Source organism: Halomonas halophila (assembly GCF_030406665.1).
GTDB lineage: Bacteria > Pseudomonadota > Gammaproteobacteria > Pseudomonadales > Halomonadaceae > Halomonas > Halomonas halophila.
In genome coordinates, this window is sequence record NZ_CP129121.1 from 3,471,356 (window position 1) to 3,528,201 (window position 56,846).

50 protein-coding genes (2 of these 50 running past the window's edge) are annotated in these 56,846 nt (G+C 67.9%); 20 read left to right on the forward strand and 30 right to left on the reverse strand.

The window, feature by feature from the left end; genetic code table 11:
• From QWG60_RS16380 to thpR, 9 genes are all read left to right on the forward strand, one after another.
• On the forward strand, positions 1–917 hold the 3' portion of the coding sequence (locus QWG60_RS16380) for a sigma-54-dependent transcriptional regulator (protein WP_146909544.1). The gene continues 514 nt to the left of window position 1, outside the view; 917 of the gene's 1,431 nt are visible here — the last part of the coding sequence; its start codon lies off the left edge, out of view; its stop codon occupies positions 915–917.
• 333 nt (positions 918–1,250) lie between these two features.
• Positions 1,251–2,717: an alanine/glycine:cation symporter family protein gene (locus QWG60_RS16385; protein WP_146909542.1), complete on the forward strand. Its 1,467-nt coding sequence runs from the start codon at positions 1,251–1,253 to the stop codon at positions 2,715–2,717.
• Positions 2,718–2,814: 97 nt separating this feature from the next.
• Positions 2,815–3,780: a glutaminase B gene (glsB, locus tag QWG60_RS16390; protein ID WP_307725210.1), complete on the forward strand. Its 966-nt coding sequence runs from the start codon at positions 2,815–2,817 to the stop codon at positions 3,778–3,780.
• A gap of 126 nt (positions 3,781–3,906) precedes the next feature.
• Positions 3,907–5,103 carry an MFS transporter gene (locus QWG60_RS16395; RefSeq protein ID WP_146909539.1) on the forward strand — a complete coding sequence of 399 codons (1,197 nt, stop codon included), beginning with the start codon at positions 3,907–3,909 and terminating at the stop codon, positions 5,101–5,103.
• A gap of 73 nt (positions 5,104–5,176) precedes the next feature.
• Positions 5,177–5,791 (forward strand): guanylate kinase, encoded by a 615-nt coding sequence (gene gmk / locus QWG60_RS16400; protein WP_035594417.1) that lies wholly within the window; start codon positions 5,177–5,179, stop codon positions 5,789–5,791.
• A gap of 126 nt (positions 5,792–5,917) precedes the next feature.
• Entirely contained in the window at positions 5,918–6,181 is a 264-nt protein-coding gene (rpoZ, locus tag QWG60_RS16405) for a DNA-directed RNA polymerase subunit omega (RefSeq protein ID WP_107181755.1), read from the forward strand.
• 54 nt (positions 6,182–6,235) lie between these two features.
• Positions 6,236–8,368 (forward strand): RelA/SpoT family protein, encoded by a 2,133-nt coding sequence (locus QWG60_RS16410; protein ID WP_035594423.1) that lies wholly within the window; start codon positions 6,236–6,238, stop codon positions 8,366–8,368.
• A 92-nt stretch (positions 8,369–8,460) separates the two neighbouring features.
• Positions 8,461–8,850 (forward strand): RidA family protein, encoded by a 390-nt coding sequence (locus QWG60_RS16415; RefSeq protein ID WP_016855923.1) that lies wholly within the window; start codon positions 8,461–8,463, stop codon positions 8,848–8,850.
• A gap of 169 nt (positions 8,851–9,019) precedes the next feature.
• A complete protein-coding gene (gene thpR / locus QWG60_RS16420) occupies positions 9,020–9,577 on the forward strand; it encodes an RNA 2',3'-cyclic phosphodiesterase (protein ID WP_146909537.1) in 558 nt (185 codons plus the stop codon).
• Here thpR and QWG60_RS16425 read toward each other — a convergent pair.
• Positions 9,574–10,449 carry an SDR family oxidoreductase gene (locus QWG60_RS16425; protein ID WP_146909535.1) on the reverse strand — a complete coding sequence of 292 codons (876 nt, stop codon included), beginning with the start codon at positions 10,447–10,449 and terminating at the stop codon, positions 9,574–9,576. The genes thpR and QWG60_RS16425 overlap by 4 nt on opposite strands.
• Before the next feature lie 99 nt (positions 10,450–10,548).
• Between QWG60_RS16425 and QWG60_RS16430 the strand changes: the two genes are divergently transcribed.
• Together QWG60_RS16430 and recG are read left to right on the forward strand one after the other, a co-directional pair.
• Complete coding sequence (locus tag QWG60_RS16430) at positions 10,549–11,469, forward strand: hydrogen peroxide-inducible genes activator (RefSeq protein ID WP_035594432.1); 921 nt, start codon at positions 10,549–10,551, stop codon at positions 11,467–11,469.
• Positions 11,466–13,547, forward strand: coding sequence for an ATP-dependent DNA helicase RecG (gene recG, locus QWG60_RS16435; RefSeq protein WP_146909532.1), 2,082 nt, complete (start codon positions 11,466–11,468; stop codon positions 13,545–13,547). Before QWG60_RS16430 ends, recG begins: the two co-directional genes overlap by 4 nt.
• 142 nt (positions 13,548–13,689) lie before the next feature.
• Here the strand turns inward: recG and QWG60_RS16440 are convergent, their stop codons facing one another.
• The 3 genes from QWG60_RS16440 to QWG60_RS16450 all read right to left on the reverse strand — a co-directional run bounded on the left by QWG60_RS16440 (position 13,690) and on the right by QWG60_RS16450 (position 15,721).
• Entirely contained in the window at positions 13,690–14,046 is a 357-nt protein-coding gene (locus QWG60_RS16440; protein ID WP_146909530.1) for a hypothetical protein, read from the reverse strand.
• Between the two features lie 72 nt (positions 14,047–14,118).
• Positions 14,119–14,394, reverse strand: a complete 276-nt coding sequence (locus QWG60_RS16445) for an HU family DNA-binding protein (protein ID WP_016855929.1) — start codon at positions 14,392–14,394, stop codon at positions 14,119–14,121.
• A gap of 166 nt (positions 14,395–14,560) precedes the next feature.
• On the reverse strand, positions 14,561–15,721 hold the full coding sequence (locus tag QWG60_RS16450; protein WP_146909528.1) for an FAD-dependent oxidoreductase: 1,161 nt from the start codon (positions 15,719–15,721) through the stop codon (positions 14,561–14,563).
• Between the two features lie 137 nt (positions 15,722–15,858).
• Here QWG60_RS16450 and QWG60_RS16455 point away from each other — a divergent pair, with 137 nt between their 5' ends.
• The 4 genes from QWG60_RS16455 to phoR all read left to right on the forward strand — a co-directional run bounded on the left by QWG60_RS16455 (position 15,859) and on the right by phoR (position 19,411).
• Entirely contained in the window at positions 15,859–16,335 is a 477-nt protein-coding gene (locus QWG60_RS16455) for a chorismate--pyruvate lyase family protein (RefSeq protein WP_081945801.1), read from the forward strand.
• Positions 16,336–16,388: 53 nt separating this feature from the next.
• Positions 16,389–17,282: a 4-hydroxybenzoate octaprenyltransferase gene (gene ubiA / locus QWG60_RS16460; protein WP_046078853.1), complete on the forward strand. Its 894-nt coding sequence runs from the start codon at positions 16,389–16,391 to the stop codon at positions 17,280–17,282.
• A 124-nt stretch (positions 17,283–17,406) separates the two neighbouring features.
• On the forward strand, positions 17,407–18,096 hold the full coding sequence (gene phoB, locus QWG60_RS16465; protein ID WP_035594446.1) for a phosphate regulon transcriptional regulator PhoB: 690 nt from the start codon (positions 17,407–17,409) through the stop codon (positions 18,094–18,096).
• 1 nt (position 18,097) lies between these two features.
• Complete coding sequence (phoR, locus tag QWG60_RS16470) at positions 18,098–19,411, forward strand: phosphate regulon sensor histidine kinase PhoR (RefSeq protein WP_146909526.1); 1,314 nt, start codon at positions 18,098–18,100, stop codon at positions 19,409–19,411.
• An 84-nt stretch (positions 19,412–19,495) separates the two neighbouring features.
• Here phoR and cysZ read toward each other — a convergent pair whose 3' ends face one another.
• The 6 genes from cysZ to QWG60_RS16500 form a co-directional block, all read right to left on the reverse strand.
• A complete protein-coding gene (cysZ, locus tag QWG60_RS16475) occupies positions 19,496–20,236 on the reverse strand; it encodes a sulfate transporter CysZ (protein ID WP_035594451.1) in 741 nt (246 codons plus the stop codon).
• An 83-nt stretch (positions 20,237–20,319) separates the two neighbouring features.
• Positions 20,320–21,048, reverse strand: a complete 729-nt coding sequence (phoU, locus tag QWG60_RS16480; protein WP_146909524.1) for a phosphate signaling complex protein PhoU — start codon at positions 21,046–21,048, stop codon at positions 20,320–20,322.
• A 24-nt stretch (positions 21,049–21,072) separates the two neighbouring features.
• Positions 21,073–21,885 carry a phosphate ABC transporter ATP-binding protein PstB gene (pstB, locus tag QWG60_RS16485; RefSeq protein ID WP_107181747.1) on the reverse strand — a complete coding sequence of 271 codons (813 nt, stop codon included), beginning with the start codon at positions 21,883–21,885 and terminating at the stop codon, positions 21,073–21,075.
• A 28-nt stretch (positions 21,886–21,913) separates the two neighbouring features.
• Entirely contained in the window at positions 21,914–23,473 is a 1,560-nt protein-coding gene (gene pstA, locus QWG60_RS16490) for a phosphate ABC transporter permease PstA (protein ID WP_146909522.1), read from the reverse strand.
• The gene (locus QWG60_RS16495) at positions 23,470–24,696 is read right to left on the reverse strand and encodes an ABC transporter permease subunit (protein ID WP_046078857.1); all 1,227 of its coding nucleotides are present in this window, start codon (positions 24,694–24,696) and stop codon (positions 23,470–23,472) included. The genes pstA and QWG60_RS16495 overlap by 4 nt, the downstream gene beginning before the upstream one ends.
• 65 nt (positions 24,697–24,761) lie before the next feature.
• Positions 24,762–25,709 carry a PstS family phosphate ABC transporter substrate-binding protein gene (locus QWG60_RS16500; protein ID WP_046078858.1) on the reverse strand — a complete coding sequence of 316 codons (948 nt, stop codon included), beginning with the start codon at positions 25,707–25,709 and terminating at the stop codon, positions 24,762–24,764.
• A 167-nt stretch (positions 25,710–25,876) separates the two neighbouring features.
• On the opposite strand from QWG60_RS16500, the gene QWG60_RS16505 reads away from it, so the two are divergent.
• Positions 25,877–26,284, forward strand: a complete 408-nt coding sequence (locus tag QWG60_RS16505) for an acyl-CoA thioesterase (RefSeq protein ID WP_035594462.1) — start codon at positions 25,877–25,879, stop codon at positions 26,282–26,284.
• Between the two features lie 16 nt (positions 26,285–26,300).
• Here QWG60_RS16505 and QWG60_RS16510 read toward each other — a convergent pair whose 3' ends face one another.
• From QWG60_RS16510 to hexR, 10 genes are all read right to left on the reverse strand, one after another.
• A complete protein-coding gene (locus QWG60_RS16510; RefSeq protein WP_146909520.1) occupies positions 26,301–27,401 on the reverse strand; it encodes a TRAP transporter substrate-binding protein in 1,101 nt (366 codons plus the stop codon).
• Positions 27,402–27,592: 191 nt separating this feature from the next.
• Complete coding sequence (locus QWG60_RS16515) at positions 27,593–28,072, reverse strand: hypothetical protein (protein WP_146909519.1); 480 nt, start codon at positions 28,070–28,072, stop codon at positions 27,593–27,595.
• Between the two features lie 47 nt (positions 28,073–28,119).
• Positions 28,120–28,572, reverse strand: coding sequence for a hypothetical protein (locus tag QWG60_RS16520; RefSeq protein WP_290130908.1), 453 nt, complete (start codon positions 28,570–28,572; stop codon positions 28,120–28,122).
• Positions 28,573–29,158: 586 nt separating this feature from the next.
• Positions 29,159–30,181, reverse strand: a complete 1,023-nt coding sequence (locus QWG60_RS16525; protein ID WP_146909514.1) for a hypothetical protein — start codon at positions 30,179–30,181, stop codon at positions 29,159–29,161.
• Positions 30,174–33,809 carry a toxin VasX gene (locus tag QWG60_RS16530; protein ID WP_146909512.1) on the reverse strand — a complete coding sequence of 1,212 codons (3,636 nt, stop codon included), beginning with the start codon at positions 33,807–33,809 and terminating at the stop codon, positions 30,174–30,176. The genes QWG60_RS16525 and QWG60_RS16530 overlap by 8 nt, the downstream gene beginning before the upstream one ends.
• Entirely contained in the window at positions 33,806–34,684 is an 879-nt protein-coding gene (locus QWG60_RS16535) for a DUF4123 domain-containing protein (RefSeq protein ID WP_146909509.1), read from the reverse strand. The genes QWG60_RS16530 and QWG60_RS16535 overlap by 4 nt, the downstream gene beginning before the upstream one ends.
• Positions 34,681–36,822: a type VI secretion system Vgr family protein gene (locus QWG60_RS16540; protein ID WP_290130909.1), complete on the reverse strand. Its 2,142-nt coding sequence runs from the start codon at positions 36,820–36,822 to the stop codon at positions 34,681–34,683. Before QWG60_RS16540 ends, QWG60_RS16535 begins: the two co-directional genes overlap by 4 nt.
• A gap of 238 nt (positions 36,823–37,060) precedes the next feature.
• Positions 37,061–37,579, reverse strand: coding sequence for an Hcp family type VI secretion system effector (locus tag QWG60_RS16545; protein WP_046079176.1), 519 nt, complete (start codon positions 37,577–37,579; stop codon positions 37,061–37,063).
• Positions 37,580–37,791: 212 nt separating this feature from the next.
• A complete protein-coding gene (uvrD, locus tag QWG60_RS16550; protein WP_035594466.1) occupies positions 37,792–39,990 on the reverse strand; it encodes a DNA helicase II in 2,199 nt (732 codons plus the stop codon).
• 67 nt (positions 39,991–40,057) lie between these two features.
• Positions 40,058–40,918, reverse strand: coding sequence for a transcriptional regulator HexR (hexR, locus tag QWG60_RS16555; RefSeq protein WP_035594469.1), 861 nt, complete (start codon positions 40,916–40,918; stop codon positions 40,058–40,060).
• Between the two features lie 203 nt (positions 40,919–41,121).
• Between hexR and QWG60_RS16560 the strand changes: the two genes are divergently transcribed.
• Positions 41,122–41,331, forward strand: a complete 210-nt coding sequence (locus tag QWG60_RS16560) for a PA3496 family putative envelope integrity protein (protein WP_016854228.1) — start codon at positions 41,122–41,124, stop codon at positions 41,329–41,331.
• 95 nt (positions 41,332–41,426) lie between these two features.
• Here QWG60_RS16560 and QWG60_RS16565 read toward each other — a convergent pair whose 3' ends face one another.
• The 7 genes from QWG60_RS16565 to mgtE form a co-directional block, all read right to left on the reverse strand.
• A complete protein-coding gene (locus QWG60_RS16565) occupies positions 41,427–42,773 on the reverse strand; it encodes a sodium-dependent transporter (protein WP_035594471.1) in 1,347 nt (448 codons plus the stop codon).
• 342 nt (positions 42,774–43,115) lie between these two features.
• On the reverse strand, positions 43,116–44,009 hold the full coding sequence (locus QWG60_RS16570) for a DUF72 domain-containing protein (RefSeq protein WP_107181744.1): 894 nt from the start codon (positions 44,007–44,009) through the stop codon (positions 43,116–43,118).
• Positions 44,006–45,838, reverse strand: a complete 1,833-nt coding sequence (gene glmS / locus QWG60_RS16575; RefSeq protein WP_046078862.1) for a glutamine--fructose-6-phosphate transaminase (isomerizing) — start codon at positions 45,836–45,838, stop codon at positions 44,006–44,008. The genes QWG60_RS16570 and glmS overlap by 4 nt, the downstream gene beginning before the upstream one ends.
• Before the next feature lie 10 nt (positions 45,839–45,848).
• The gene (gene glmU, locus QWG60_RS16580) at positions 45,849–47,216 is read right to left on the reverse strand and encodes a bifunctional UDP-N-acetylglucosamine diphosphorylase/glucosamine-1-phosphate N-acetyltransferase GlmU (protein ID WP_146909128.1); all 1,368 of its coding nucleotides are present in this window, start codon (positions 47,214–47,216) and stop codon (positions 45,849–45,851) included.
• Between the two features lie 45 nt (positions 47,217–47,261).
• Positions 47,262–48,368, reverse strand: coding sequence for an FAD:protein FMN transferase (locus QWG60_RS16585; protein ID WP_107181743.1), 1,107 nt, complete (start codon positions 48,366–48,368; stop codon positions 47,262–47,264).
• A 30-nt stretch (positions 48,369–48,398) separates the two neighbouring features.
• A complete protein-coding gene (locus QWG60_RS16590) occupies positions 48,399–49,196 on the reverse strand; it encodes an undecaprenyl-diphosphate phosphatase (protein WP_046078865.1) in 798 nt (265 codons plus the stop codon).
• Between the two features lie 96 nt (positions 49,197–49,292).
• A complete protein-coding gene (gene mgtE, locus QWG60_RS16595) occupies positions 49,293–50,663 on the reverse strand; it encodes a magnesium transporter (RefSeq protein WP_035594486.1) in 1,371 nt (456 codons plus the stop codon).
• Positions 50,664–50,853: 190 nt separating this feature from the next.
• Here mgtE and QWG60_RS16600 point away from each other — a divergent pair, with 190 nt between their 5' ends.
• The 3 genes from QWG60_RS16600 to QWG60_RS16610 all read left to right on the forward strand — a co-directional run bounded on the left by QWG60_RS16600 (position 50,854) and on the right by QWG60_RS16610 (position 54,034).
• Positions 50,854–51,285: a MarR family winged helix-turn-helix transcriptional regulator gene (locus QWG60_RS16600; protein WP_052719324.1), complete on the forward strand. Its 432-nt coding sequence runs from the start codon at positions 50,854–50,856 to the stop codon at positions 51,283–51,285.
• A gap of 137 nt (positions 51,286–51,422) precedes the next feature.
• Positions 51,423–52,970 carry an MFS transporter gene (locus QWG60_RS16605; RefSeq protein ID WP_146909130.1) on the forward strand — a complete coding sequence of 516 codons (1,548 nt, stop codon included), beginning with the start codon at positions 51,423–51,425 and terminating at the stop codon, positions 52,968–52,970.
• Positions 52,967–54,034: an HlyD family secretion protein gene (locus QWG60_RS16610; protein WP_107181741.1), complete on the forward strand. Its 1,068-nt coding sequence runs from the start codon at positions 52,967–52,969 to the stop codon at positions 54,032–54,034. Before QWG60_RS16605 ends, QWG60_RS16610 begins: the two co-directional genes overlap by 4 nt.
• Positions 54,035–54,138: 104 nt before the next feature.
• On the opposite strand, the gene QWG60_RS16615 is transcribed toward QWG60_RS16610, so the two are convergent.
• From QWG60_RS16615 to atpG, 3 genes are all read right to left on the reverse strand, one after another.
• Positions 54,139–54,570, reverse strand: coding sequence for a F0F1 ATP synthase subunit epsilon (locus tag QWG60_RS16615; RefSeq protein WP_035594491.1), 432 nt, complete (start codon positions 54,568–54,570; stop codon positions 54,139–54,141).
• 24 nt (positions 54,571–54,594) lie between these two features.
• Positions 54,595–55,971 carry a F0F1 ATP synthase subunit beta gene (gene atpD, locus QWG60_RS16620; protein ID WP_016854219.1) on the reverse strand — a complete coding sequence of 459 codons (1,377 nt, stop codon included), beginning with the start codon at positions 55,969–55,971 and terminating at the stop codon, positions 54,595–54,597.
• Positions 55,972–56,037: 66 nt separating this feature from the next.
• Positions 56,038–56,846, reverse strand: partial view of a F0F1 ATP synthase subunit gamma gene (gene atpG, locus QWG60_RS16625; RefSeq protein WP_046078867.1) — the 3' portion only. Its footprint extends 73 nt past the window's final position; the window shows 809 of its 882 coding nt (coding positions 74–882); its start codon lies off the right edge, out of view; the stop codon is at positions 56,038–56,040.

Sequence of the window (56,846 nt, forward strand, 5' to 3'; positions counted from 1 at the left end):
CGGTGGCCCCGAGCGGTCAGCCGCTGCTGATCAGTGGCGAGAGCGGCGTCGGCAAGGAACTGATCGCCCGGGCGGCCCATGACCTGAGCGGTCGGCCCGGGCCTCTGGTCTGCGTCAACGCGGCGGGGCTGGACGACGGCGTCTTCGCCGACACCCTGTTCGGTCACGAGAGGGGCGCCTTCACCGGAGCCGATCGTCCCCGCGCCGGGATGGTCGAGCAGGCCGCGGACGGCACCCTGTTCCTCGACGAGATCGGCGACCTAAGTCCGGCCTCCCAGGTCAAGCTGCTGCGCCTGCTGCAGGAGGGAGAATACTACCCGCTGGGCAGCGACCGGCCCAAGCGAGCGCGGGCGCGCATCGTGGTGGCGACGCATCACGACCTCGAGGCACGCCAGCGGGAAGGTGATTTCCGCAAGGACCTCTACTACCGCCTGCGTACCCACCAGGTGTGGATTCCGCCGCTGCGACGGCGCCACGGCGACATCCCTCTGCTGCTGGACCACTTCCTCGCCGAGGCCGCCGACGAGCTCGGCAAGCCGCGGCCGACCTATCCTCCTGAGCTGCCGATACTGCTGGCCAACCACCCCTTCCCCGGCAACGTACGCGAACTGCGAGCCATGGCCTATGACGCCATGAGCGTCCATCGCTCGCGGACGCTTTCCATGGAGGTGTTCCGGCGCGCCATCGATCCGGGGCGCACGGCCCCCGAGCCGTCGGAGGCCTGTGTCGAACGTCACGTCTTCACCCCGAACGAACCCCTGCCAACGCTGCACGAGGTCGCCGACCTGCTGGTCCGCGAGGCAATGCGCCGAGCCGAGGGCAACCAGTCGATCGCCTCGCGACTGCTGGGCATCTCCCAGCCGGCGCTCAGCAAGCGGCTGAAGAAATTGCGCGAAGCCGGCTCTGAACCCCTATAACCCGTACGCTCGGATAACCTTGGTTATATCGCTGAAAATTTCTTTATTTTCAATTATTTGTATCAAGAATGGCGCCACGGCGTGTCGCGAGGTTATATCCCTTCACCATCGTACCCTGCCCAAAGGACCACTCTTTAAACCATACAAAACAATGAGCTAACGGAAACTCCACCATCTGGCACGCACCTTGCTCCATCGGAAGTGGCCCCTCACGGGAGCCACCACATTCCAAGAGCAAGAGGTTCGACGACCAATGCCAACAACAACGAAGGCGGCCACACCGGCCGCGACCGCCTCCCCCACCATGATGATCGCCAACGTGGGAGGTGCCGCATGCTCGCGCTGATCAACGACCTGCTGTGGGGCAAGGTGCTGATCGCCCTGCTGATCGCCGTAGGCATCGGCTTCACCCTCGCCTCGCGCTGCGTGCAGTTCCGCTTCTTCGGCCGCATGTTCCGCATTCTCAGCGCCAGCCAGGCCTTCAAGCGCGACAGGCACGGCCACCTGAGCTCCTTCCAGGCGCTGCTGCTGTCGGTGGCCGGCCGGGTCGGCGGCGGCAACATCGCCGGCGTCGCCGTGGCCATCACGCTGGGCGGCCCGGGCGCCGTGTTCTGGATGTGGGTGGTCGGCCTGATGGGCATGGCCACCAGCTTCCTCGAGTGCACCCTGGCGCAGACCTACAAGACCGCCGAGCCAGACGGCACCTACCGCGGCGGCCCGGCCCGCTACATCGCCCGCGGCCTCGGCCGCCGCTGGAACTGGCTGGCGGGCCTCTACTCGGTGCTGCTGCTGGCCACCTTCGGCTTCGCCTTCACCGCCCTGCAGTCCTATGCTGTAGCCACCTCCTTCGACGATGCCTTCGGCATCCCGGCCCGCTACACCGGGCTCGGACTGGCCCTGCTGGTCGGCCTGATCGTCTTCGGCGGGGTCAAGCGCATTGCCCGGGTCACCGAGGTCCTGGTCCCGGTGATGGCAGGCGGCTACCTGCTGATCGCCCTGGCGGTCCTGGCGCTGAACGTGACGCAGTTGCCCGACGTCATCGGGCTGATCGTCAAGAGCGCCTTCGGCCTCGAGCCGGCCATCGGCGGCGGCATCGGCGCAGCGATCATGATGGGCGTCAAGCGCGGCCTGTTCTCCAACGAGGCCGGGCTGGGCAGCGCGCCCAACGTGGCGGCAGTGGCCTACGTGCCGCACCCGGTCAATCAGGGCATCGTCCAGGCCTTCTCGGTGTTCATCGACACCATGATCATCTGCTCGGCCACCGCCTTCATCATCCTGCTCGGCGGGGCCTATGATCCGGCAGCCGGCGCCGGCATCGACGGCATCGCCCTGACCCAGGCCTCGCTGGCCGACCACGTCGGCGAATGGGGCCGCAGCTTCGTCAGCATCGCGCTGCTGCTGTTCGGCTTCAGCACCATCCTCTACAACTACTACCTCGGCGAAAACAGCCTCGACTTCTTCAGCCGCGGCAATCGCACCCTGTTCAACGCTTTCCGACTCGCCATCATCGGCCTGTGCACCTGGGGGGCGATGACCGACCTGGGCACCGTCTTCGCCTTCGCCGACACCACCATGGGCTTCCTGGCACTTGCCAACCTCATCGCCTTGACCATGCTGTTCAAGCCGGGACTGCGCATCCTGCGCGACTTCGATGGCCAGATCCGGTCGGGCGTGACACAGCCGATCTTCGACGCCGAGCGCTTTAGCGACCTGAACGTCGATCCGACGGCCTGGGAGATCGAGCCCGAGGATCGCGAGCGCGTCCGCCGCTCCACGGCGGCAGCGACCACCGAGGCGTAGCGAGCCTCCCCCAGCACGACGGCCCGGCCGCGGAGAACTCCGCCGCCGGGCCGTCGCGTCCTGTTTCCTCTCGACACGAGCCCATCGGAGAGACTTCATGGAAGCCATGCAGCAATGGGTGGAAAGCCTGGAACGCCGCGCCAGATTCCGCCTGGGCAGCGGCCGCGTCGCCGACTACATTCCGGCGCTGGCCGAGCAGGACGCCGATCGGTTCGGCATCGCGATCTGTACTAATCAGGGCGAGATCTACCACGCCGGCGAGGCCCAGGTGCCCTTCTCGATTCAGAGCATCGCCAAGGTGCTGCTGCTGACCCTGGCCCTGCGCGTCCAGGGTGATGCCCTGTGGACGCGCGTGGGCCGCAACCCCTCGGGTATGCCCTTCAATTCCCTGACCCAGTTGGAAGCGGAGGGCGGCAAGCCCCGCAACCCCTTCATCAACGCCGGTGCCATCGCGGTGACCGACCGGCTGGTCGGCGCCTTCGCCACGCCCTCGAAGCACCTGCGCGACGTCGCCCGCCGCTTGTCCGGCAACTCGGCGATTCACATCGACGATGCCGTGCAGGCTTCCGAGTGGAAACATCGGTCCCGCAACGCCGCCATGGCCTACCTCATGAAGGCCTTCGGCCACCTCGACAACGAGGTCGACGAAGTCCTGACGGCCTACTTCGCCTGCTGCGCGCTTTCCATGAGCTGCGTCGATCTCGCCCGCGCCTTCAACTTCCTGGCCGCCGAGGGTCATGCCCTGTCCGCAGGCGAACGCTTCATCGCCCCCGACCTGGCACGGCGGATCAACTCGCTGCTGTTCACCTGCGGTATGTACGATGCGGCGGGCGACTTCGCCTACCGGGCCGGTTTGCCGGCCAAGAGCGGCGTCGGCGGCGGCATCGTCGCCATCGTACCCGGCCGCTTCTCGGTCTGCGCCTGGTCGCCGGCGCTGGATGAACGCGGTAACTCGGTAGCCGCCCAATATGCCCTCGAATTGCTCGCCGACGACCTGGGCCGCTGGTCCGGTATCATCCCCGCCGGCTTGACTTCGGGTGGCAAGATGACGCCCATTATGTAGTTTTATTACTTTTATAAAGGCAAAAATTCGCGCAATTGGCGCCGAAATTTAGACTTTGGTCGCAAATGAAGAGTAAGATTCCTGGCTTCACTCGTACTAGATCGGGCGCTGCCCAGGAGGTTCGCCATGTCGACCACCCCGTCCGGCGCCACCGCGCGCCACCCCCGCCTGGCTGAACTGGCGCTGGCTCTCGGCGGCTTCGGGATCGGCACCAGCGAGTTCGTGATCATGGGCCTGCTGGAACGCGTGGCCGGCGATCTGCAGGTCGCCGCCGCCGACGTCGGCTACGCCATCTCCAGCTATGCGCTGGGCGTGGTGGTCGGCGCACCGCTGATCTCGGCGCTGGCCGCCCGGGTGCCGCGCCGCACCCTGCTGATCGTGCTGATGCTGGTGTTTGCCGTCGGCAACGTCGCCAGCGCCCTGGCTACCTCGTTCTGGCCGTTCGTCGGGCTGCGCTTCCTGGCCGGCCTGCCCCACGGCGCCTACTTCGGCGTCGCCGCCCTGGTGGCGGCCAATGCGGTGCCCATCGAGCAGCGCGCCCGGGCGGTGAGCCGGGTGATGCTGGGTCTGACCACCGCCATCCTGGTCGGCGCGCCATTGGCCACCTGGGCCGGCCAGTGGCTGGGCTGGCAGAGCGCCTTCCTCGGCGTCGGCGCCATCGCCCTGACCACCGCGGTGCTGATCCGCCTGTGGGTGCCGACCCAGGCGGCCGATCCCCATGCCAGCCCCAAGCGCGAGCTTTCGGCGCTGGTCAAGCAGCGGGTGCTGTTCACCCTGGGCGTGGCCAGCATCGGCTTCGGCGGCATGTTCGCGGTGTTCAGCTACGTGGTGCCGACCCTCTCGGCCCAGGCCGGCATGCGCGAAGCCATCGGCCCCTGGGTGCTGACGATCTTCGGCATCGGCACCATCGTCGGCAACCTGGTCGGCGCGCGGCTGGCCGACAAGAACCTGCTCAAGGCGATCCCCCGCATCCTGATCTGGTGCCTGGTGGTGCAGGCCGGTTTCTTCTTCGCCGCCAACCACCTGATCGCCGGGCTGCTGTTCGTCGGCCTGGTGGGCACCAGCATGGCCCTGGGCCCGGCGCTGCAGACCCGGCTGATGGACGTCGCCGGCGACGCCCAGACCATGGCCGCCTCGATGAACCACGCCGCCTTCAACTGCGCCAACGCTCTGGGCGCCTGGCTGGCGGCGGTGGTGATCAAGGGCGGAGCCCCCTGGTCGGCCAGCGGCCTGGTCGGCGCCGTGCTGGCGCTCGGCGGGCTGGCGATGTTCTTCACCGGGCGCTACCTGGAGCGCCGCGAGGCGAATGCCGCCGTGGCCTGAGGCTGGGGCGAGGGCGACAAGTATGCGATACTTCGCGCCCTCCTCCGCAGCCGTCGATATCGCAGGACCCGCCATGCCCCAAGGTACGCTCTTCATCGTTTCCGCCCCCTCCGGCGCCGGCAAGACCAGCCTGGTGCGCGAACTGATCGAACGCCTCGACGGCATCCAGGTCTCGGTGTCCCACACCACCCGGCCCCGCCGCGAGGGCGAGGTGGACGGCGTGAACTATCACTTCGTCGAGCGGGCCGAGTTCGAGCGCATGATCGACGAAGGCGACTTCTTCGAGCATGCCCGGGTATTCGACAACTACTACGGCACCTCGCGGCGCGCCGTGGAGGAACTGCTGGCCGCCGGCCAGGACGTGATCCTGGAGATCGACTGGCAGGGCGCCCGCCAGGTCCGCGAGCAGCTGCCCGACGCGGTCTCGATCTTCATCCTGCCGCCGTCCCGGGAGGAGCTGGAACGCCGCCTGTCCGGCCGCGGCACCGACGAGCACGCCGTGATCGCCTCCCGCATGCGCGAGGCGGTCAGCGAGATGTCGCACTACGACGAGTACGACTACGTGGTGATCAACGACGACTTCACCACCGCCGAGCAGGAGCTGCAGTCGCTGGTCATCGCCCGGCGCCTGACCACCGAACGTACCCGCGAGCGCCACGCCCCGCTGCTGGCCTCGTTGCTCGCCTGAGCCCGGCCGCGGCGCTTGTCAGGCGCGCCGGGCGTCGAGTAATCTAACCCCTCTATTCATCGGTGAATCCCCGGGGCGCAGCGGCGCCGGCCGGGGCTTCGCCCGTCAGCATTCAGGAAGGCATCCATGGCGCGTGTTACCGTCGAAGACTGTCTGGAAAACGTCGAAAATCGCTTCAAGCTGGTGATGATCTCCACCCAGCGCGCTCGCCAGCTGGCCCGCGGCTCCCGCGATGCCCTGCTGCCCTGGGAAAACGACAAGCCCACGGTGATGGCGCTGCGCGAGATCGCCGATGGCCTGGTCGATTCCAGCGTGCTGGACGAACCGGTCGAGGCCGCCCCCGTGCGTCCGCGCCCCGAAGGCGAGTCGGGCATCCCCGCCGAGGAGTGATGCCGGCGTCGCCGCCATCCGCACGGCCATCACGCAACCTTCAGGGCACGCCGCATGTTCACCATCGATGACCTGGCCGACCGCCTCGGCGGCTACCTTCCTCAGGACGAGATCCAGCAGGTCAAGCGTGCCTTCTACTACGCCGAGCAGGCTCACGACGGCCAGCGCCGTCGCTCCGGCGAGCCCTATGTGACCCACCCCCTGGCGGTGGCCAACATCCTGGCCAACATGCACATGGACCATCAGAGCCTGATGGCCGCCATGCTGCATGACGTCATCGAGGACACCGGCGTCTCCAAGCAGGCCCTGGGCGAGCAGTTCGGCGAGGCCGTGGCGGAGCTGGTCGACGGCGTCTCGAAGCTCACCCAGATCACCTTCGAGGACAAGGCGGTCGCCCAGGCCGAGAACTTCCAGAAGATGGTGATGGCGATGTCCCGGGACATCCGGGTGATCATCGTCAAGCTGGCCGACCGACTGCACAACATGCGCACCCTGGGCGCGCTGCGCCCGGAGAAGAAGCGCCGCATCGCCCGCGAGACGCTGGAGATCTATGCCCGGGTCGCCAACCGGCTGGGCATCAACACCATCCGCGTCGAGCTCGAGGACCTCTCCTTCCAGGCGATCCATCCGATGCGCGCCGAGCGCATCAAGCGCGCCGTGGCCAGCGCCCGCGGCCATCGCCGCTCGGCGATCCGCCAGGTGCAGGACACCCTGCAGAACAGCCTCGACGAAGAGGGCATGACCGGCTCGGTCATGGGCCGCCAGAAGCACCTGCTGTCGATCTACCGCAAGATGCGCGACCAGAAGAAGTCGTTCGCCGAGATCATGGACGTGTTCGGCTTTCGCATCATCACCGACGACGTCGACAGCTGCTATCGCATCCTCGGCATGGTCCACAACCTCTACAAGCCGGTGCCCGGGCGCTTCAAGGACTACATCGCCATCCCCAAGGCCAACGGCTACCAGAGCCTGCATACCACCCTGTTCGGCAGCGGCGGCATGCCCATCGAGGTGCAGATCCGCACCCGCGAGATGGAGGCCATGGCCAACAACGGCATCGCCGCCCACTGGCTGTACAAGGCCGGCCAGACCGACCATCCGATCGCCGAGGGCAGCCATGCACGGGCCCGTTCCTGGATCAAGGGTCTGCTCGAGATGCAGCGCCACGCCGGCGACTCGCTGGAGTTCATCGAGCACGTCAAGAACGACCTGTTCCCGGACGACATCTACGTGTTCACGCCCAAGGGCGACATCATGGAGCTGCCCCAGGGCGCCACGGTGATCGACTTCGCCTACAGCGTGCACACCGACATCGGCAACAGCTGCATCGCCTGCCGTATCGACCGCCATCTGGCGCCGCTCTCCACCCGGCTCGAGAGCGGCCAGACGCTGGAGATCATCACCGCGCCCGGCGCCAGGCCCAGCCTGGCCTGGCTCAACGTGGTGGTCACCGCCAAGGCGCGCTCGGCGATTCGCCACGCGCTCAAGCACCAGCAGCACACCGAGGCCGTCCAGCTCGGCCGCCGGCTGCTCAACAAGGCGCTGGCGGAGTTCGAGACCAGCCTCGAGGAGCTGCCCGGCGGGCCGATGGCCACGCTGCTGGCCGAGCTGGAGCTGAAGAGCCAGGATGCCCTGCTGGAGTCGATCGGCCTGGGAGCGCGCGTCGCCCACGTGGCCGCCCGGCGCCTGGTCGACCTGCATCACGGCGAGCAGCTGCCGACCGCGGAGACCCCGCACCGGCAGGGGCCGATCGTCATCAGCGGCGCCGAAGGCATGGTGATCAAGTTCGCCCGCTGCTGCCACCCGCTGCCCGGCGATCCCGTCATCGGTCATCTCTCGGTGGGCAAGGGCATCGTCGTCCACCGCACCGAGTGCCGTAACCTGGCCGAACTCAAGAGCGACCCGGACAAGCTGTTCGCCCTCGAGTGGTCCGACCAGGCCGACGAGGACTTCCCGGTGCCGCTGCGCCTGGAGATCGAGAGCCGCCGCGGGCTGGTGGCGGAACTGGCCGGCCTGGTCACCGACGCCGATGCCAACATCGAGCGCATCGGCATCGAGGAGCGCGACGCCCGGCTGTCGATCGTCAACCTCACCGTCTCGGTACGCAACCGCGTGCACCTGGCGCGCATCATCAAGCGCCTGCGCAACCTGTCCCACGTCGGCAAGATCACCCGGCTGGGCAACTGACCCCCGGCGCCCCCGCCCGTCGCGGTCGCGGCGGGCGGGGGCGCCGTCATTGGACACTTCACCATCATCGCCAACAACACATGGAGCACACCATGAGCAACAAGGCCGTCATCAACACCGACCAGGCACCCGCCGCCATCGGCCCCTACTCCCAGGCCATCAAGGCCGGCAACACCGTCTACATGTCCGGCCAAATCCCGCTGGACCCGGCCACCATGGAGATCGTCTCCGACGACTTCGAGGCCCAGGCCCGTCAGGTCTTCGCCAACCTGAAGGCCGTCGCCGAGGAGGCCGCCGGCGGCCTCAAGGACGTGGTCAAGCTGAACCTCTACCTGGTGGACCTGGACAACTTCGCCATCGTCAACGGCATCATGGAAGAGTTCTTCGACGCGCCCTACCCGGCCCGCGCCGCCGTCGGCGTCAAGGCCCTGCCCAAGGGCAGCCAGGTCGAGGCAGAGGCCGTGCTGGTCATCGGCGACTAAGGAAAGGCTGATTCATTGCTGCGCTCGAGATCCTGGCCGCCGGCGGTGCTCGCTATCCTCATGTAGCAGGCTACACTCCGGTAGCTGCGCTCCGGCGGCGACCAGCCTCTCATCGCTCGCGACATGAATCCGCGCTTTCCGTTACCTCTCTGAAGAGAGCCTTCCTGCCATGCGCCTGTTTCTGGCCCTGGTACCGCCGCCGGCCCTGCGCCGGCGGTTCGGCGTTCTGGCCGATGCCGCCCGCTCCCGCTGCGGCGGCCGGCGCATGCCGGACGACGGCTTTCACCTCACGCTCGCCTTCCTCGGCGAGCAGCCGGAGGCCCGGGCCACGGCCATCGCCGATTGGCTGGCGCGCTTCACCCTGCTGCCCGGCCGCTGGCGGCTCGACCGCTGGGGCCAGTTCCGCCGCCCGGGCATCGTCTGGGTCGGCGGCGACGCCCCCGATCCGGCGCTCGGCGCCCTCCAGCATCAGCTCTGGAACGGGCTCGAGCGGCTCGGCGTCGAAGGGCGCCCCGAGCGCTTCGTGCCGCATGTCACCCTGCTGCGCCGGGCCGAGCGACCACCCGCCCCCGACCTGCCGGCCGTGGCGCTGGACTGGACGTATTCCCGCGTCGAGTTGATCCGCTCGACCGTCACGCCCCGGGGCAGCCGCTATGCCTGCCTGGCGCGCACGCCCGGGCCACTCCCGGACGTGTCGGCAGACGGTCGGAAGGACGAGGAACGCTAGGTGGTGGCCTCGGGCAGGTAGCCGCCCTCGCGCAGCACCTGCAGATAGCCCTCGCGGAAGGTGGGGAAGCGGAAACGATAGCCGCTCTCGAGCAGGCGAGCGTTGTCGCAGCGCTTGCTGGCCCGGCGGCGCAGCGGCGACTGGATGGTCTCGGTGGCCTCGACCTTGAGCTGCCTGGCCAGCCAGGCCATCACCTCGTGGAGCGGTGCCGGCTCGCAGTCGCTGGCGAGATAGAGCTCATGCAGCGACTCGCCGGCCAGCGCCCGCCCGATCAGGTGGGCCAGCACGCCGGCGCAGTCGTCGCGATGGATGCGGTTGGAGTACATGGCCGGTGTCGCGGCGGCGATACGGCCCTCGCCGACCTGGCGGATCAGGCGGTCGCGCCCCGGGCCGTAGATGCCGGAGAAGCGCACTACCGACCCGAGCAACGCGTGATCGATCAGCGCCTGTTCGGCCTCGCGCATCAGCGCGCCGGAGAAGCCGGTGGGCTCGGTGGGGCTGGCCTCATCCACCGTCTCGCCGCCCTGCTGGGCGTAGACGCTGGTGGAAGAGACGAAGAACACGTGCTTCGGCGGGCGCTTGCGGCCACCGAACTCGGCGAGCACCGCCTTGAGGCCATCCGGGTAGGCCGCCCGATAGGCCTCTTCCTCGAAGCGGTCGGCGCTGACCACATAGACCAGAATATCCGCATCCGGCAGCTCGGCCAGCGCCGTCGCGTCGCCGAGATCCGCCGAGATGCCCTTGAGGCCGGTATCGGCCAGCCTTGTGGCATCGCGGCGCACCCCGATGACCTTGTGGCCGTCGGCCTTGAGCGCCTGGCCCAGCGTCGTACCGATGTCGCCGCAGCCCAGAATCAGCGTCGTTGTCTTCACCTTTCCCTCGCCCCCTGATAAAAAGTCCCTATGACCCTTGGGGTGCCCTATGGATGGGGCCCGCGACACACTGACAATCGAGGAAGCCCCGGCACCAAAATGACTCTAACAGAACTCCGTTACATCGTAACCCTGGCCCAGGAACGCCACTTCGGCCGCGCCGCCGAGCACTGCTTCGTGTCCCAGCCGACCCTCTCGGTGGCAGTCAAGAAGCTGGAGGAAGAGCTGGGCGTGGCACTGTTCGAGCGTTCCAAGTCCACCGTACAGGTCACGCCGCTGGGCGAGAAGATCGTCGAGCAGGCCCAGCGCGTGCTGGAACAGAGCAGCGTGATCAAGGAACTGGCCAGCGCCGGGCGCGACCAGCTGGCCAGTCCGCTGCGCATCGGTGCCATCTATACCGTCGGCCCCTACCTGTTCCCGCACCTGATTCCGGAGCTCACCCGCCGCGCGCCGCAGATGCCGCTCTACATCGAGGAAGGCTTCACCGGCGAGCTGCGGCGCAAGCTGCGCAGCGGCGAGCTGGACGCCATCATCGTCGCACTGCCGTTCACCGAGACCGACGTGGTGACCAAGCCGCTCTACGAGGAAGCCTTCGACGTGCTGCTGCCGGCCGACCACGCCTGGGCCGAGCGCGAGAGCATCGACAAGGAGGATCTGCTCCAGGAGCGCCTGCTGCTGCTCGGCGAGGGCCATTGCTTCCGCGACCAGATCCTCGAGGCCTGCCCGGCGATCAGCCACAAGCTCAACAGCCCCAACAACACCCTGACCGCCGAGGGCGGCTCGCTGGAGACGATCCGGCACATGGTCGCCTCGCGGCTCGGCATCACCGTGCTGCCGCGCTCGGCGATCGGCACCGGCCACTACGAGAGCGGCCTGCTCACCAGCCGCCCCTTCACGGCCCCCGGCCCGGGCCGCACCGTGGCCATCGCCTGGCGGGCCAGCTTCCCGCGGCCCCAGGCCATCGACGCGGTCACCGAGGCCATCGCCCACTGCCGCGCGGCCACGAACGAGCCGGCATGAGCGGCCTCGACGCCCCCGTCACGGACCTCAAGGGCGTCGGCGAGGCGCTGGCCCAGAAGCTGGGCCGCCTGCGCATCGATGCCGTCGCCGACCTGCTGTTCCACCTGCCGCTGCGCTACCAGGATCGCACCCGCATCACCCCCGTCGCCGGCCTCCGCTCCGGCGACGAGGCCGTGGTCGAGGGCGAGGTGATGGCCGCCGACGTGGTGCGCGGCCGGCGCCGCAGCCTGCTGGTGCGGCTCAGGGACGGCTCCGGCATCCTCAGCCTGCGCTTCTTCCACTTCTCGCCGGCCCAGCAGCAGCAGTTCTGCCCCGGCGCCCGGGTGCGCGCCTTCGGCGAGGCCCGGGCCGGTGCCACCGGGCTCGAGATCTACCACCCGGAATATCGCCTGATCGGCGAGGGCGCACCGGCGGTGGAGGATCACCTCACGCCTCTCTACCCGACCACCGAGGGGCTGCACCAGACGCGCCTGCGGGCGCTGATCGACCAGGCCCTGGCACGCCTCGACGCCACGCCCGAGGCGCTGCCGGAATGGCTGCCCGAGGCGCTGCGCCACCAGTACGCCCTGCCGGAGCTGCACGACAGCCTGCGCGAGCTGCACCATCCGCCGCCGGATGCCGACCCGGACGCGCTGGCCGAGGGCCGCCACCCGGCCGCGCGCCGGCTGGCCCTGGAGGAACTGCTGGCCCACCGGCTGAGCCTGCGCGAGGTACGCCTGCGCATCCAGGAGGACGGCGCGCCGGCGCTGTCCGACGGCCGTGGCCTGCAGGCCCGCTTCCTGACCCAGCTGCCCTTCTCGCTGACCGGCGCCCAGCGCCGGGTACTCGACGAGATCCGCGCCGACCTGGCCGAGGAGCGGCCCATGCTGCGCCTGGTGCAGGGCGACGTGGGCTCGGGCAAGACCGTGGTCGCCGCCATGGCGGCGCTGTCCGCCATCGCCGGCGGCTGCCAGGCGGCCATGATGGCGCCCACCGAGATCCTCGCCGAGCAGCACTACCGGGCCTTCAAGGCCTGGTTCGAGCCGCTCGGCATCGAGGTGGCCTGGCTGGCGGGCAAGCTCAAGGGCAAGGCCCGGCTCGACGCCAAGGCGGCGATCCTCGACGGCCGGGCGCAGATGGTGGTCGGCACCCACGCGCTGTTCCAGGGCGACGTTCACTTCCATCGCCTGGGCCTGGCGATCATCGACGAGCAGCACCGCTTCGGCGTCCACCAGCGCCTGGCGCTGCGCGAGAAGGGCGAGGCCGGCGGCCTGACGCCCCACCAGATGGTGATGACCGCCACGCCGATCCCCCGCACCCTGGCGATGAGCGCCTACGCCGACCTGGACGTCTCGGTGATCGACGAGCTGCCGCCCGGGCGCACCCCGGTGAAGACGGTGGTGGTGCCCGACGGGCGCCGCCCCGAGGTGGTCGAGCGCATCCGCCACGCCTGCGCCGAGGGCCGCCAGGCCTACTGGGTCTGCACCCTGATCGAGGAGTCCGAGGCGCTGCAGTGCCAGGCCGCCGAGGCCAGCCGCGACGAGCTGGTGGCGGCGCTGCCTGAGCTCTCGATCGGCCTGGTCCACGGCCGCATGAAGGCCGCCGAGAAGGCCGAGGTGATGGCGGCCTTCAAGGCCGGCGAGCTGGACCTGCTGGTGGCCACCACGGTGATCGAGGTCGGCGTCGACGTGCCCAACGCCAGCCTGATGATCATCGAGAACCCGGAGCGACTGGGCCTCTCCCAGCTGCACCAGCTGCGCGGCCGGGTCGGCCGCGGCGCCACCGCGAGCTTCTGCGTGCTGCTCTATCATCCGCCGCTGTCGGACCACTCGCGCAAGCGACTGACGGTGATGCGCGAGACCACCGACGGCTTCCGCATCGCCGAGCAGGACCTGGAGATCCGCGGCCCCGGCGAGGTGCTGGGCACTCGCCAGACCGGCCTGGCGCAGATGAAGATCGCCGATCTGGAGCGCGACGCCGACCTGCTGCCGCGCATCTCGCCGCTGGCCGAGGCGCTGCTGGCCGAGCACCCCGAGGCCAGCCGGCCGCTGATCCGCCGCTGGCTGGGCGAGGAAGCCGGCCGCTACGGGCAGGTCTGACAGCTGCAAGCCAGCAGCGTGAAATCGTTCGCCGCAAAAGAAAACCCCGAAGGTGGAAGCCTTCGGGGTTTTCTTGTAGCTCGGCGCTTGTAGCTCGGCGCTTGTAGCTCGGCGCTTGTAGCTCGGCGCTTGTAGCTCGGCGCTACAGGTGCTTCAGCAGTCCCTGCAGGCGCTCGAGGTCCCTGGCATCGCCGACCAGCCGCACGCGGCCGGCCATCATGCCGTCGAGGAAGGCCTTCTGGGTGGGCTTGCGGAGCACCCGGATCGCGCTGTCCGCGTCCTCGAAACGCAGCTCCAGGTCGAGATCCACCGGCAGGCCGTTCCCGGTCTCGATGCCGCGAGGCGACATCCGATAGTGGCGGGCGATGGCGAGATCCTCGGTGCCGATGCCCCAGTCGAGGCGTTTCAGTTCACCCAGGCGCTCGCGGAAGGCGGGCTTGCGACGCAGCGCACGCTTGAGCAGCACGCCGAGCACCCACAGCATCAGGCGGAGCTTCATCGGGATACCGTTGGTCGGAAAGCGAAATGAGGAAGGATCGCGCGGCCCGAGCATCGGGCCGCGCCTCGCGCCTTACTTGGCGACGGCGTCCTTGAGGCCCTTGCCCGGCTTGAAGGCCACGGTCTTGCTGGCCGGAATGGTCAGGGACTCGCCGGTCTGGGGGTTCTTGCCGGTGCGGGCGGCACGCTCGCGCACGGTGAAGGTGCCGAAACCGATCAGCGACACGTCCTTGCCGTCGGACACGCTGCCGGTGATCTCGTCGAGAATGACGTTCAGCACCTGGCTGGCCTTGTCCTTGGAAAGATCGGCACGTTCGGCGATCGCCGCGGCGAGTTCGGGTTTGCGCATACAGCCCTCCTGGTTTGACATCCTGCCGATGATCCCATCGGCCGCATTGTTGTTCGCGGTGATTCATGCACCACTCGCATGCCGCCGACGGGGCGGCATGCGGATGACGCCGTGTGGCAACGCCGCTGCCAGACCCGGAATCCCGGGGGCGCCGTCGTTGACGTCACTAGCCTAGCAACGGCGGCGCAGCGCGCGCCAGTTCGACTTTCCGACGCACGCGGGCGCCTGTCAACGCAAATCCGATCAAACGTCCGTCTTCATCCTCGGCCAGGGCGCTCAGATCATGCCCCTCGCCCTCGATGCGCCAGCGGGCGGGAGAGACGGCGGGAGGAAGCGCCACCACCGGCAGCAGCGGCGTCTTCACCAGCACCGGCCAGGGCCCGTAGCGCACCTCGGTGGGCGTGCCGGAAAGCGTCGCCGCCAGCGCCTTGGCGCCGGCCTGCAGCGGCTGGACGTACATGGCATTGACGCCGTCGACGCAGGCCACGTCGCCCAGCGCATGGATGCCGGGCGCCGAGGTCGCCAGATGGCGGTCGACGAGAATCCCGGCCGGCCCCACGGCAAGCCCGGCCGCCTCGGCCAGCGCGGTGCGGGGCCGCAGGCCGGTGGCCACCAGCACCAGGTCGGCCTCGAGGGCGGTGCCGTCGTCCAGGCCCAGCGCCACCCGCTCGCCCTCGGGCGAAAGCAGGTCGACCATGCGCCCGGTGTGCAGGGCGATGCCGGCCTCGACGAAGGCCTCGCCCAGCGCCCGCCCCAGCGGCTCGGGCAGCAGCCGCGGCAGCGGCGCCGACTCCGGGGCGATCAGCTCGACCGCATGACCGCCGGCGGCCAGGTCGTTGGCGAACTCGCAGCCCACCAGGCCGATGCCGACCACGGCGACCCGCGCCGGGCGATCGAGCGCCGCCAGGGCGGCGTGGAAGGCACGGTAGTCGTCGAGATCGTTGACGGTATGGACCCGGCCGGCCAGCGCCTCGGGAATAGCGAAGGGCGGCGCCGGGGCCGCGCCGGTGGCCAGCACCAGCTCGCCCCAGGGCAGCCGCTCGGCGCCGAGGGTCAGGGTGTACGCGGCCGGATCGATGGCCTCGACCCGGGTGTGCGTGCGCATCGTCACACCGAGCTGGTCGGCCGCCTCAAGCGCGCTGCGCGAGGCCAGGCGATCCGGCGGCAGGCGCTTGGCGAAGCCGGTGGAGAGCAGCGGCTTGGAGTAGTCCTCGCCGCCGTCGGCGGTGATCAGGGTGATGGGGCGCTCGGGCTGCCGGGTCCGGACCTGGCGCGCCAGGCCCAGCCCGGCCATGCCGGAGCCGATGATGGTCAGGGGTGCGCTCATGGGGCTCCTCGCTGCAGGGGCGCGACGGCCCGACATGGTACACTAGCCGCCCTTTGCATTGGACGCGGAGTAGCGCAGTGAATCACGGTCCGGCCCTCGCTCCCCGATGGCGCCCCCTGGCGGCGGCCCGCCCCGCCATGAGCCCGGCCTGGTGGCGTTGGGTCGCCTCACGGGACTCGCTGACCCGTCGGCTGATCGAGGCCGGCGCGCCGCGCCGCTTCCGGGTCAGGCTGCTCGACCAGCGCCTGGGCCGGCCGCGGCGCGACGAGGCCCTGGCACTGGGCATGGCGCCGGGCCGCCTGGCCTGGCGGCGCGAGGTCGCGCTGTGCCTCGACGACCGGCCCTGGGTGATGGCGCGCTCGGTGGCCCCGCTTCACGGCCTCCGTGGCCAGCGGCTGGCGGGCCTCGGCGAGCGCTCGCTGGGTCACTGGCTGTTCCGCCAGCCCGGCCTCGAGCGCGGCCCCATCGAGGTCAGCGCCGACCCGGCCCCCTTCCACGACGCCCCGGGCCCCTGGGGCCGACGCTCGGTGCTGCGCCACGGCCGCTTCGCGGTGCTGGTCCAGGAGTTCTTCCTCGACGACATGGCGGATGACCTGGCCCTGCCGGCGCGATAGGCTCCCAGGCATCGCCCGAAACCCGTGTCGTCCGATTCAACCGAGAGACCCACATGGAACGTTCCCTGATGCGCCCCAAGGGGCTGGACCGGCTGCCCGACTTCCTGCAACTGACCCGCCTCGACCGCCCCATCGGCACCTGGCTGCTGATGTGGCCGACGCTGTGGGCGCTGTGGACGGCGGCCGAGGGCGTTCCCGAGCGCCGGCTGCTGCTGATCTTCGTCGCCGGGGTCTACCTGATGCGGGCCGCGGGCTGCGTGGTCAACGACTACGCCGACCGCCACTTCGACGGCCACGTGAAGCGGACGAAGTCGCGTCCGCTGGCCACCGGACGCATCGGCGAAGGCGAGGCCAAGGCGCTGTTCGCCGGCCTGGTGCTGGCGGCCTTCGTGCTGGTGTGTTTCACCAACGCCTTCACCGTGATGCTGTCGGTGGGCGGCGTGATCCTGGCCTTCGTCTACCCCTTCATGAAGCGCTACACCCACCTGCCCCAGGTGGTGCTGGGGGCGGCCTTCTCGTGGGCCATTCCCATGGCCTTCGGCGCGGTGCTCGGCCAGGTGCCGCTGGAGGCCTGGCTGCTGTTCGCCGCCAACGTGCTGTGGACCGTGGCCTACGACACCGAGTACGCCATGGTCGACCGCGACGACGACCTGCGCATCGGCATCAAGTCCACCGCGGTGCTGTTCGGCCGTGCCGACCGGCTGATCATCGGCCTTTTGCAGCTGGCCACGCTGGCCCTGCTGGCCTGGGCCGGCGAACGCCTCGGCCTGGGCGGCTTCTTCTGGGTCGGCCTGGCCGCGATGGCCGCCACCTTCGTCCACCAGCAGCGGCTGATCCGCCATCGCGATCGCGATCGCTGCTTCCAGGCCTTCCTCAACAACCATTGGTCGGGGCTGCTGGCGTTCGCCGGCATCGCGCTGTCGCTGTGGCCGGCCGCCGGCGGGTGATGCCGGACGGGGTCGAACGGCAGGGCTAAGCGGGGGCGACAGGCGGTGACTGTCACGGTATTGTCACAAGGACATGCTGTCATCGTCACCAATATGTCACTGATCTCGACCATGAGGCCCCGGGATGACCGCCAAGACCGTACTGATCGTCGATGATGAAGCGCCCATCCGCGAGATGATCGCCGTGGCGCTGGAGATGGCCGACTATCGCGTCCTCGAGGCGGACAATGCCCAGAGCGCCCACGCCATGGTCGTCGATCACCAGCCCGACCTGGTGCTGCTGGACTGGATGATGCCCGGCACCAGCGGCGTCGAGCTCGCCCGCCGCCTGAAGCGCGAGGAAGGCACCTCGGAACTGCCGATCATCATGCTCACCGCCAAGGGCGAAGAGGACAACAAGATCCAGGGCCTCGAATCCGGGGCCGACGACTACATCACCAAGCCCTTCTCGCCCCGCGAGCTGGTGGCGCGCCTCAAGGCGGTGCTGCGCCGCGCCACGCCGCGCGGCGTCGAGGAGCCGGTGCAGGTCGAGGGCCTGATGCTCGACCCGGTCAGCCACCGGGTCAGCATCGACGGCCAGTCGCTGGAGATCGGCCCCACCGAGTACCGCCTGCTGCAGTTCTTCATGACCCACCAGGAGCGCGCCTATACCCGCGGCCAGCTGCTCGATCAGGTCTGGGGCGGCAACGTCTACGTCGAGGAGCGCACCGTGGACGTGCACATCCGCCGCCTGCGCAAGGCGCTGGGCGAGCCGCACCAGCAGCTGATCCAGACCGTGCGCGGGACCGGCTACCGCTTCTCCGCCAAGGGCTGACGTGGGCCGGCTGTGGCGACGCGAATGGTGGCGGCTGGGTGCCCTGGTGGGCGCCGGCGCCCTGGTCGGCTGGCCCTTCGGCTTCAGCGGCACCGGCATCGCCGTGGGGCTCGCCCTCTATCTCTTCTACCAGCTGCGCCAGCTGCACGCCCTGCAGGAATGGCTGACCCATCATCCCCATGACGAGCCGCCCTCGGCCTCCGGCCTGTGGGGCGAGCTGTTCGATCGCCTCTACCGCTACCAGAAGGGCCAGCGCCTCACCCAGCGCCGGCTGCGCGACACCCTGAGCCGTATCCAGGAGTCCTCGGAGGCGATGCGCGACAGCGTGGTGATGCTCGACCGCCACGGCGACATGGAGTGGTGGAACAGCGCCGCCGAACGCATGCTGGGCCTCAAGCCGGCCCATGATCGCGGCCAGCACATCACCAACCTGATGCGCGACCCAAGCTTCGTCGACTACTTCCACGCCCGGGACTATCGCGAGCCGCTGACGCTGTGCTCGCCGATCGACGAGAACCTCATCCTGCAGTTCCAGATCACCCTCTACGGCGACGACGAGCGCCTGGTGATGGCCCGCGACATCACCCGCCTGCACCGCCTGGAGCAGATGCGCCGCGACTTCGTGGCCAACGTGTCCCACGAGCTGCGCACCCCGCTCACCGTGCTGGCGGGCTACCTCGAGACCTACGGCGACATGGCCGAGATGCTGCCCGAGCGCCTGGGCCGAGGCATCGGCCAGATGCAGAGCCAGACCAAGCGCATGCAGAACCTGGTCAACGACCTGCTGCTGCTGTCGCGGCTGGAGAACGACCAGGGCGGCCACGACGACATCCGCATCGACCCCACCAGCCTGCTCGAGGCCGTGCGGCGCGACGCCGAGGCGCTGTCCGAGGGCCACCACCAGCTGGAGGTGGCGGTCGAGGAGCCCCGCGGCCTGCTCGGCTCGGAGAAGGAGCTGCACAGCACCGTTTCCAACCTGGCCTTCAATGCCGTGCGCTATGCCGGCGAGGGCAGCCGCATCGTGCTGCGCTGGCGCCCCTGGGGCGACGGCGCCTGCCTGGAGGTGGAGGACGACGGCGAGGGCATCGATCCGCTGCACATCCCGCGCCTGACCGAGCGCTTCTACCGGGTCGACAAGGGCCGCAGCACCGCCACCGGTGGCACCGGCCTGGGGCTGGCCATCGTCAAGCACGTGCTGCTGCGCCACGACGCCCAGCTGGAGATCGACTCCCGGCTCGGCGAGGGCGCCACCTTCCGCTGCATCTTCCCCGCCGCCCGCCTCACCGACGCCGCGCCGGCTTCGCGGCGCGCTTGATCCCGTCCCCGGACGCCACTCCGCCCGACGCAGGCCGGGCGGAGGGATGTCACGTGATCACGACGCCTGCCCGGGGCGCGGGCATCAGCGCCTCGCCGGGGCAGCATCGGGCGTCAGCGCCCGGTAGTGGTCTTCCCACATCAGCACCGCGCCGGCCACGGCACCGGGCAGCAGGAACAGGTTGGCCAGCGGCAGCCAGGTGATCAGCATCACCCAGCCGCCGTAGGTGAGCGTCGGCCAGCGGCGCGCGGCCAGCCGGCGGCGCATGTCGGCGAAGGTCACCTTGTTGTTGTCCATGGGATAGTCGAGGTAGGTGACCGCCATCATCCAGGCCGAGAACAGCAGCCACAGCAGCGGGGCGACCAGGTTGATCACCGGGATCCAGCCGATCACGAACAGCAGCGCCATGCGCGGCAGGATGTAGCCCAGCTTGACCAGTTCACGGCCCAGGGCATCGATGGCGGTGCGTGCCAGGCCACGGTCGTCCAACGGCGGCCGGCCGGTCACCTCGCGCTCGACCTTCTCGGCCAGCAGGCCGTAGAAGGGCGCGGCGATCAGCTGGGTCACCAGGGTGAAGCTGAAGAACACGATCAGCCCCAGGCTGAGCACGAACAGCGGCCAGATCAGCCACGACAGCCAGTCGAGCCAGCCCGGCACCATGGCCATCCAGCCGTCGAGCCAGCCGCCGAAGTGGGTCAGCACGTAGCTCAGCATGGCAGCGTAGACCACCAGGTTGGCCAGTATCGGCAGGAACACGTAGCGGCGCAGGCCGGGGGTGTAGACCAGGCGGGTTCCCCGGGACAGCGCCGAGAAGGCATCCAGCATCGGTGTCATTTCCTCCATCACGACGACGGCGGCCGTCGCCAGGGGCGACGGCCGCTTCTTTGACGGTAGCGGTCGAGCGGGGTTCAGCCCTCGTCGCCGCGCACCTCGTCGTCGAGATCATCCGGGGCCGTGTGGCGGATGTCGAGCCCCTTGACCAGATAGACCACGTATTCGGCCAGGTTGTTGGAGTGATCGCCGATCCGCTCCAGGGCGCGCAGGATCCACATGATGCCGAGTACCGGGGATATCACCCGGGCGTCTTCCATCATGAAGGTCATCAGCGAGCGCATGGCGCTCTTGTACTCGTTGTCGACCTGCTCGTCCTCCTGGACCACCTTGAGCGCCATCTCGGTGTCGAAGCGGGCAAAGGCGGTCAGGGCGTCGCGCATCATCTTGCGCACGTGCTCGCTGATCACGCGTACCTCGACGAAGCCGCGGCTGCCGTTCTGGCTCTCGACCAGCTCCAGGGCGTTGCGGGCGATCTTGCTGGCCTCGTCGCCGATGCGCTCCAGGTCGGAGGCGGCGCGGATCACCGCCAGCACCAGGCGCAGGTCGGAGGCCGCCGGCTGACGGCGGGCCAGGATCTGGGTGCACTCGTCGTCGATCTTGATCTGCATGTCGTTGACGGCGCGATCGTTGTCGACCACTCGCTCGGCCAGGGCGGAATCGCTGTCGAGCAGGGCACGGACGGCGTCCTGTACCTGCTTCTCGACCAGACCGCCCATGGCCATCAGGTGGGTCTTGAGCTCCTCGAGCTCATGATTGAACTGCCGCGAGATGTGCTGGCTGTGGATATCGCTGGTGATGTCCATGAGACTCTCCTGAGGGCGCTGGCGTCAGGCCATGCGTCCGGTAATGTAGTTCTCGGTGCGCGCGAGGCGCGGATTGGTGAACAGGGTATCGGTGGGGGCGTACTCCACCAGTTCGCCGCCCTGCAGGAAGGCGGTGAAATCCGAGACCCGTGCCGCCTGCTGCATGTTGTGGGTGACCAGCACCAGGGTCAGGCTCGACTTCAGGTTGCGGATCAGCTCCTCGACCTTGAGCGTCGAGATCGGGTCCAGGGCCGAGGCCGGCTCGTCGAGCAGCAGCACCTCGGGCTCCACCGCCAGGGTCCGGGCGATCACCAGGCGCTGCTGCTGGCCGCCGGACAGCGCCCAGGCCGAGGCCTGGAGGCGATCCTTGACCTCTTCCCACAGCGCCGCCGAGCGCAGTGACCACTCGACGATGTCGTCGATACGCCGCTTGCGCAGCCCGCCCTGCAGCCGCAGCCCGAACGCCACGTTGTCGTAGATCGACATCGGGAAGGGGTTCGGCGCCTGGAACACCATGCCGACCCGCCGGCGCAGCTCGGCCACCGCCACCTCGGGGGCATGGATCTCCTGGCCCTCGAGCCGAATCTCGCCCTCCCGCCGCACGTCCTCGTTGAGGTCGTGCAGGCGGTTGAGGGCGCGCAGCAGGGTCGACTTGCCGCAGCCCGAGGGCCCGATGAAGGCGGTGACCCGATGACGCGGCACCCGCAGGCTGAGGTCGCGCAGCGCCGGCTTGTCGCCGTAGCGCAGCCCGAAGCCCGAGATCTCCAGGCAGGAGGCCTCGGGCGCGAAATCGATGAAGGCTCCGTGCCGCGGAGCCGGGTCCTGCTTGACCGGCATTACATACCCCTTGGCACCACGGCCGGCCTCAGAGACGCGAGAGGCTACCGTGGCGTGATCTCAGATGATGGCGCAGAAATATTGCAGTCAGGTTAAGCACCAGGATCACCAGTACCAGCAGCAGCGCCGTGGCATAGACCAGCGGCATTGCCGCCTGGACATCGTTGCTGTGGAAGGCGGTATCGAAGATGTGATAGCCCAGATGCATGAACTTCCTTTCAAGGTGAAGGAAGGGGAAGTCGCCGTCCAGCGGCACCTGGGGCGCGAGCTTGGCCACGCCGACCAGCATCAAGGGGGCCACCTCGCCGGCCGCCCGGGCCACCGCCAGGATCATCCCGGTGAGCATCGCCGGGGTGGCCATCGGCAGCACCACCCGGCTGAGCATCTCCAGGCGGGTGGCGCCCAGCGCCAGGGCGCCTTCGCGCTGGCGGTCGGGGATCCGCGCCAGCCCCTCCTCGGTGGCCACGATCACCACCGGCAGGGTCAGCAGCGCCAGGGTCAGCGAGGCCCACAGCAGGCCCCCGGTACCGAAGGTCGGCGATGGCAGCGATTCCTCGAAGAACCATTGATCGAGGCGGCCCCCGAGGCCGTAGACGAACACCCCGAGGCCGAACACGCCGTAGACGATGGAGGGGACGCCGGCCAGGTTGCGCACGCCGATGCGCACCAGCCGGGTCAGGCGCCCCTGGTGGGCCACCTCGTTGAGATAGACCGCCGCCAGCACACCGAAAGGCGTGACCAGCAGCGACATCAGCATCACCATCAGGATGGTGCCGAAGATCGCCGGCCAGACCCCGCCCTCGACGTTGCCCGCCCGCGGTCCCTCGGAGAGGAAGCGCCACAGGCCCTTGCCCCAGTCGGCGAACTTGGCCACGGGGCTCATGGCGTTGGGCCATCGAGCACGCAGGATCTCCTCGACGGGCAGGCGAATGCGACGACCGTCGGCGCTCTCCATCACCACCAGATCGCCCACCATGCGATCGCGCAGGACACGGATCCGTGCCTCGACGTCGCCCAGCACGCGGTTTGTCTCCGGCGTCTCGTCCCACTCGGCCCGGGCCGCCAGCGGCAGCAGGGCCCGGTCGCGCAGCCGGGCGATCTCCTCACGCCATCGCACCTGCTCCGCCAGCCGAGCGCGCAATGCCTCCCACGCCGCCTCGCCCTGCAGGCGCTCGCCCTCGTCGGGCATCCAGGCCACCAGGCGACCGATGAAATCCCCCCAACGACGGCGTTCCAGCACCATCAGCTCGCGGGGATAGGTCTCGGTCTCGATATCGGCCACCGGGACCCAGGTCCAGATATCGCCGTTCAGGTCGCGGTTGCCGGTGCGGTAGAGGCGCTCCTCGCCCTCGGCGTCGGGCAGCGGCGTCTGCCTCACCTCACGGCCGGCCAGGACCCGGCCGTCGGCCAGGGTCAGCTGGGCCACGTCGCTGGGCCAGAAATGCCCCAGCCCCCGCGAGGCCAGCAGCACCAGCAGCAGGGCCAGGAGCAGCAGCGACAGCGAGATGCTGCCGGCGGCCAGCCAGGCCCAGGGACCTTCGCCCCGGGGCAGGCGGGCTCGTCCCGGGCGTCGCCAGGCACGGATCATGGCGTGCCCCCCAGCCGGCGGTAGCGACGACGCAGGCGGGTGCGAACCACCTCGGCCAGGGTATTGACCAGGAAGGTGAAGACGAACAGCAGCAGCGCGGCCAGCAGCAGCAGGCGATAGTGGGTTCCGCCAGGCGCCGCCTCGGGCAGTTCGGTGGCGATGCTGGCAGCCATGGAGCGCAGGCCGTCCAGCGGGCTGGCGGTCATCAGCGGCGTGTTGCCGCTGGCGATCAGCACGATCATGGTCTCGCCCACGGCACGCCCGGCGCCGATCATCACCGCCGAGAACACGCCCGGCCCGGCCGCCGGCAGCACCACGCGCCACAGGGTCTGCCAGCGCGTCGCGCCCAGCGCCTGGGCGCCCTCGGCCAGGCTCTTCGGCACCCCGGAGAGGGCATCCTCGGCCAGGGCGTAGACGGTCGGCATCACCGCGAAGCCCATGGCCATGCCGACGATGATGGCGTTGCGGCTGGCGTAGTCGAGCCCCAGGTGGGCGGCGAGCCAGGTGCGCAGGTCGCCGCCGAACCACCAGCCCTCCAGCCAGGGCGCCAGCCCGTTCGCCAGGCCCCACAGCAGCAGCAGCCAGGGCAGCAGCCACAGCGCCGACCAGCCCAGCGGCAGGCGCTGGCGTACCCGGCCGGGCAGCCGGCTCCACAGGGCACCGCCCAGCACCAGGCCCGGCGGCAGCAGCAACAGCAGGGTCAGTCCCAGCCCCAGGTGGCGTTCCAGCCAGGGGGCCAGCACCAGGCCGGCGAGGAAGCCGATCACCACGCCGGGCAGGGCCTCGAGCAGCTCCAGGGTGGGCTTGATATGAGCGCGCAGCCGCCGCGACATGAACAGCGCCGAGTGCGCGGCCGCGCCCAGCGCCAGCGGTACGGCGATCACCAGCGACCAGGCCGCGGCCTCCAGGGTGCCCCAGGCCAGCGGCGCCAGGCTGAAGCGCGGCCCCGGCTCTCCCTCAGGCAGCGCCGGCTGCCAGCGATAGACGGGCTCGTCCAGGCCGGGATAGGGCTGGGGCAGCCACAGCGACGCGAGGCTCACCTCGGGCTCGCCCGGCGACGACGACCAGAACAGCGGCAGGACCTCGACCGCCAGGAACACGCCGATGGCCATCACGGCGGCGATCACGCCGATGCCGCCGGCGGTGATCAAGGCCGTGGCCAGGCGGTCGCGGCCCTGGCGCAGGCGGCGTCGCAGCAGCGGTGAAGAGGAAGAGTCGTGCATGAAGGCCGGCGAGTCGGTGGGTTAGCGCAAGGTTACGACATTGTCATGACAGTCGGGTGACACTGTCACGTCTCGTCGCGCGTAGGCTGCAGGATGCGTCGCTGGCGGGCCAGGCTCGCGGCCGGCAGCGACACGAAGCCCATCTCCTCGACGATAGCCTGGCCCTCGACCGAGAGCACCAGTTCGAGGAAGGTCCGCTCGGCGACGGGCAGCACCTCGCCCGGCGGCTGATTGACGTAGATCCTCAGGTCCCGGGCCAGCGGATAGTCGTCGCGACGCACCGCCAGAGGTGTGGGCTCGTGCAGGCGCCCCTCGGGGTCCCGTAGGGCCAGCGCGCGCACGCCGGGCGTGAGGTGATTGAGGCCGGCGTAGCCGATGGCCAGGGGGTCGTCGGCCACCGCCTCGACCACCGCGGCCGACCCTGGATGTTCGTTGACCTCGGGGCGGAAGCTGCCGTCGCACAGGCCCTCGCGGCGGAACAGTCCGTGGGTGCCGGATACCGCATTGCGACCGTGCAGCACGATGGGCCCCGCCGGGAAATCGAGCCCCAGCGCCTGCCACTGGTGGATGCCTCGCTCGGCCCCACAGTAGTGAGTCTCGGAGAAGATGGCGTCGAACTCGCGGCGCGCCAGGCTCGACAGCGGGTTATGGCGATTCACCACGACCACCAGCGCATCCCGCGCCACCACGATCTCCCGCGGTGGATAGCCATGACGATCGACGAAGGCCTGGCGCTCTTCCTCGCTCATCGGCCGCGACATGGGCCCCAGCAGGGTGGTACCGGCGGTCAGCGCCGGCGGGGCGCTGGCCGAGCCGGCCACCTGGAGCTGAACGCGCAGCCCCGGGTAGTGCTCGCTGAGCAGTTCGCCCCAGCGCAGGATCAGCCCCGCCATGGTGTCGGAGCCGACGGTATCGAGGGTGCCGACATGGTGTTCGGCCGAGGCCGGCGCGCTCCAGAGCCCGACGAGGACCAGCAGCCAGGCCGGCAGGCAGCGACGAAGGACCGCTATCATGAAGTTTCTCCCGCTCATACGGATCGGGCGCGACCCTCGTCCCCACAGGGTAGAGTGGCCACGCCCTCGACGTTTATCATGTTTCGCTGATCCCTAGCCGGTGACGATCGCTCCGTCGATCCCCCACCATGACGCCCACACAACAACAAGCCAGGCGAACCGATGCCATGAGCGAACTCGACGACATTCCGGCCCCCCGCGGCCATCTGACTCTCAAGCTGGTCGCCCGCCGCCAGGACACCAACTTCCATGGCGACATCGCCGCCGGCTGGCTGGTCGGCCATATGGAGCAGGCCGCCGAAATCGCCGCCGGCCGCGAAGCCGGAGGGCGCACCGCCACCGTGGCCATCGAGGCCATGGATTTCCTGTGCCCGGTGCGAGTCGGCTCGATGGTCAACATTTTCACCGATGTGCGCGAGATCGGCCACAGCTCGATCAAGATCGATGTCGAGGTCTGGAGCCGCTCGCCCCACGAGCGCGACCCCGACGAGCTGCACAAGGTCACCGAGGCGCGCTTCGTGACCGTGGCGCTGGACGACAACGGCCGCATCCGCGCGGTGCGTCAGGGCGGCTGAGCCGCCCCGAGTCGCCTCAACCGACCAGCGCCTCCCGCGACTTCAGGTAGTCGAGCTCACCGATGCCGGTGAAGGCGCTGACCCGCTGCTGGAAGTCGCGATAGGCCTCGAAGATCCGCTTCGAGGCCTCGTCGTTCTCGACCTGCCGCTGGATGACCTGCCCGGACGACTCGTGCAGCGCCGCCATGACGTCGTCGGGGAAGCGGCGCAGCTTGACGCCGTGATCGTCGACCAGGGTCCGCAGCGCCTCGGCATTGCGGAAGGCGAACTCGCTGAGCATCGCCAGATTGGAGGCCCGGCAGGCCTCGGTGACCACCGCCTTGAGATCGTCCGGCAGGGCGTTCCAGGCCTCCAGGTTGACCGTGCCCTCGAGGATCGCGCTGGGCTCGTTCCAGGCCGAGGTATAGTAGTAGTCGGCCACCTGATGCAGGCCGAAGGCCAGGTCGTTGTAGGGGCCGACCCAGTCCGCGGCGTCGAGCACCCCGGTCTCCATGGAGGTGAAGATCTCGCTGCCCGGAATCGTCAGGGTGGTCACCCCGATGCCGTTCATGGCCTCGCCGGCAAGCCCCGGCAGGCGCAGCTTGAGCCCCTGCATGTCGTCCAGCGAGTGGATCTCCTTCTTGAACCAGCCGGCCATCTGGGTACCGGTGTTGCCCACCGCGAAGGGCTTGAGGTTGTGCTCGGCATAGAGCTCGTCCCACAGCGCCTGACCGCCGCCGTAGTAGAGCCAGGCGTTGGTCTCGGTGGCGGTCATGCCGAACGGCACGGCGGTGAAGAACTGCGCCGCGGCGGCCTTGCCGCGCCAGTAGTAGGAGGCGGAGTGGCCCATCTCGGCGGTGCCGGCCGAGACCGCGTCGAAGACCTCCAGCGCCGGGACCAGCTCACCGGCACCGTGGACCTTCACCCGCATGCGTCCACCGGACATGCGCTCGATGCGCTCGGCGAGGTCGTTGGCGCCGGTGCCCAGGGCCGGGAAGTTCTTGGGCCAGGAGGTCACCATGTTCCAGGTGATGGTCTCCTGGGCGCTGGCGGTGCTGACGAAGGGGGCGGCGACGGCACCGGCGGTGCCGGCCCCCAGGGTCTTGAGGCTGGTCTTGAGAAAGTTGCGACGCTCCATGGAGAGGGCGGCTCCTTGTCCTTGCTGTTCTTTTCGTATCGCATGCCGAAGCATGTCAGTGTCCGCCGGGCAGTATCGCGAAAGCGGCATTTATCAGCAAGCGAACGACTGCGTCAGCAGTTCGGTTGGCCTGTCGGCTCGGGATCACACGAACACGAACCAGGCGTCGTATCGGCGCTCTGCTCCCGCTGTCAGTCCTGAATGACCACGTTGGCTCGAGTGCCTATGTGCTCCATCAACGCATCACGATCGTCTTTGGCCAACAGGCCGGTATAGAGCGTAGTCCGTTTAGCCGTTCCCTCTTTATCGTGATGAACAACGATCTTGCTTTCCCCTTTCTTCTTCACGCTCTGAATCGACGAGTAAGGGATTGTCTTCTTCGGAGAAATGGGCGTTTTCCTTGACTCCAGATGTTCATCGAAGACTCTGAACGGGTGATAAAAATGGCTGAGCAGGCCGAAACCAATACCTGCCACTCCAAATACAGTAAAGAGAAAACGTATCTCGTCAGATAAACTCGACATCGCCAGTGCAAATGCGATGAGCACACAGCCTCCGAAAAGCTGTGCGTATCGCTCGACGGGCTTCGCCTTAAAAGCACATATCAGTTGCATTGCGTTGCTTTCCTTAGCCATTTTCAGCGTCAACAGTTCATGGATGACATCGACCACATCGCGTCGAAACCTTCAAGCGAAGCTAGTACCTACTTGCTGTGCCATCACAGATAGAGCGCATTGATCTTGCCCTGCTGGGCCTCGACGTAGCGGTCATAGGTGGCGTCGTCCATGTCGCGCCAGAAGCGCGGGTCGCGGACGGTGTGGTGGTCATGCTCGCGGGTGGTGGGGTCCGCCGGCCGGTCCTGTTCCAGCATGGGGAAGTCCGGCAGCGGCTGGGATACGTCCATATAGCGCTGAAGCATGTCCCAGGTGGCACGCTGCTCGAGGTGGCTCTGGGTGGCACCGAACATCCCCACCAGGCGCACCTGAATCTCGTCGAGATGGTGCACCAGACTCAGCGAGTACTGAGGCGAGCCCTGCGGGTCCGGGGTGCTCAGCAGGTGGCAATCGAACTCGTAAAAGGGCCGCACATCCGCGACCTGCCAGGCAGTGCGCTTTTTGCTGGGATCAGTGAAGACGGTCACCTCACCGGTGCGGCGATTCAGTTCCCACATGGGGCCTGGCTGCATGCCGGCGGCGAAGTTGGGGGCAAGGCGCTGAACTAGCGAAGCCCCCCCCCAAAGCACAAGGAAAACAAGTAAAAAGATGAGAATAATCAACCAGCCAGAATAATCTAATAAATTAGATATATAGCTTCCATATCTTGCATTATTAGCTGACATTACTGCCATTGCCAGCACAGTTATAACGACTATGGGAGTAATAAAAAAAAGTCCCACTACTCCACAGGCTCGAGCCATGCCAAAGATAAAGGCCCGCTTGGTATGGCTTGTAAAGCGAATGCACTCCTCGTCCCAGCGCAGCGGCTGATCGACCCGATATTCAGGATCCTTGAGTTTGGCTACGGTCGGATCGGCCTCGTATTGACGCAGCTTTTGCGGGCTATTGTGCTGCCATTCGTGCATCGGACTGATATCGATGCTGGGGTTGCGATGCGCTAGGCGCTCGCCGCCAGCAGCGAAGGCGCGAAACTTGCGCGAGTGCCGGCCTTCGCCGGCGGGGCGCCGCCGAAGCCGATCCGGGGTATAGGCGTCCTCGGCATAGGCGCTTCGCGGTACCGTCGTCGCTTCCCTCGGCCCCTCACAGGTAAAGTGCATTGATCTTGCCCTGCTGGGCCTCGACGTAACGCTCATAGGTGGCGTCGTCCATATCACGCCAGAAGCGCGGGTCGCGGCCGGTTTCCCTGTCATGCTCGCGGGTGGTGGGGTCGGCCGGCCGGTCCTGTTCCAGCATGGGGAAGTCCGGCAGCGGCTGGGACACGTCCATATAGCGCTGCAGCATGTCCCAGGTGGCGCGCTGCTCGAGATGGCTCTGGGTGGCGCCGAACATCCCCACCAGGCGCGCCTGGACCTCATCGAGGTGATGCACCAGGCTCAGCGAGTACTGGGGCGAGCCCTGCGGGTCCGGGGTGCTCAGCAGGTGGCAGTCGAACTCGTAAAAGGGCCGCACATCCGCGACCCGCCAGGCGGTGCGCTTCTTGCTGGGATCGGCGAAGACGGTCACCTGGCCGGTGCGGCGATTCAGCTCCCACATGGGCCCGGGCTGCATACCGGCGGCGAAGTTGGGAGCAAGACGCTGTATTAGTGCCGCAGGACACCAAATAAAGAACGATATTAAAAACACTACCAAAGGCATCTGCCAGTCAAAAAAATCAAAAAAATTGTCTATGAAATCGCCATAACGAGCTCCATAAGCATCCATGGCAGCCAAAACAACAGAAGTCAGGAAAAAAACTGATACAGTAATCCCCCCCCCGACCAAACCAAATACTCGTGCCATGCCAAAAATAAAGGCACGCTTCGTATGACTAGTAAAGCGAATACATTCCTCGTCCCAGCGCAATGGCTGATCGACCCGATATTCAGGATCCTTGAATTTGGCTACGGTCGGATCGGCCTCGTATTCACGCAGCTTTTGCGGGCTATTGTGATGCCACTCGTGCATCGGGCTGATATCCACGCTGGGATCGCGATGCGCCAGGCGCTCGCCGCCGGCGGCGAAGGCGCGGAACTTGCGCGAGTGCCGGCACTCGCCGGCGGAGCGCCGCCGAAGCCGATCCGGGGTATAGGCGTCTTCACCATAAAACGGGTCCGTCTCAGCCATCGTCTGTGTCGTCCTTGTCGTTCGTCTCGTCGGCCCAGTAGGGCTGGTCGTACTCGGTAAAGTCCGGCGTGCTTTGTGCCGACGCCGAAATGTCGGCGGGGTCGGTCAGCGGCGCCGGTGCGGGCAGCACCCTCGGCAGGTAGGGCACCTCACTCAGCCTCCACTGCACCCGCACCGCCCAGCCGTGGCGGATGCGCCTCTCGCTCATGCCGCGGCCGCGGAACTCATCGTCCGGAGTATGCACGTAATACTCCACGCCATGGGCGGTCTCGCGCTGGAAGAGCGGTTGGCGATCCCCGCCAACGGGCTCCATGTCATGCTCCCACCAACCATATCGAACGTCCTTGTTATAGACCCCGGTATCGACCGCCTGCTGCCGACGAAGATGCGCGTGGATCTCCCAGCCGGCCGCGAGACCCGGCAAATTGCTCTCGATGGTGATGCGAGTATTGGCCGTGGGCGATCGCGTCTCCCCGATCAGATCAAGACCGGCGGGGCCGTCACCGAGGAGGCGATCGAGGGCCGCGGCTGGCCTCTGTGCCGCTTCGGGCACCAGGCCGATGCCCGGCGGGGTCCGCTCGACCAGGGGCTCTACGGAAATGGGCGCAATGCGCTCGATGCGGATGCGGATGCCGGCGAACAGGCTGACCAGGCGGTCGTACGCCTCGGTCGGCTCCTGCAGCCAGGGGGCACGATGCCCATGGGTGCCGAAGGGCCCCATGCGCAGCCACTCCTCGATCTCGTCGTCCGAGAGCCACATGGCGACCAGCGCCCCGGCGATCGACAGCCCGAGGGCGATCCAGCCCACCGGCCCCAGGCCCAGCCACAGCGCGCTGGTGGTAAGCAGCCCGGACCCCGCCACCACAAAGGTGCCGGCGGCGGCCACGCCCAGGGCGACGCCCGCCCCCCAGTTGCCGTTGCGTATGCTGGTGACGGCATCCCAAGCGAACAGCGCGGCAGTCAATATCCCTGCCGCAGTGCCGCCGATGGTGATTAAGGTCACATAGGCCGGCAGACGTGCCGCAAGACTGGGGAATACCTTCCCGATAGTTACCCCCCAAGGAGCTTTGCGGCTGATGGCCTTGGCGCGAAGCCAGGTCAACTGCTGATGACGCTCGCCGAAAAATTCCACAGCCTTGGTAGAAGCTACAAACAAATCGAGCACAGCACTTCCGATGCCTGCCCGCTGTCTCGTAGATTTGTCGTTTCCCCTCCGTGAAACCTCCTGCCTGAGGTTTAAGAACTCGATCACGGCGATGATATAGGGCAGGCGCACCGCATCGGCGCTGCGCGACAGGCTATATTGGCGGCGGGCGCGTCGGCTGATCGCCGCGGCCCTGGAGTCCTCATCAACCACCAGCACCTCGAGGGCCTGATCGCCCGCGGCCTGTGTCAGGTTGTTGGCGACCTCTTGGGTCAGCTTCCGCCCCGTGGCATCGCGAACGGCGCTCCTCACCCGGTCCGAGGCGCGGCTCAAGTCACTCTGCAAGCGCTGGCGGTCCGCCGGCGTCAGGCCATTGACCAGGCCGTCTTGCGCGTCGGCCACGCCGAGAATGACCTTGCCGATCGCCTGGCTGGGCGGCATGCTCTGCATCCCGCTCAGCAGGTCCGGCATACCGGCCCGCGCGAGCCGTGCCACCGAAGGAAAGATCGTGGCAACGGTTATCTCCGAACCGGCGTCCTTCAGCATCAGCATGGCGTGCTCGGCCATCTTGCCAAGGACATGATCGATCGCCCCCGTCCAGCGCTTCAGCTCCGGCACCAGGGACAGCCCTCCGCCTTCGACCAGACCGGCGAGCAACGCCGTATCCAGCAGCTGAATATCCTCCTCTCCCGGCGGGTCCATCTGACTCTGGGCCGCCAGCGCACCGAGGCGAACGCGCCCATCGCCGTGATTGATCTCTTCCTCGGGCAGCACGAGCGGGCCATCCAGCGGCGAGTCCTCATGGCTCGGGAACAGCATGCGATGCAGGGCATAGCCGCTGCCGTCCTCGATCACGCTGATGAGATAGCGCTGCGTACGACTGAACTCCACAGGCGGTTCGTCATGCAGGCCATCGGCATGCGCCGACGTTTCACGCAGCCCCTGGAGCAGGTCGGCTGCCAAGGCATAGGCCCCCAGGTAGTCATGGCCCTCCAGGCTCAACAGGTCGGCCAGTACCGACTGGCCTTCCAGGCTGATCAGGTGCCCATAGAGCGCCGTCTGATAGGCGTCGAACTGCTGGCGGGCGAGCTCTCGCTGAGCATCGCGCAGGATGCGGCTGAGCTCGCCGGTATCGCTCAGATCGGCCTCGTCGGCGAAGCGACGCAGCTCGTTTTCCTTTCCCTCGGCATCGTGGCGGCGCAGGATCGTGCGATTGACCAGGGCGGCGCATTCGTAGAACTCGTCTTCCGCGGCCAGCGTGGGCAGCTGCTGCAGATAGGCCAGGCCGGCCTGGCAGCCATTCGAGGCATGACGCATGGCGAACAGCGTATCCTCGATGACCAGGCCCGGAATATGGCGCGCACAGGCATCGGCCAGGCAGCTCTCGGCCTCACCAAGGCTCTGCTGCCAGATGTTGTCGGCCGACTCCTCCTCATCTTCCTCACTTTCTTCGGACGATGTCATCCGCTCCGACAGCACCTGAAGACGGGCGACGGCCTGGAGATAGGTCGGCGAGCGCGACTCTCCCGCATCCCTGCCACTGCGCTGCCCCGCCTCGGCGGCTTCGCGCGCCTTGATCCCTCCGGCATCGAAGGCTTCCAGCTCCTTGACGAGGGTTGCATGAAGCTCGCCCAGCGCGCTGCCGGACAGGTCCTGAGTCACCCGCTGCGGTTCGGCAAGCTGGAGTTCGATCAGGGGATCGCGCAGGCGCTGAGGCGAGTCTTCATCGAGGTAGTAAACGTATCCCTGAGTCGCATTCGTACCGCGACCGTTGAGGTTGATCGTGTTACCTCGACGCCCTTGCTCCAAAGGATTGGCTTCAAGGAAACCGAGCCGCGCGGCCGACCACTGCACCTCGGAGTAGGCGATCTTCAGCTCGCTATCGACATAGCGATCATCTTGTTTCCAAGGCAGCCAGATTTCCTCGAGCATGACACCGGCCGCGGGGCGACGGTCATCGCGATAACTCCCTTGTTCATCGCGATGGGCGGCGAGATCGACGTCACGGAATTCCAGGCGCCCCGACGCCTGATTGGCCGTCACCTCGATCTCGCGCCAGAGGGAGTCCCGGTAAAAGAGATACAGGTAGCCGGCACGCAGCGGCAGCGCTGTTCGCTCGCGTGAATCGAGCGACTCCCACAGCGCCATCGGCAGAACGGGCTGGATGACGTTGTGCTGGAGACGCCTCTGCCGCGTCGTCTTGTACAGCCACTCGAAGAGTGGCAGGCGAATCGGCTCACCGTTTTCGCTGGCTATCTGCAGCTGAGCATCGACACGCGCATGTCCCTGCCAGTCCCACTGGTGCAGGACGCTGACAGGCTCCTGAAGCGGTTCTGTGTCGGCGCTGCCGAAGGCTTCGAGAGGCTCGCCATCGAACTGATCCACGATCACGATCTCGTGACCATCCGGGTGTTCCTTCCCCATCACCTGAATGAACAGCTTTTCTACCTCGCAGGCAGTATTGCCAAGCGTGCCATTGCTCATGCCCACACCTTCCCTGTGTTCGTTTCATGCGCTGCGTGATCGATGTGGTGGCGAAGCGCCTCGAGCCGCTCTTCCGCCGGGAGAGTCTCCATGTTCTCGGGCAAGCCTTCGCGATGGTGAACGAAGCGCAGCGCCAGATAACTCCGCCACTCTGTCAGGGGAATCGATAGCCGACCGGCTTCCTCGAGCACTGAGATGAAACACGCGGCGTGTTGCGCCGACCCGGGATCGAGTCCTGCCTTGGCCTCCAGCTCCGCCCACATCGGGTAATCGGCCACGAACTCCTCCAGGGCGGACTCTTCCTCACGCGTCAGCGTGATCATCTCCTGGGCGATAGAATCCACAGCATCACTCTCTTCGGCTGCTTGCTTGACGGCATGCCAGGCGGCACCCGACTCGGCTCGCTGCGCGAAGGTACCGCCGTACCAGTAGACCCCAGCCAGGGGCCCAAGCCAGCGCGCCGAAGGAGAATCGGCGCTCATCAGAACGGCCATGATCCAGGGGTCATAGAATCTCAGGAGCGCTCGCCTTCCTCCGTAGAACATCACTTCCAACAGTTTCTGCAGATGCGCCATGACGGCTTGTTTCGGCGCACTGCTGACCGCCATCACCCCTCGCAGTGGCGGCTCGCCCTGACCATCGACGAAGGCCTGCCAGAGTGGACTCGACGGCGAGACGCGAACCGCCAGCGGACTCTTCTCGGACCACTCGGCATAGCGGGTGCCGTGAAAGAGGTAGTCCAGATCGGGAGAGGCCTCGAGTTCATAGATCCGCCGCAGGGTTCGCGCTTCTTGCTCGATCACTATCCAGGTATCCCGCTCCTTATCTTCAAGCAGCAGGCTCTCAAGGCTATCGGCACGATCTCGCTGACTCATCCGGCCCGCCCTCGCGCCTCGCAGGGGCACGCATCACCCAATGGGCAAGGACCACCGCTGTCCGGCTTCTGGCAAGGCTCCACCAGCGGTGTGTGAGCTACCATGGCCTGGTCAAGCCGATGGCCAAAGATCGGGCCCAGCGTCACGTCCTGGCTCACCTCCGGCTCAGCATGTCCGGGCCGTAACGGCGCCTGGGCGCCCTGCCCGGTGCCGCTGCCGGGACTGCCGCCGGCGTTCACCTTGATGCTGGGGCCGACGATGGTGATGCCGCCGCCGTCGATCTTGAGGAAGCTGCCGCCGGCGGCCAGGGTCAGCTCGCTGCCGGCTTCCAGCACCGCCTTCTGGCCGGCCTTGATGTGCAGCTCGCGGCCGCTCTCGGTGAGCCAGGCCTGGCCGGCGCTCAGGTGCAGGCTGCCGTCGACGGTCAGGTGCTGGGCGCCGTCGCTCTTCTCGCGCCGCTCGCCGTGCACTGTGTGGTGATCGTCGCGGTCGATCTCGCCGATGCGGTCGCGTTTGATCCCGAGATCGCTGTCGCGACGGATCTCCTCGGTGCGGTCATTCTCGGTCAGCAGCTCCAGATCCTTCTGGGCGTGCCACCAGATCTGTTCCTGGTCGTGCTGGTCCTCGAAGCGCAGCTCGTTGAAGCCCTCGCCCTGGTGGGTCTGGGTTCGCAGCACGGTGCGCGTCTTGTGTTCCGGCAGCGAATACGGCGGCGTGTTGACCGCGTGGTAGGTGCGCCCGGTGACCAGCGGCTGGTCCGGGTCGCCCTCGAGGAAGGAGACGATCACCTCGTGGCCGATGCGCGGGATCGCCATCATGCCGTAGCCGCCGCCGGCCCAGCCCTGGCTAACGCGCAGCCAGGCGCTGGCGGTTTCATTGGGCTCGGCGTAGCGGTCCCAGGGGAACTGGCAACGCACCCGGCCATGTTCGTCGCAGTGGATCTCCTCGCCCTCCGGGCCGACCACGAAGGCCACCTGGGGGCCATCGACCCGCGGCTTGGGCCGGGGTTCGGGGCGCCAGGCGGCATCGTCCGGGGTCAGGCTCAGGGTGTTGTAGTAGCGGGTCATGGCTTCCGAGCCTGTCTTCCCACCTTGGCCCCGCAGGCCTTGCGCCTGAGCGGCATCTTCCTCTAATGCCTGGGGCTGATCGCCCTGGTGCACCACCTTGATGACCTGCCAGCCGCGGTTGAACTCGCCGACGTCGTGGTCGGCCAGGGTGAAGCGCGCGCCCGGGGTGAGCTCCGGCAGATCGCTCTCGCCGTCGAGGGTCAGGGCATCGTGGCGCAGGTGCTCGAGCCGGTGGCGGGTGAAGGCCCGGCCCGAGGCATCGGCCTTGTAGCGGCCCGGGTAGTCGTAGTGCTCGTAGTCCTCCCGCTGGCTGTGCTGTTCCAGCCGCTGGCCCTGTTGGTCGTGCAGCTGCGCATAGGCCGGCTGCTTGAACGAGTAGTCCTTGAGCTGGGCCCGGGCCGGGCGCACCCGGGCGGTCTGGGTCAGCCGCCGCAGATGGCGCTGGGGCGGCGTGCCGCCGGCGCGATGGTGATAGCTGCGCTCGCCGAGGCCGGTGAGCACCTGCGGATCGTCGGCGAACACCAGTCGGTGGGCGCCGAGGTCGGCATCCTCAAATTCATGGAAATAGAACAGCCCTTCCTCGGCGGCCAGGCGCTCGAGGAATTCGAGGTCGGTCTCGCGGTACTGCACGCAGTACTCGCGCTTGGCCGGCTCGCGGGTCACCGCGAAGGCCACGTCGGTCAGGCCGCGCTCCTCGCACAGGGTATTGAGGATGGTCAGAGGCGAGACGCGCTGGAAGATGCGCGAGTTCTGGCGCAGCGAGAGCCGCCACAGCGAGGGGCGGATCACCACCTCGTAGAAGCTGCGGCGATGGCCGCGGTCGCCGCGGCCGAATTCGGCCACGATGCCGTGGACCCGGCGCTGGGCCACGCCGTCCTGCCATACGGTCAGGCTCGCCGGGCGGTCGAGCAGCGCCTCCGGCGAGAGGTCGGCGGCCCGGCTGGCGACGCGCACCCGCAGGTAGAAGGGCGCCGAGAGCGCCTCTTCATGGGTGAAGTCGACGACGGCCAGGTCGGCGTCCTCGGCCCCCGTGAGGCTGAGGGTGAACTGCAGTCCATTGGCCTGGGTCATGGCATCCCTCCTGGAGGCCGTGTCCGTTCCTTGGGTCACCGGCCGCGAAGGGCCGGCGAAAGGGGTAGATTACGCGAGTGCGACGCCGACACAAGTCGGCGGCGGCATGCCTCAGGGCTCGCCTGACGGACGAGAACGACCAGCGCTGAGACATGCCGCCGCCAGGGCCGAGGCCCTGGCGACGAAGACGGTGCCCGCCGGCGCGAGCATGGGCGGGGCACCGCAGGGCGCGAGGCGATCAGGCCTCGATCGGGGCGCGCCAGTCGTCGGAACCGGAGGTGCCGGCGACGGTGTGTTCCCAGTCGATCTTGCGGTAGGCCAGGGACACGTCCATCAGCTGGGTGAACTCGGCGCTGTTGGAATCCTGGGCGTGGGGCATGCGCAGGTTGATGTCGACGATGGTGGCGTCGGTCAGCGAGGTGGTGAAGAAGTGCTCCTGCTTGCCCTCGACGGAGGTGCGGTACCACTTCAGCTCGACGTTCGGCAGCATCTCGCCGGAGGCCAGGGCGTTGTACATCAGCGGCACGGCCTTGTTCAGGGCCACGGTGAAGATGAACGGCTTGTGGGCACGCTGGCCGGCGGGCTGGCCGGACTGCGGGTCGGTCGGCACGGTGACGATGTGCTTGAATTCCTGCACCAGCATCTGGTCCTCGTGGCCTTCGACATAGATGTTGCCGACGGACTCGGGGGTGAAGGCACCGGCGGTGATGTTGCCCTGGGTCTGGCCTTCGATGCTGATATAACACGGGGTAGGCATGTGTCTGCTCCTTGACGATGAATGACGGTGTCCGATGGACGTCTTAAAGGAGCACTTCCTGGGCCAGGATGGCCATATCTCTTGCAAATCAGCGTGTTATAAAAATCACGCCGCGCCAGGCTAAATACGTTTAGGCAAGATCTTGCCCAGATCGAGCAAGAAGTTGCCCAGCGGGCAAGATCTTGCCCGCCGCCGCGATGACGAACCGGCCGCTACAGGGGCGTCAGCTTGGCGAACCCCAGCACCAGCCATTTGTCGCCCTCGCCCTCGAAGCTGACCTGCACCCGGGCGCGCTCGCCCTCGCCCTCGGCGTTGAGGATCACGCCCTCGCCGAAGATCGGGTGGCTGACCCGCTGGCCCAGCGCCAGCGAGGGCAGGTCGGCGCCGCCGTCGACGCTCTCCTGGCGCGGGCCGGGGCGCGAGGCGGTGACCGGCCGCGAGACCTGGCCGCGCAGGCGCACCTCCTCGAGGCAGTCCTCGGGCAGCTCGCGCAGGAAGCGCGACGGCCGCTGGAAGGTCTCCTTGCCGTGCAGCCGGCGCAGCTCGGCGTGGGTCAGGTAGAGCTTCTGCATCGCCCGGGTCAGGCCCACGTAGCACAGCCGGCGCTCCTCCTCGAGGCGGCCGGGCTCCTCCATCGACATCTTGTGCGGGAACAGCCCCTCCTCGACGCCGGCCACGAACACCACCGGGAACTCCAGGCCCTTGGCCGAGTGCAGAGTCATCAGCTGCACGCAGTCCTCGAACTCGTCGGCCTCGTGCTCGCCGGCGTTGAGCGCGGCCTCGGCGAGGAACGCCTCCAGCGCGGCCATGCCCTCGCCGGCCTCCACGGTGTCCAGGGTCTCGCCCTGGCTGAAGGCCTTGGCGGCGGTGACCAGCTCCTCGAGGTTCTCGACCCGGGCCTGGCCCTTCTCGCCCTTCTCGTTGCGGTGGTGCTCGACCAGCCCGGTGCGCTCGTTGACGTGATCGATGATCTCGTGGAGCGCCATGCCGGAGGTCTCGTCGTCGAGCCGCTCGATCAGGTCGGCGAAGGCCTTCACCGAGGACACCGCGCGGCCCTTGAGCGAGCCGTCGAGCTGGGCGTCGTGCAGCGCCTGCCACAGCGAGATGCCGGTATGGCGGGCGCGTTCGCGCAGGATCTCGACGGTGCGGGTGCCGATACCGCGCGCCGGCACGTTGATCACCCGCTCCAGCGAGGCGTCGTCGTCGCGGTTGAGCAGCAGCCGCAGGTAGGCCAGGGCGTTCTTGATCTCCAGGCGCTCGTAGAAGCGCTGGCCGCCGTAGATGCGGTAGGGCACGCCCTGGCGGATCAGCGTCTCCTCGATCACCCGCGACTGGGCGTTGGAGCGATAGAGGATGGCGATCTCGCGGCGCGTCATGCCCTCCTCGACCTTCTCGCGGATGGTGTCGACGATGAAGCGCGCCTCGTCCAGGTCGTTGAAGCCGCCGTACAGCGAGATCGGCTCGCCGCGGTCGCCGGCGGTCCACAGCTCCTTGCCCATGCGCTCGGCGTTGTGGCGAATCAGGGCGTTGGCGGCGTCGAGGATGGCGCTGGTCGAGCGGTAGTTCTGCTCCAGGCGCACCGTCTTGGTGGCGGGGAACTCGTCCTCGAAGCGGCGGATGTTCTCGATCCGCGCGCCGCGCCAGCCGTAGATCGACTGGTCGTCGTCGCCGACCACGGTCATCGGCGTGGTCATGCCGGTGAGCAGCTTCAGCCAGGCGTACTGCAGGGTGTTGGTGTCCTGGAACTCGTCGACCAGCACGTGGGCGAAGCGCTCCTGATAGTGGGCCAGCAGGGCGGGATTGTCGCGCAACAGCTCGAGGCTTCGCAGCAGCAGCTCGCCGAAGTCGACCAGGCCACCGCGCTCGCAGGTCAGCTGGTAGCGCTCGTAGAGCTCGACCATCTGGGTCATGTAGGCGTCGCCGTGGGCGTCCACCTGATGAGGGCGCAGCCCCTCCTCCTTGCAGCCGGAGATGAACGACTGCACCTGGCGCGGCGGGAAGCGCTCGTCGTCGACGTTATGGTCCTTGAGCAGCCGCTTGATCAGGCGCAGCTGGTCGTCGCCGTCGATGATCTGGAAGTGCTGGGGCAGCCGCGCGTCCTGCCAATGGGTGCGCAGCAGGCGATGGGCGATGGAGTGGAAGGTGCCGACCCAGACGTGGCGCAGCGAGATGCCCAGCAGCGCCTCCAGGCGGGTACGCATCTCGCGGGCCGCCTTGTTGGTGAAGGTCACCGCCAGCACGGCGTAGGGCGAGAGCCCCTCGGCCTGCATCAGCCAGGCGATGCGATGTACCAGCACCCGTGTCTTGCCGGAGCCGGCGCCGGCCAATACCAGCATGTTGCCCTGGGGCGCGCTGACGGCCTCACGCTGGGCCGGGTTCATGTGGTCGAGAATCGCCGTGACGTCGTCCATAGCGGGAAGGCATCGCTGCTCGGAAAATGGCCCGACAGCTTACCATATCGCGCCGGTCACGGCCGGTTCAGGACTCGTCGGGCTCCGGATAGCGCAGCGAGTTGAGGCTCTTCTTCACCGACTTGAGCTGCTCGGCGAGCCTGGGGCCGCGGGACTTGGCCACGCCGACCGCCAGCACGTCGATCATCACCAGGTGGGCGATCCGCGAGCTCATCGGGGTATAGATCTCGGTGTCCTCGTGAACGTCGATGTACAGCGGCAGGGTCACCTCCTCCGCCAGCGGCGAGCCGCTGGGGCACAGTCCGATCACCGTGGCGCCGGCCTCGCGGGCCAGGCGCACGCTGGCCACCAGGGCCCGGGTGCGCCCGGTCTGGGAGATCGCCACCACCACGTCGCCCTCCTTGAGCGTCACCGCCGACATGTTCTGCATGTGCGGGTCGGTGTAGGCGGCGGTGGATATCTGCAGGCGGAAGAACTTGTGCTGGGCGTCGAAGGCCACCGCGCCGGAGGCGCCGAAGCCGTAGAACTCGACCCGGTTGGCCATGCCCAGGGCATTGATCGCCTGGCTCAGCGAATCGTTGTCCAGGCGGTCGCGCACCGAGAGCAGGGTGCCCACCGTGGAGTCGAAGATGCTCTGGGAGAATTCCGCCACCGAGTCGCTGTCGTTCATCGAGAACTGGGCGAACTGGCTGCCGGTGGCCAGCATCTGGGCCAGCTTGAGCTTGAAGTCCTGGAAGCCGTTGCAGCCCAGGGCGCGACAGAAGCGCACCACCGTCGGCTCGCTGACCTTGGCCTCGGTGGCCAGGTCGACGATGCGCATATGGATCACTTCATCGGGATTGCGCAGCACGAACCTCGCCACCTTCTGCTCGGAGCGGCGGAAGTGCGTCATGCGGCGTCTCATTTCATCGAACAGGCCAAGGCTCACGCGGCACTCCTGGATCGGCGGATTCGAGGGGGAATGCCCACAGTATGCCCCAACCGACGCCCCCATGGGCAGCAAGGCGCCGAAAGGATCGTTGACACTCCTATCTTCATCATTCTGTCAAGAGGCGTATAGTAAGAATTGCAGTGTCGCGCAGCGTCCCTGATTCGATGCCGGCACCCTCACTGCAGACAGGAGAGTCGATCATGCGTAATGTCGAACGGTTATCCTCCGTCAAGAGCGAACTCCTCGACATCTTCATGAGCATGGAAGTCGTCGAGCACGAAGAACGCTCCCGTACCGCCGCCCAGCGCAACCTGCGCGCCCGCCGCGGCATCGAGCTCCACGAGGAGTTCAAGCGTCTCAGCCAGGACATCGCCGACCTGCCCGAGGACGACGCCGACGAGATGCACTGATCCCGACTCCCGCGACCGCAGGCATCCAACGCAAAGAGCCCCGCACGGGGCGGGGCTCTCGGGCGCAGGAGACATCTCCCGACATCGCCGTGCCATCAGAGGCTGGTGAAGAACACCACGGCCACGCCGATCGGCGCGATGAAACGGGTGATCAGGCTCCACAGGCTGAAGTCGTAGACGTCCATGCCCAGCTCGCGGCGCACGCTTTCCTTGTCGAGGCACCAGGCGGTGAAGACGATGGCGCCCAGGCCGGTGAGCGGCAGCATGAACTTGCTGGTCACCTTGTCCAGCAGGTCGAAGACGTTCAGGCCGAACAGCACCGGGTCGCTCCACAGGTTGAACGACAGCAGCGCGGCGATGCCCAGCGCCCAGGCCGCCACGCCGGCCACCAGGGCGGAGCCCACGCGCGGCAGCGGGGTGCGCTCCTCGACGAACTCCACCACCGGCTCGAGCAGCGAGATGGCCGAGGTCAGGGCGGCAAAGGTCAGCAGCAGGAAGAACAGCAGGCCGACCACGATGCCACCGCCCATCTGGCCGAACGCCAGCGGCAGGGTGACGAAGATCAGCCCCGGGCCGGAAGCCACATCGAGGTCGTTGGCGAACACCAGCGGGAAGATCGCCAGGCCGGCGCCCAGCGCGATCACGGTATCCATGATCACCACGGTACGCGCGGTCTTGAGCAGGTTGACCTCTTCTCCCAGGTAGGAGCCGTAGGCCATCATGATGCCCATGCCCAGCGAAAGGGTGAAGAAGGCATGGCCCAGGGCCGCCAGCACGGTCTCGCCGGACAACTTGCTCCAGTCCGGGTTGAACAGGTAGGCGAGCGCCTCGCCGAAGTGGCCGGTGGTCATGCCGTAGCCGACCAGTACCACCATCAGCACGCCCAGCGCCGGCATCAGGATGCGCGCGGCGCTCTCGATGCCCTGGGTGACGCCGCGGGCCACGATGCCGATGACCAGCAGCATGAATACCGAATGGCCGGCCAGCAGCAGCCCCGGGCTGCCCAGCATGTCATTGAACAGTTCGCCGATGCCGTCGGCGCCCTGACCGCTGAAGGCACCGGTGACGGAGTTCAGGGTGTAGTACAGCGACCAGCCGCCGATCACGCTGTAGAAGGACAGGATCAGGAAGGCACCGAGGATGCCGCTGATACCGACCACCATCCAGGCCCGTGTGCGGCCGGAGGCCTTGGCCAGGTCGGCCATGGCATTGGCGGGGTTGTTCTGACCGCGGCGGCCGATCATCCACTCGGTGACCAGGATCGGCAGGCCGATCAGCGCGATGCACAGCAGGTAGACCAGCACGAAGGCCGCGCCCCCGCTCTCGCCCACCATGTAGGGGAACTTCCAGATATTGCCCAGACCGACCGCCGAGCCGGTGGCGGCGAGGATGAAGCCCAGCCGGGACGACCAGTGCGCGTGTTGCTGTTGCTTGAGGGACATAATTCACCTTGAAGGGTCGTGTCGCCATCGATCGATCGGATGCGATGACGTTCTGATTGTTGTCGCCACGTCCACGCCGTGCCGGATCTCGGTTCGGCGCATTCAAGAGCATAACGCATGCCAAGCAGGATCACTACCAGGGCTGCGTTTCCACCGGGGATGGAAGGTGGAAACCGCAAGGAAACACCGCGACACCCCACAGGGGTTAGGCGTGAGGGTCGGCGATATTCGATGGCAAGTGACGAGCGAGTCGTAACATATCCGATCGTCTGCCCGGAGGCCACCCATGGCGGCAAAACCACGCAGCGCGCGGCCTCCCGTTCAGAACGTGGCGCTGGTGGCTCAGAACAGCGTGGCCTGACGCTCGCCGGGGAAGTCGCCCAGCGGCGGCAGTTCGGCCCGCGCCGCCACCGAGGCATAGAGCCGGCGCGCCAGCTGAGGCGCGCGGCGATTGTCGGCGGTATGCACAAACAGGAAAGGGGTTTTCCCCTGTTTTATCCACAACGAAAGACGTTCGATCCAGGGCGCGAAATAGTCGATATTGATCGCTTCGTCAACATGGCCAATGAAGCGCACCACGGGCGCCTCCCCTGTGGAAATCACATGTAGCGGGCGCTTCGGCTTCTCGTGCTGGGCCTGCTGCATGCCCGGGTGATGACCGGCGGCGGTGGAGAACAGCGGCCGCACGTCGAGCATCACGCGGTTGGCGCCGTGACTTATCAACAACCTGTTGAGCGCCGCCTCGGCCGTCCCCTTGTGGAAAAACTCACGGTGGCGCACCTCGACCGCACAGGGCAGCCCGCTCGGCCAGCGTTCCAGCAGCGCCTCGAGACGCGGCAGCTCCTCGGCGCCGAAGTCTCGCGGCAGCTGAACCATCATCGGCCCCAGGCGATCGTGCAGCGGTGCGAGGGCCGCGAGGAAGTCGTCGAAGCCCGCCTCGACGTCGACCAGACGCCGCTCGTGGGTCAGCGACTGCGGGAGCTTGAAGCAGAAGCGGAAGCCGGGCGGCGCCTGGCGCGCCCAGGACGCCACCGTCTCGCCGCGGGGCGCGCCGCTGTAGAAGGTGGTGTTGCCCTCCACCGCCGAGAACACCCGGGCATAGTCGGCCAGCAGGTCGTCATTCCCGCCGTGGGGCGGGTAGAGGCCGCCACGCCAGTCCGGGTTGGCCCACATCGGCAGGCCGAGATGCAGACGCGGCGGCTCACCGGCGGCCGGAGAGGCAGCCCCGTTCCTCATTCCACGGTGACGGACTTGGCCAGGTTGCGCGGCTGATCGACGTCGGTGCCCTTGAGCACGGCGACGTGATAGGAAAGCAGCTGCAGCGGCACGGTGTAGAGGATCGGCGCCAGGGCTTCCTCCACATGGGGCAGGCGCAGCACCCGAATGCCTTCGCCGTCCTCCAGCGCCACGCCCTCGTCGGCGAACACGAACAGCTCGCCGCCCCGAGCCCGCACCTCCTGGAGGTTGGACTTGAGCTTGTCGAGCAGGGCGTCGTTGGGCGCCACCGCGATCACCGGCATCTCGGCGTCGACCAGCGCCAGCGGCCCGTGCTTGAGCTCGCCGGCGGGATAGGCCTCGGCGTGGATGTAGGAGATCTCCTTGAGCTTCAGCGCGCCCTCCAGCGCCACCGGGAACTCGGGTCCACGGCCCAGGAACAGGGCATGATGCTTCTCGGCGAAGGCCGCGGACAGCGCCTCGACCGCCGGATCCAGCGCCAGCACTTCACCGACCTGGGCCGGTAGATGGCGCAACGCCTCGACCAGTGACGCCTGCTCGTCGGCGTCCTGGCCGCGGACGCGGCCCAGCGCCAGGGTCAGCAGCATCAGCGCGGTGAGCTGGGTGGTGAAGGCCTTGGTCGAGGCCACGCCGATCTCGGGGCCGGCCTGGGTCATCAGCGTCAGGTCCGACTCGCGCACCAGCGAGCTGCCCGGCACGTTGCAGATCGCCAGGCTACCCAGGTAGCCGAGCTGCTTGGCGAAGCGCAGCGCGGCCAGGGTATCGGCGGTCTCGCCGGACTGGGACAGCGTCACGAACAGCGTGCCCTCGGGCACCACCACCCGGCGATAGCGGAACTCCGAGGCCACCTCGACCTGCACCGGTACGCCGGCATAGCGCTCCAGCCAGTAGCGCGCCACCATGCCGGCGTGATAGCTGGTGCCGCAGGCCACCAGGTGAATCTGGCGCACCCGACCGAACAGCGCCTCGGCCTCGGGGCCGAAGCTCTCCACCAGCACGCTGCGATCGCCGAGCCGGCCCTCCAGGGCCGCGGCGATCACTGCCGGCTGCTCGTGGATCTCCTTGAGCATGAAGTGGCGATAGCCGCCCTTGCTGGCCGCGCCGTCGCCGTGCTCGAAGGTCTGCACCGGACGCTCCACCGCGGCGCCGCCGGCGTCGAAGACCTCGATCCTGCCGCCGTCGGAGAGGCGCACCACGTCGCCCTCCTCCAGGTAGATGAAGCGGTCGGTGACCTGCAGCAGCGCCAGCGGGTCGGAGGCCAGGAAGGCCTCCTCGATGCCGACGCCGACCACCAGCGGGCTGCCCTGGCGGGCACCGATCACCACGCCGGGTTCGTCGGCGTGCACCACGCCCAGCGCATAGGCGCCGTCGAGCCGGGCCAGCACGCGCTGCACGGCGCCGAGCAGGTCACCCTGCTCGGCCTCGCGGGCGATCAGGTGGGCCATGGCCTCGGTATCGGTCTCGGAGGAAAAGGCATAGCCCTCGCCCTCGAGCTCGGCCTTCAGCGCCTCGTGGTTCTCGATGATGCCGTTATGCACCAGCGCCACGCGCTCGCCCGACTGATGGGGGTGGGCGTTCGCCTCGCTGGGCTTGCCGTGGGTAGCCCAGCGGGTGTGCGCGATGCCGCTGTGGCCGGCCAGGGGCGCGGCGGCGAGCGTCTCCTCCAGAGCCGCCACCTTGCCCAGGGCGCGGCGACGATCGAGCCGGCCATCCCCGGCCTGCACGGCCATGCCCGCGGAATCGTAGCCGCGATACTCGAGTCGCTTGAGCCCTTCCAGCAGGATGCCCTGCACGTTGCGCTGGGCGACGGCGCCGACGATGCCACACATGGTTCGCTCCTTAGAGGTCGTCTTTCTTGACCGGCCGCTGCCAGTCTTCCTTGCTGATCAGGCGTCCGCGGCTCACCGCCAGGCTGTCGTCCGCCACGTCGCGGCTCAGGGTCGAGCCGGCGCCCACGGTGGCGCCACGGCCGACGCGCATCGGCGCCACCAGGGCGGTGTTGGAGCCGATGAAGGCCCCGTCGTCGATCTCGGTACGGTGCTTGTTGGCGCCGTCGTAGTTGCAGGTGATGGTGCCCGCGCCGACGTTGACGTCGCGCCCCAGCCGGGCGTCGCCCACATAGCTCAGGTGATTGATCTTGCTGCCTTCGCCCACCTCGGCGTTCTTGGTCTCGACGAAGTTGCCGACCTTGGCGCCCACCGCCAGGCGCGAGCCGGGACGCAGCCGGGCGAAGGGCCCGATGCGGTTGTGACCGGCCACCACGGCGCCCTCGAGCACGCTGTGGGCTTCGATTACCGTTTCGGCCCCCACGTGGCTGTCGCGGATCACGCAGTAGGGGCCGATGCGCACGCCCTCGCCCAGCTCGACGTCGCCCTCGAACACGCAGCCCACGTCGATCTCGACATCGTGACCGCAGGTCAGGGTGCCGCGCACGTCGAGGCGCGCGGGATCGGCCAGGGCCACGCCGGCAGTCATCAGCGACTCGGCAATATCGCGCTGGTGGGCGCGCTCGAGCTGAGCCATCTGCAGACGGTTGTTGACGCCCTCGACCTCCAGCGCCCGGGCCGGCTGGGCGGTGGCGATCTTCACGCCCTCGGCGGCGGCCATGGCGATGACGTCGGTCAGATAGTATTCGCTCTGGGCGTTGTCGGCGGACAGCTGCGGCAGCCAGCGGCGCAGCTGGGCGGCGGTCATGGCCATGATACCGGTGTTGCACTCGCGCACCGTGCGCTCGGCCTCAGAGGCATCCTTGTGCTCGACGATGGCCACCGCCTCGCCGGCCTCGTCGCGCAGGATGCGACCGTAGCCGGTGGGATCGTCGAGGGTCACGGTGAGCAGGCCCATGTGCTGCTCGTCGACCCGCGCCAGCAGGTCGCGCAGGGTCTCGCGGCGAGTCAGCGGCACGTCGCCATAGAGCACCAGCACCTTGCCGTCACCGAGGTGATCGAGCGTTTGGGCCACGGCGTGGCCGGTGCCCTTCTGCTCGGTCTGACGGGCAAAGCGCACCGGGCAGTCGGACAGCGCCTCGCGTACGCGGTCGGCGCCATGGCCCACCACCACGTGGGTGCGATCGGCCTCGAGGCCGGCGGCGGTGTCGATCACATGACGCACCAGGGGGCGGCCGGCCAGGCGATGCAGCACCTTGGGCAGGGTCGAACGCATCCGGGTACCCTGCCCGGCCGCCAGTATCACCACGTCGAGGCTCATCGGGACTCCTTGTCGATCAATCGTTGAATCGGGCCATTCTAGTGCCTAGGGGGCCTCGCCTGCCATGCCGGCGGTGGTCTCGCCGACCACCCTGACGCCCATCTCCGCGAGCCTGTCGCGACCGAAGCGCTCGGCGAAGGCCGGGCTCGCCACGCTCAGCCAGTCGTCATCGGCGGCGTTGCGCACCAGCATCAGCACCGCCAGGTCATGGTCGACGGCCACCGCCATGCCTTCCTGCTCGCCGAGCACCGACATGGCGGTGGCCCAGGCGTCGGCGCGGGCATTCGAGTCATCCACCACGGTCACCGAGGCCATGCGATGGCGGATCGGCCGACCGGTACGCGGGTCGATGGTGTGCGAATAGCGCCGGCCGTCTTCCTCGAAGTAGTTGCGATAGTCGCCGGAGGTGGCCACCGAGGTATCCTCCAGCGGCAGTACATACTTGGCCTGGGGCCGGCCGTCGCGGGGCAGCTCCACGCCGATGCGCCAGGGCTCGGCCTCGGCGTCGCGATGGCCGGCCACCTCGAGTTCGCCACCGATGTTGACCAGGTAGTTGTCGAGGCCCTGGTCGGCCAGGTAGGCCGCCACCCGATCCGTGGCATAGCCCTTGGCCACGCCGGAAAGGTCGACGAACACGTCCTTCAGGCGCCGCGCACGGCGCTGCTCCGCATCGATCTCCAGGGTCTCCATGCCGATCTCAGCGAGGCGCTGCTCGATCAGGGCATCGTCCGGCACCTCGCGCGGCCGCGCCTCGGGGCCGAAGCTCCACAGGTTGACCAGGCCGCCCACGGTGACGTCGAAGGCGCCGTTGCTGGCCTCCCCCACCCGATGGGCGATCGACAGCACCTCGATCAGCGGCGCGGAGAGCGTCTGCCATTCGCCCAGCGGCGCGTGGTCGAAGGCCACCAGTTCGGCGTCGTCACGGTAGGTGGACATCGAGGCATCGACGGCCTCGAGCTCGTCGAGGATGCCTGACTCCAGCGCATCGCGGCGTTCGGCGGTGATCGGATCCGCCAGCGTCACCTGATAGAAGGTGCCGAATATATCGCCCTCGAGCGTGACCGGCGTCTCGAGCGTGCGCTCGGAACAGCCGGCCAGCAGGGCGGCCAGCACAAGCGTCAGGAAGGCGAAGAGAAAACGTGGGAGTGGCATGAGTCCTCCAACAGGTAAATAAGTGCTTCTTCAACCGAACAGCCAGATCAGGGCCACACCCAATATCAGCCGATAGACCACGAAGGGCTGCATGCCGATGCGGCGGATGAAGACCAGGAAGAAATGAATGCACAGGTAGGCGCTGATGCCGGACAGCACCGTGCCCGCCGCCAGGTCGCCCCAGGCCACCGGGACCTCGTCCTGGGCCAGGCCCAGGGCCTCCAGGCCGCCGGCCAGCACGATCACCGGGATCGACAGCAGGAAGGAGAAGCGAGCCGCCGCCTCGCGGGACAGGCCGAGCATCAGCGCCGCGGTCATGGTGATGCCCGAGCGCGAGGTGCCGGGAATCAGCGCCAGGGCCTGAGCCAGACCGATCCACAGGGCATCGCGGACGCTCATCCGGTACTCGCTGCGCGTGCCGCGATGGCGCCAGTCGGCGATCCCCAGTACCACGCCGAACACGATCAACCCGCCGGCCAGCACCAACGGCGAGCGCATCACCTCCGAGATGACATCCTCGAACGCCAGGCCCACCACCGCCACCGGGATGGTCGCCAGGATCACCCACCAGGCCAGGCGGGCGTCGTCGTCGGTGCCGCGGCCAGCGACGCTGCGCCCCCAGCTGGCCGTCATGGTCACCAGCTCGTGGCGGAAGTAGAGCACCACCGCCGCCAGGCTGCCCAGGTGCAGGGCCACGTCGAAGGCCAGGCCCTGGTCGGGCCAGTCGGAGAAGACCGGTACCAGGATCAGGTGCGCGGAGCTGGAGACGGGCAGGAACTCGCTCAATCCTTGAACGAGGGAGAGCACGACGATCTGTAGCCATTCCATGGGCGGGGTCTCTATCAGCAAAAACGGTAAGTAGCTTGGTAAATCAAGGCCTAAGGACCCTGGCGACGCGTCGACGTTCCCCGGCTTGGGCGTTTTTTATCCGACCGGCAATACCATGGTGGCGATGCCAAAGTAGATCAGCACCCCGGAGGCGTCGATCAGGGTCGTCACCAGCGGCGCCGAGGCGGTCGCCGGGTCCCAGCCCAAGCGATCGAGCACGAACGGCAGGCACATGCCGAGCAGGCTGCCGAACAACACGATGGCGATCATGCTGACCGCCACCACCATGGCCACCGCCTCGCCGCCGCGAAACACGCCGATAGGCGCCACGGCGAGCGCCATGGTCAGCCCCAGCGAACCGGCCACCAGCAGCTCGCGACCGAACAGCTTGCCCCAGTCGCGCACCCCGACGTCGCCGGTCGCCAGGCCGCGCACCGTCAGGGTCGCGGCCTGGGCGCCGGCGTTACCGCCGCTGCCGATCAGCAGCGGCAGGAAGAACACCAGCGCCACCTGGGCCGAGATGGTCGCCTCGTAGTGGGCGATACCCGCGCCGGACAGCAGGTTGCCGAATACCAGCAGCACCAGCCAGGTCACCCGCTTGCGATACAGGCTCCACAGCGGTACCCGGCTGACGCCATCCTCCAGGGCGCCGATCGACATCCCCTTGTGGAAGTCCTCGGTGGCCTCGGATTCCACCACGTCCAGGGCGTCGTCGTGGGTGACGATGCCGACCAGGCGACGCATCTCGTCGACCACCGGCAGGGCCAGCAGATCGTAGCGAGCCACGATCCGCGCCACTTCTTCCTGGGGCGTGTCCACCGAGGTGTGGATGACGTCGTGGATCATCATGTCGTCGACCCGGGCGCCGGGGCGCGCCACCATCAGCTGACGCAGCGACATGGTACCGGCCAGGCGCCCCTCGGGGTCGATCACGTAGAGCTGGTAGACCGTCTCGGCGTCCGGGGCGGTCTGGCGCACGCGCATCATCGCCCGGGAAACGGTCATGCCGGCGGGAATGGCCACGTAGTCGGAGGTCATCAGGGCGCCGGCGGTGCCTTCCTCATAGCTCGCCAGGCGCTTGAGTTCCTCGCGCTCCTGGTGGGCCATACGCCGCAGCAGCGCCTCGCGGCGATCGTCGTCGAGCGCCTTGAACAGGTCGGCGCGCTCGTCGCCGCCCATCTCCTCGAGCACCGCCTGGAGGCGGTCGTCGCCCATGCCCGCGGCGATCGCCAGCTGCTCCTCGCCGTGCAGATGGCCCATGACGCTGGCACGCCGTTCCAACGGCAGGCAGTCCAGCAGCGCGCGCGCGCGCAGTTCATGCTCGCTCTCGAGCAGGTCCTGGAGAATTTCGGCGATGTCCGCGGAGCGAAGCTCCGGCAGCAGGGTGCCCAGGCGCTCACGGTCGTCGACCTCCAGGGCGGCGAGCAGGCCTTCCTTGTGGCGATTCAGGGCATCGCTGAGTGGCATGGTCTGATCCTCCCTGTGCCAGCGCGAACGAGAAGGGGCGTCATCATCGCACAGGGCGTGGAAGGCGTCAACTTCGGCGGCGCCCCTGAAGGCGCCGCCGGGAAGGGATGAGGTCGGGACACGGATCGCTGTATCCTTGACCGACGCAGGCACCGATCGGCCTGGCATCGATGCAGGGAGGACGACAGGAATGGAACGCAGGATTCTCGACACGCTGGCCGAACTCGGCTTCACCAGCCGCGCCCGCCTGAGTGAACTGGCGCGCCGCGAAGGCATCGAGCTGCCGCCATTCCTGTTGCGGGTGCTGTCCATCGTGGGCCGGTTCCCGGCGCACAACCAGCAGCAGCTGCTGCAGCGACGCGGACATGACAAGGGCCAGGTGGCACGCGCCTTCAAGCAGCTCGAGCAGCAGGCATTGATCCGCCGCAGCGGCAGCTCCACCCCGCGGCGCATCACCCAGGCGGCGCTGACCGAGGAAGGCCAGCGCCTCTTCTCGCGGCTGGAGGCGGCCCGTGGCGAACTGGCGAGCCAGGCGCTGTCGGGCTTCGCGCCCGAGGAAGTCACGCAGCTCAACGCCCTGCTGCAGCGCATGCTGGAGAACGTGGACCGCACCGCCGACTGAGCGCGCCCGCCCCTGCACACGCGGGACTCTCGGATCCTGCCACCGGCACAAATTGACATAGTCAACTTGTGCCGGTAGCGTGTGCGCTCCTTCGCGGCCCCCTCACCGCGCCACTATCCCCACCGCCAGAGCGTTCGATGTCCCTGCGACTTGTCCTCGGGCTGGTAGGCATGCTGCTGGCCTGTATCGGCGCGGATATCAACCAGGAAGCGACCTCGCTGGCCCTGGCGGATGTCCGCGGCGCCTTCGGATACAGTGTCGATCAAGGCAGCTGGTTTACCACCCTCTACAGTATCGGTGCCGCCATGGGCATGCTGGTCGCGCCGTGGCTGGCCATGACCTTCTCGGTACGCCGCTTCGCCGCCGTGGCCGCCGTCTCGCTGGGCCTGCTCGGGCTGGCCTGCGCCGCCACCGAGTCGCGCTCGCTGCTGCTGATGCTGCGCTGGTGTCAGGGGCTCACCACGGGCTTTCTCATCCCGCTGCTGATGATGGTCGCCCTGCGCTTCCTGACCCCGGCGCTCAAGCTGTTCGGCCTCGCCGCCTACGGCCTGACGGCCACCTTCGCGCCCAACATCGCCATGCCCGTGGTCGCCTGGGCCCACCACGGTCCGGGCATCGGCTTCGTGTTCTGGGCGGTCCTGCCGCTGTGCCTGGTGGCGTCGGGGCTGATCCTCCATGGCCTGCCGCAGGATCCGCTGCGCCTGGCGCGCTGGCGGCAGTTCGACTGGCTCGGCTGGGGGCTGGGCTGGGCACTGTGTGCCAGCGTCGTGACCCTGTTCGCCCAGGGCGAGCGCCTGGACTGGCTTCACTCGCCGCGGATCCGCGGGCTGGCCATGGCCAGCCTGGTGCTGCTGCCCCTGTTCCTGTGGCACTGTGCGTTCGGGCCTGCGCCGCTGATCCGTCCGCAACTGCTCAGACGCGTCAATTTCGGCTTCGGCGTCTGCATGCTGGTCGGGGTGATCGCCCTAAGCGCCTCCAGCGCCTCCCTGCCCGCCGAGTTTCTCGCCGAGGTCCAGGGCTATCGCCCGCTGCAGAGCCTGCCGGTGACGCTGGCCGTCGCGCTGCCGCCGCTGATGATCCTGCCGCTCGCGGCCTTGGTGTTGAATGTCGAGCGCATCGACTCGCGCTGGATCATGGCATCGGGGCTGCTGCTGATGGCAGCGGCCAGCTGGTCGAACAGCCACGTCACCCTGGCGTGGATGCGGGAGCAGTTCTACGTCGCCCAGGTGGTCTTCGCGATCGGACAGTCCATGGTCGTGGTCGGCCTGCTGATGACCGCCACTGCGGTCGTCGATCCCATGGAAGGCCCCTTCGCCTCGGCGACGATCAACACCTCCCGGGCGCTGGCCGGGCCGGTGGCCGGCGGCCTCATCGGGCACTACCTCGCGGTCGCCATCGATCGCCACGCCCATGCCCTGATGGAACGGCTGGGCACGATGCGCTTCTCGCTGATGCAGTCGGCGCCGCTGAGCGGCCACGGCCGCGAGGCGTTGAACTGGCCCATGGGAGGCCCAGGCGGCGAGGCCTTGCTGCAGCTTCATGAACGAATCGATGCGCAGGCGACGGTCCTGGCCTATGCCGATGCCTGGCGCCTGATGGCGCTGCTGGCCCTGCTGCTGGTGCCGCTCTGCCTGCTGCCCAAACGCACCCACGCACCGCGGTTCAACCGCCCCCGACCGATATGACCGATACCCAGACGCCCCAAGCCCCTTCCCGCTCCCTCGCCCCACGCCTCATCGGCGCCGCCGCGCTGCTGTGCGTGACCCTGGGGGGCGCCTTCCTGACCGCCCCCTGGTGGATGAGCGACGGCCGAGCCTGGACCAACAATGCCAAGCTGGATGCCGACTACACGGTCATCTCGCCGCGCGTCGCCGGCGATATCGTCGCCGTGCACGTCGAGGATCACGAGACAGTGTCGCGAGGCGACGCCCTGATCGACATCGACCCGCGCGACTATCGTGCCGCCGTCGATGCCGCCGAGGCCCGGGTGGCGTCGGCGCAGGCCAGGCTGGCGGAGATCGAGGCCGAACTGGCCAGGCAGCCGTCTCGAATTCGCCACGCCCAGGCCGTGGTGGACGAGGACATCGCCAACGTCGACTACGCCCGCCTCGACGCCGAGCGCTACCGCCGCCTGCGTCATGACGGCAATGCCTCGCAGCAGAACGCCCAGCAGGCCGCCGCCAACGCCTCGGCACTGGACGCCCGCCGCCAGGCGGACCAGGCCAGCCTGGACGACGTGCGTCATCAGACTCAGGTCCTGGAAGCGCGGCGGGCGAGTGCGCAGGCGACTCTGGCCCAGGCCCGGGCCGAGCGTGAGCAGGCCCGTCTCTCGCTGTCTCATACCCGGGTGGCGGCGCCTAGAGACGGCATCGTGGCCGAACAGGCCGGTCGCGTCGGCGCCTGGACCGAGGCCGGCGGGGCGCTGATGGCGATCGTGCCGACCGATGCGATCTACGTCACCGCCAACTATCGGGAGGTCGAGATCACCGAGGTTCGCGTCGGCCAGCCGGTGACGATCTCGGTGGATGCCTATCCCGGGATGACGCTCGAGGGCCACGTCGACAGCCTCGCCCCGGCCACCGGCACCACCTTCTCGCCGATCTCCCACGACGATGCCTCGGGGAACTTCACCAAGATCGTCCAGCGCCTGCCGGTGCGCATCGCCATCGAACCGGATCAGCCCGGGCTCGACCGGCTCAAGGTCGGCCTCTCGGTCGAGACGACCATCCATACCGACGCCGACGGCTGAGCCTCGAAGAGCCTTCCCGCGGCCATCGCCCCGCCTGCCGACCAAAAAAAGCGCCCCCCGACTCAGTCGGGGGGCGCTTTCATCGCACGGGGCGTGGCGCGACCTTAGCCGCTGCGACCCACCTTGCGACGCAGCTGCTGGATGGTCCGCAGCTGGGCCGCAGCCTCGGCCAGTTCAGCCGTGGCGCGGGTGTAGTCCATCTCGGCGGACTTGTCCTGCATCGCCTTGAGGGCCTGCTGGCGGGCCTCCTCGGCGGCGGCCTCGTCCAGGTCGTCGGCGCGCACGGCGGTATCGGCGAGCACGGTGACGACCTCGGGCTGGACCTCGAGGAAGCCGCCCGAGACGTAGAAGTGATCCTCTTCACCTCCGCCACGGACGATGCGCACCGGGCCGGGGGCCAGTTCGGTGAGCAGCGGCGTGTGCCCCGCCAACACCCCGAGATCCCCCGCGCGACCGGCTGCCACGACATGCTCGGCTTCGCCGGAGAAGATCGACGCCTCGGCGCTGACGATCTCGCACTTGAAGGTTTTCGTCATGATGACGTCTCCCAGGTGGAGGGATTACTTCATCTGGTTGGCTTTCTCGACGGCCTCGTCGATGGTGCCGACCATGTAGAAGGCCTGCTCCGGCAGCTCGTCGTACTCGCCGTCGAGGATGCCCTGGAAGCCACGGATGGTTTCCTTCAGCGACACGTACTTGCCGGGGGCGCCGGTGAAGACCTCGGCGACGAAGAACGGCTGCGACAGGAAGCGCTGGATCTTACGCGCCCGGGACACGGCCAGCTTGTCCTCGTCGGACAGCTCGTCCATGCCCAGGATGGCGATGATGTCCTTGAGCTCCTTGTAGCGCTGCAGCACGCCCTGCACGCCGCGAGCGGTCTTGTAGTGCTCCTCGCCGACGACCAGCGGATCCAGCTGACGAGAGGTGGAATCCAGCGGGTCGATGGCCGGGTAGATACCCAGCTCGGCGATGGAACGCGCCAGTACCACGGTCGCGTCGAGGTGCGAGAAGGTGGTGGCCGGGGACGGGTCGGTCAGGTCGTCCGCGGGCACGTACACCGCCTGCACGGAGGTGATGGAGCCGGTCTTGGTGGAGGTGATGCGCTCCTGCAGGACGCCCATCTCCTCGGCCAGGGTCGGCTGGTAACCCACCGCGGAGGGCATGCGGCCCAGCAGTGCGGACACCTCGGTACCGGCCAGGGTGTAGCGATAGATGTTGTCGACGAACAGCAGCACGTCGCGGCCTTCATCGCGGAACTTCTCGGCAATGGTCAGGCCGGTCAGGGCCACGCGCAGACGGTTCCCGGGCGGCTCGTTCATCTGGCCGTAGACCAGCGACACCTTGTCGAGAACGTTGGACTCCTGCATCTCGTGATAGAAGTCGTTGCCCTCACGGGTACGCTCACCGACACCGGCGAACACGGAGTAACCGCTGTGCTCGGTGGCGATGTTGCGGATCAGCTCCATCATGTTGACGGTCTTGCCGACACCGGCGCCGCCGAACAGGCCGACCTTGCCGCCCTTGGCGAACGGGCACACCAGGTCGATGACCTTGATGCCGGTCTCCAGCAGCTCGCTGGTGGCCGCCTGGTCGGCATAACCCGGTGCCTTGCGGTGGATCGGCATGCGCTCTTCTTCGCCGATCTCGCCCGCCTCGTCGATGGGCTCGCCGAGCACGTTCATGATCCGACCCAGGGTCTCCTTGCCGACCGGCACGGAGATGGCGGCCTGGGTGTTGGTGACGTCCATGCCACGCTTGAGGCCCTCGGTGGAGCCCATGGCGATGGTGCGCACCACGCCGTCGCCCAGCTGCTGCTGGACTTCGAGAACGGTCTCGGCATCCGAGACCTTCAGCGCGTCGTAGACCTTGGGAACATCGTCCCGCGGAAACTCTACGTCAATCACCGCGCCGATGATTTGTACGATACGTCCGCTCATCTTGGTTCCTCTCAAATACCTGCAAATGAAACCCGGTTGCCGGAAGGGATTCGCCCTTCCTCGGCGTTATACGGCGGCGGCGCCACCGACGATCTCGGAGATTTCCTGGGTAATGGCCGCCTGACGGGCCTTGTTGTACACCAGCTCCAGGTCGTCGATCAGATTGCCGGCATTATCGGTGGCGCTCTTCATGGCGATCATCCGCGCGGCCTGTTCGCAGGCCACGTTCTCGACCACCGCCTGATAGACCTGCGCCTCGACGAAACGCACGAGCAAGCTGTCCAGCAGCTCCTTGGCATCCGGCTCATACAGGTAGTCCCAGTTTCCGGGACGCTTGTTTTCTTCGTTCTGCTCTTCGGCACCCATCTCGGGCGACAGGGGCAGCAGTTGGCGAACCACCGGCTTCTGCGTCATGGTGTTGACGAATTCGTTGAACACCACGTACAGACGATCCAGCTTGCCCTCGTCGTAAGCGTCCAGCATCACCTTCACGCTGCCGATCAGCTCGTCGGCTTCCGGCGCCTCGCCCAGGCCGCTCTTGGCCGCGACCAAGCTGCCGCCATACTTGCGGAAGAAGTGGGTGGCCTTGCTGCCCAATGCGCAGAAATCCAGCTCGGCGCCACTGTCGCGCCAGGCCTTGGCCTCCTTGACGACGGCCTTGAACATGTTGACGTTCAGGCCACCGCACAGGCCGCGGTCACTCGACACCACGATGTAGCCGACCCGCTTGACCTCGCGATCCAGCATCCACGGATGCTTGTACTCGGGGTTGGCGTCGGCGACGTGGCCGACCACCTTGCGGATCTGCTGGGCGTAGGGCTGGCTGGCCTTCATCCGGTCCTGCGCCTTGCGCATCTTCGACGCAGCGACCATCT

Excerpts from the sequence above, each read along its gene's own strand:
- ubiA (WP_046078853.1), top strand. The coding sequence starts at position 16,389 with ATGGAACGTTCCCTGATGCGCCCCAAGGGGCTGGACCGGCTGCCCGAC.
- QWG60_RS16565 (WP_035594471.1), bottom strand. The coding sequence starts at position 42,773 with ATGTCCCTCAAGCAACAGCAACACGCGCACTGGTCGTCCCGGCTGGGC.
- QWG60_RS16430 (WP_035594432.1), top strand. The coding sequence starts at position 10,549 with ATGACTCTAACAGAACTCCGTTACATCGTAACCCTGGCCCAGGAACGC.
- QWG60_RS16385 (WP_146909542.1), top strand. The coding sequence starts at position 1,251 with ATGCTCGCGCTGATCAACGACCTGCTGTGGGGCAAGGTGCTGATCGCC.
- uvrD (WP_035594466.1), bottom strand. The coding sequence starts at position 39,990 with ATGGACGACGTCACGGCGATTCTCGACCACATGAACCCGGCCCAGCGT.
- pstA (WP_146909522.1), bottom strand. The coding sequence starts at position 23,473 with ATGATCCGTGCCTGGCGACGCCCGGGACGAGCCCGCCTGCCCCGGGGC.
- QWG60_RS16545 (WP_046079176.1), bottom strand. The coding sequence starts at position 37,579 with ATGCCTACCCCGTGTTATATCAGCATCGAAGGCCAGACCCAGGGCAAC.
- QWG60_RS16500 (WP_046078858.1), bottom strand. The coding sequence starts at position 25,709 with ATGATAGCGGTCCTTCGTCGCTGCCTGCCGGCCTGGCTGCTGGTCCTC.
- QWG60_RS16520 (WP_290130908.1), bottom strand. The coding sequence starts at position 28,572 with ATGTGGGAACTGAATCGCCGCACCGGTGAGGTGACCGTCTTCACTGAT.
- QWG60_RS16495 (WP_046078857.1), bottom strand. The coding sequence starts at position 24,696 with ATGCACGACTCTTCCTCTTCACCGCTGCTGCGACGCCGCCTGCGCCAG.
- QWG60_RS16585 (WP_107181743.1), bottom strand. The coding sequence starts at position 48,368 with ATGCCACTCCCACGTTTTCTCTTCGCCTTCCTGACGCTTGTGCTGGCC.
- QWG60_RS16615 (WP_035594491.1), bottom strand. The coding sequence starts at position 54,570 with ATGACGAAAACCTTCAAGTGCGAGATCGTCAGCGCCGAGGCGTCGATC.
- gmk (WP_035594417.1), top strand. The coding sequence starts at position 5,177 with ATGCCCCAAGGTACGCTCTTCATCGTTTCCGCCCCCTCCGGCGCCGGC.
- QWG60_RS16410 (WP_035594423.1), top strand. The coding sequence starts at position 6,236 with ATGTTCACCATCGATGACCTGGCCGACCGCCTCGGCGGCTACCTTCCT.
- QWG60_RS16525 (WP_146909514.1), bottom strand. The coding sequence starts at position 30,181 with ATGGCTGAGACGGACCCGTTTTATGGTGAAGACGCCTATACCCCGGAT.
- QWG60_RS16415 (WP_016855923.1), top strand. The coding sequence starts at position 8,461 with ATGAGCAACAAGGCCGTCATCAACACCGACCAGGCACCCGCCGCCATC.
- pstB (WP_107181747.1), bottom strand. The coding sequence starts at position 21,885 with ATGCCGGTCAAGCAGGACCCGGCTCCGCGGCACGGAGCCTTCATCGAT.
- QWG60_RS16455 (WP_081945801.1), top strand. The coding sequence starts at position 15,859 with ATGAGCCCGGCCTGGTGGCGTTGGGTCGCCTCACGGGACTCGCTGACC.
- QWG60_RS16600 (WP_052719324.1), top strand. The coding sequence starts at position 50,854 with ATGGAACGCAGGATTCTCGACACGCTGGCCGAACTCGGCTTCACCAGC.
- phoU (WP_146909524.1), bottom strand. The coding sequence starts at position 21,048 with ATGGACATCACCAGCGATATCCACAGCCAGCACATCTCGCGGCAGTTC.
- thpR (WP_146909537.1), top strand. The coding sequence starts at position 9,020 with ATGCGCCTGTTTCTGGCCCTGGTACCGCCGCCGGCCCTGCGCCGGCGG.
- recG (WP_146909532.1), top strand. The coding sequence starts at position 11,466 with ATGAGCGGCCTCGACGCCCCCGTCACGGACCTCAAGGGCGTCGGCGAG.
- QWG60_RS16540 (WP_290130909.1), bottom strand. The coding sequence starts at position 36,822 with ATGACCCAGGCCAATGGACTGCAGTTCACCCTCAGCCTCACGGGGGCC.
- glsB (WP_307725210.1), top strand. The coding sequence starts at position 2,815 with ATGGAAGCCATGCAGCAATGGGTGGAAAGCCTGGAACGCCGCGCCAGA.
- QWG60_RS16560 (WP_016854228.1), top strand. The coding sequence starts at position 41,122 with ATGCGTAATGTCGAACGGTTATCCTCCGTCAAGAGCGAACTCCTCGAC.
- glmU (WP_146909128.1), bottom strand. The coding sequence starts at position 47,216 with ATGAGCCTCGACGTGGTGATACTGGCGGCCGGGCAGGGTACCCGGATG.
- QWG60_RS16605 (WP_146909130.1), top strand. The coding sequence starts at position 51,423 with ATGTCCCTGCGACTTGTCCTCGGGCTGGTAGGCATGCTGCTGGCCTGT.
- QWG60_RS16535 (WP_146909509.1), bottom strand. The coding sequence starts at position 34,684 with ATGAGTCAGCGAGATCGTGCCGATAGCCTTGAGAGCCTGCTGCTTGAA.
- QWG60_RS16530 (WP_146909512.1), bottom strand. The coding sequence starts at position 33,809 with ATGAGCAATGGCACGCTTGGCAATACTGCCTGCGAGGTAGAAAAGCTG.
- QWG60_RS16590 (WP_046078865.1), bottom strand. The coding sequence starts at position 49,196 with ATGGAATGGCTACAGATCGTCGTGCTCTCCCTCGTTCAAGGATTGAGC.
- QWG60_RS16445 (WP_016855929.1), bottom strand. The coding sequence starts at position 14,394 with ATGCGCAAACCCGAACTCGCCGCGGCGATCGCCGAACGTGCCGATCTT.
- QWG60_RS16395 (WP_146909539.1), top strand. The coding sequence starts at position 3,907 with ATGTCGACCACCCCGTCCGGCGCCACCGCGCGCCACCCCCGCCTGGCT.
- cysZ (WP_035594451.1), bottom strand. The coding sequence starts at position 20,236 with ATGCTGGATGCCTTCTCGGCGCTGTCCCGGGGAACCCGCCTGGTCTAC.
- phoB (WP_035594446.1), top strand. The coding sequence starts at position 17,407 with ATGACCGCCAAGACCGTACTGATCGTCGATGATGAAGCGCCCATCCGC.
- atpD (WP_016854219.1), bottom strand. The coding sequence starts at position 55,971 with ATGAGCGGACGTATCGTACAAATCATCGGCGCGGTGATTGACGTAGAG.
- QWG60_RS16570 (WP_107181744.1), bottom strand. The coding sequence starts at position 44,009 with ATGAGGAACGGGGCTGCCTCTCCGGCCGCCGGTGAGCCGCCGCGTCTG.
- mgtE (WP_035594486.1), bottom strand. The coding sequence starts at position 50,663 with ATGCCACTCAGCGATGCCCTGAATCGCCACAAGGAAGGCCTGCTCGCC.
- QWG60_RS16440 (WP_146909530.1), bottom strand. The coding sequence starts at position 14,046 with ATGAAGCTCCGCCTGATGCTGTGGGTGCTCGGCGTGCTGCTCAAGCGT.
- glmS (WP_046078862.1), bottom strand. The coding sequence starts at position 45,838 with ATGTGTGGCATCGTCGGCGCCGTCGCCCAGCGCAACGTGCAGGGCATC.
- QWG60_RS16510 (WP_146909520.1), bottom strand. The coding sequence starts at position 27,401 with ATGGAGCGTCGCAACTTTCTCAAGACCAGCCTCAAGACCCTGGGGGCC.
- rpoZ (WP_107181755.1), top strand. The coding sequence starts at position 5,918 with ATGGCGCGTGTTACCGTCGAAGACTGTCTGGAAAACGTCGAAAATCGC.
- QWG60_RS16610 (WP_107181741.1), top strand. The coding sequence starts at position 52,967 with ATGACCGATACCCAGACGCCCCAAGCCCCTTCCCGCTCCCTCGCCCCA.
- QWG60_RS16505 (WP_035594462.1), top strand. The coding sequence starts at position 25,877 with ATGAGCGAACTCGACGACATTCCGGCCCCCCGCGGCCATCTGACTCTC.
- QWG60_RS16450 (WP_146909528.1), bottom strand. The coding sequence starts at position 15,721 with ATGAGCGCACCCCTGACCATCATCGGCTCCGGCATGGCCGGGCTGGGC.